Origin of the sequence: Streptomyces sp. NPDC006512, from assembly GCF_040611935.1 — a bacterium.
In the GTDB taxonomy this organism is placed as follows: Bacteria; Actinomycetota; Actinomycetes; order Streptomycetales; family Streptomycetaceae; genus Streptomyces.
In genome coordinates, this window is the sequence record NZ_JBEXPG010000019.1 from 1 (window position 1) to 56886 (window position 56886).

Annotated in this window: 48 protein-coding genes and 1 riboswitch (1 of these 49 only partly in view); of the genes, 22 read left to right on the forward strand and 26 right to left on the reverse strand. The window is 71.2% G+C overall.

From position 1 onward, the window contains the following. Positions 1 to 149: 149 nt before the first annotated feature. Complete coding sequence (locus tag ABZZ17_RS15290) at positions 150 to 1487, reverse strand: MATE family efflux transporter (RefSeq protein WP_356876011.1); 1338 nt, start codon at positions 1485 to 1487, stop codon at positions 150 to 152. A gap of 452 nt (positions 1488 to 1939) precedes the next feature. On the opposite strand from ABZZ17_RS15290, the gene dnaB reads away from it, so the two are divergent. Together dnaB and ABZZ17_RS15300 are read left to right on the forward strand one after the other, a co-directional pair. Further along, positions 1940 to 3403: a replicative DNA helicase gene (gene dnaB, locus ABZZ17_RS15295; protein ID WP_356876237.1), complete on the forward strand. Its 1464-nt coding sequence runs from the start codon at positions 1940 to 1942 to the stop codon at positions 3401 to 3403. Between the two features lie 9 nt (positions 3404 to 3412). Continuing rightward, a complete protein-coding gene (locus ABZZ17_RS15300) occupies positions 3413 to 4798 on the forward strand; it encodes a serine hydrolase domain-containing protein (protein ID WP_356876013.1) in 1386 nt (461 codons plus the stop codon). Positions 4799 to 4806: 8 nt separating this feature from the next. Here ABZZ17_RS15300 and ABZZ17_RS15305 read toward each other — a convergent pair whose 3' ends face one another. Genes ABZZ17_RS15305 through ABZZ17_RS15315 form a run of 3 tightly spaced genes read right to left on the reverse strand, consistent with a single transcriptional unit; the run spans position 4807 to position 7403 of the window. Continuing rightward, positions 4807 to 5982 (reverse strand): winged helix DNA-binding domain-containing protein, encoded by a 1176-nt coding sequence (locus tag ABZZ17_RS15305; RefSeq protein ID WP_356876015.1) that lies wholly within the window; start codon positions 5980 to 5982, stop codon positions 4807 to 4809. Between the two features lie 53 nt (positions 5983 to 6035). Continuing rightward, positions 6036 to 6497, reverse strand: a complete 462-nt coding sequence (locus tag ABZZ17_RS15310) for a GNAT family N-acetyltransferase (RefSeq protein WP_356876017.1) — start codon at positions 6495 to 6497, stop codon at positions 6036 to 6038. Positions 6498 to 6515: 18 nt separating this feature from the next. Further along, positions 6516 to 7403 carry a GNAT family N-acetyltransferase gene (locus tag ABZZ17_RS15315; protein ID WP_356876019.1) on the reverse strand — a complete coding sequence of 296 codons (888 nt, stop codon included), beginning with the start codon at positions 7401 to 7403 and terminating at the stop codon, positions 6516 to 6518. Positions 7404 to 7630: 227 nt separating this feature from the next. Between ABZZ17_RS15315 and ABZZ17_RS15320 the strand changes: the two genes are divergently transcribed. Both ABZZ17_RS15320 and ABZZ17_RS15325 read left to right on the forward strand, forming a co-directional pair. Next, positions 7631 to 8281: a haloacid dehalogenase-like hydrolase gene (locus tag ABZZ17_RS15320; protein ID WP_356876021.1), complete on the forward strand. Its 651-nt coding sequence runs from the start codon at positions 7631 to 7633 to the stop codon at positions 8279 to 8281. A 120-nt stretch (positions 8282 to 8401) separates the two neighbouring features. After that, complete coding sequence (locus ABZZ17_RS15325; RefSeq protein WP_356876023.1) at positions 8402 to 9607, forward strand: globin domain-containing protein; 1206 nt, start codon at positions 8402 to 8404, stop codon at positions 9605 to 9607. 32 nt (positions 9608 to 9639) lie between these two features. Here ABZZ17_RS15325 and ABZZ17_RS15330 read toward each other — a convergent pair whose 3' ends face one another. From ABZZ17_RS15330 to ABZZ17_RS15350, 5 genes are all read right to left on the reverse strand, one after another. Further along, positions 9640 to 10119: an NUDIX hydrolase gene (locus ABZZ17_RS15330; protein ID WP_356876025.1), complete on the reverse strand. Its 480-nt coding sequence runs from the start codon at positions 10117 to 10119 to the stop codon at positions 9640 to 9642. A gap of 59 nt (positions 10120 to 10178) precedes the next feature. Continuing rightward, positions 10179 to 11075, reverse strand: a complete 897-nt coding sequence (locus tag ABZZ17_RS15335; protein ID WP_356876027.1) for a LysR family transcriptional regulator — start codon at positions 11073 to 11075, stop codon at positions 10179 to 10181. 175 nt (positions 11076 to 11250) lie between these two features. Further along, positions 11251 to 12414: a cystathionine gamma-lyase gene (locus ABZZ17_RS15340; RefSeq protein ID WP_356876029.1), complete on the reverse strand. Its 1164-nt coding sequence runs from the start codon at positions 12412 to 12414 to the stop codon at positions 11251 to 11253. After that, positions 12411 to 12764 carry a low molecular weight phosphotyrosine protein phosphatase gene (locus tag ABZZ17_RS15345; RefSeq protein WP_356876031.1) on the reverse strand — a complete coding sequence of 118 codons (354 nt, stop codon included), beginning with the start codon at positions 12762 to 12764 and terminating at the stop codon, positions 12411 to 12413. The genes ABZZ17_RS15340 and ABZZ17_RS15345 overlap by 4 nt, the downstream gene beginning before the upstream one ends. Positions 12765 to 12774: 10 nt before the next feature. Further along, the gene (locus ABZZ17_RS15350) at positions 12775 to 13155 is read right to left on the reverse strand and encodes a phage holin family protein (protein WP_356876033.1); all 381 of its coding nucleotides are present in this window, start codon (positions 13153 to 13155) and stop codon (positions 12775 to 12777) included. 87 nt (positions 13156 to 13242) lie between these two features. Between ABZZ17_RS15350 and ABZZ17_RS15355 the strand changes: the two genes are divergently transcribed. From ABZZ17_RS15355 to ABZZ17_RS15370, 4 genes are all read left to right on the forward strand, one after another. Beyond that, complete coding sequence (locus ABZZ17_RS15355; RefSeq protein ID WP_356876035.1) at positions 13243 to 13560, forward strand: cupin domain-containing protein; 318 nt, start codon at positions 13243 to 13245, stop codon at positions 13558 to 13560. A gap of 149 nt (positions 13561 to 13709) precedes the next feature. Next, positions 13710 to 13931: a DUF5326 family protein gene (locus tag ABZZ17_RS15360; RefSeq protein WP_356876239.1), complete on the forward strand. Its 222-nt coding sequence runs from the start codon at positions 13710 to 13712 to the stop codon at positions 13929 to 13931. A 321-nt stretch (positions 13932 to 14252) separates the two neighbouring features. Then, positions 14253 to 14990, forward strand: a complete 738-nt coding sequence (locus ABZZ17_RS15365) for a helix-turn-helix domain-containing protein (protein ID WP_356876241.1) — start codon at positions 14253 to 14255, stop codon at positions 14988 to 14990. Positions 14991 to 15087: 97 nt separating this feature from the next. Next, on the forward strand, positions 15088 to 15537 hold the full coding sequence (locus tag ABZZ17_RS15370; protein ID WP_356876037.1) for an SsgA family sporulation/cell division regulator: 450 nt from the start codon (positions 15088 to 15090) through the stop codon (positions 15535 to 15537). Positions 15538 to 15582: 45 nt separating this feature from the next. Here ABZZ17_RS15370 and ABZZ17_RS15375 read toward each other — a convergent pair whose 3' ends face one another. Beyond that, entirely contained in the window at positions 15583 to 16974 is a 1392-nt protein-coding gene (locus ABZZ17_RS15375; protein ID WP_356876039.1) for a YibE/F family protein, read from the reverse strand. Between the two features lie 72 nt (positions 16975 to 17046). Continuing rightward, a riboswitch (TPP riboswitch) is annotated at positions 17047 to 17191 on the forward strand. Between ABZZ17_RS15375 and thiC the strand changes: the two genes are divergently transcribed. Beyond that, a complete protein-coding gene (gene thiC, locus ABZZ17_RS15380) occupies positions 17185 to 18972 on the forward strand; it encodes a phosphomethylpyrimidine synthase ThiC (protein WP_356876041.1) in 1788 nt (595 codons plus the stop codon). Its footprint overlaps the riboswitch before it by 7 nt. A 142-nt stretch (positions 18973 to 19114) precedes the next feature. Beyond that, positions 19115 to 20167: an aldo/keto reductase gene (locus ABZZ17_RS15385; RefSeq protein ID WP_356876243.1), complete on the forward strand. Its 1053-nt coding sequence runs from the start codon at positions 19115 to 19117 to the stop codon at positions 20165 to 20167. A 151-nt stretch (positions 20168 to 20318) separates the two neighbouring features. Here ABZZ17_RS15385 and ABZZ17_RS15390 read toward each other — a convergent pair whose 3' ends face one another. The 3 genes from ABZZ17_RS15390 to ABZZ17_RS15400 all read right to left on the reverse strand — a co-directional run bounded on the left by ABZZ17_RS15390 (position 20319) and on the right by ABZZ17_RS15400 (position 23912). Then, the gene (locus ABZZ17_RS15390; RefSeq protein WP_356876043.1) at positions 20319 to 21128 is read right to left on the reverse strand and encodes a hypothetical protein; all 810 of its coding nucleotides are present in this window, start codon (positions 21126 to 21128) and stop codon (positions 20319 to 20321) included. A gap of 148 nt (positions 21129 to 21276) precedes the next feature. Next, on the reverse strand, positions 21277 to 22566 hold the full coding sequence (locus tag ABZZ17_RS15395; protein WP_356876045.1) for a metallophosphoesterase: 1290 nt from the start codon (positions 22564 to 22566) through the stop codon (positions 21277 to 21279). Positions 22567 to 22796: 230 nt separating this feature from the next. Beyond that, on the reverse strand, positions 22797 to 23912 hold the full coding sequence (locus ABZZ17_RS15400) for a LacI family DNA-binding transcriptional regulator (protein ID WP_356876047.1): 1116 nt from the start codon (positions 23910 to 23912) through the stop codon (positions 22797 to 22799). A gap of 362 nt (positions 23913 to 24274) precedes the next feature. Between ABZZ17_RS15400 and hisC the strand changes: the two genes are divergently transcribed. Beyond that, complete coding sequence (hisC, locus tag ABZZ17_RS15405; RefSeq protein ID WP_356876049.1) at positions 24275 to 25357, forward strand: histidinol-phosphate transaminase; 1083 nt, start codon at positions 24275 to 24277, stop codon at positions 25355 to 25357. Between the two features lie 85 nt (positions 25358 to 25442). On the opposite strand, the gene ABZZ17_RS15410 is transcribed toward hisC, so the two are convergent. Next, positions 25443 to 25811 (reverse strand): cyclophilin-like fold protein, encoded by a 369-nt coding sequence (locus ABZZ17_RS15410; RefSeq protein ID WP_356876051.1) that lies wholly within the window; start codon positions 25809 to 25811, stop codon positions 25443 to 25445. Between the two features lie 191 nt (positions 25812 to 26002). Here ABZZ17_RS15410 and ABZZ17_RS15415 point away from each other — a divergent pair, with 191 nt between their 5' ends. The 4 genes from ABZZ17_RS15415 to ABZZ17_RS15430 all read left to right on the forward strand — a co-directional run bounded on the left by ABZZ17_RS15415 (position 26003) and on the right by ABZZ17_RS15430 (position 33935). Further along, positions 26003 to 27508 carry a cytochrome ubiquinol oxidase subunit I gene (locus tag ABZZ17_RS15415; RefSeq protein ID WP_356876053.1) on the forward strand — a complete coding sequence of 502 codons (1506 nt, stop codon included), beginning with the start codon at positions 26003 to 26005 and terminating at the stop codon, positions 27506 to 27508. A gap of 18 nt (positions 27509 to 27526) precedes the next feature. After that, complete coding sequence (gene cydB, locus ABZZ17_RS15420) at positions 27527 to 28528, forward strand: cytochrome d ubiquinol oxidase subunit II (protein ID WP_356876055.1); 1002 nt, start codon at positions 27527 to 27529, stop codon at positions 28526 to 28528. Positions 28529 to 28590: 62 nt separating this feature from the next. Then, a complete protein-coding gene (cydD, locus tag ABZZ17_RS15425; RefSeq protein WP_356876057.1) occupies positions 28591 to 32115 on the forward strand; it encodes a thiol reductant ABC exporter subunit CydD in 3525 nt (1174 codons plus the stop codon). Between the two features lie 83 nt (positions 32116 to 32198). Further along, positions 32199 to 33935 (forward strand): GAF domain-containing protein, encoded by a 1737-nt coding sequence (locus ABZZ17_RS15430; RefSeq protein WP_356876059.1) that lies wholly within the window; start codon positions 32199 to 32201, stop codon positions 33933 to 33935. Between the two features lie 15 nt (positions 33936 to 33950). Here ABZZ17_RS15430 and ABZZ17_RS15435 read toward each other — a convergent pair whose 3' ends face one another. After that, positions 33951 to 34838 (reverse strand): Cof-type HAD-IIB family hydrolase, encoded by an 888-nt coding sequence (locus ABZZ17_RS15435; protein ID WP_356876245.1) that lies wholly within the window; start codon positions 34836 to 34838, stop codon positions 33951 to 33953. A 129-nt stretch (positions 34839 to 34967) separates the two neighbouring features. Here ABZZ17_RS15435 and ABZZ17_RS15440 point away from each other — a divergent pair, with 129 nt between their 5' ends. After that, entirely contained in the window at positions 34968 to 35870 is a 903-nt protein-coding gene (locus ABZZ17_RS15440) for an LLM class flavin-dependent oxidoreductase (protein WP_356876061.1), read from the forward strand. Between the two features lie 72 nt (positions 35871 to 35942). On the opposite strand, the gene ABZZ17_RS15445 is transcribed toward ABZZ17_RS15440, so the two are convergent. The 3 genes from ABZZ17_RS15445 to ABZZ17_RS15455 all read right to left on the reverse strand — a co-directional run bounded on the left by ABZZ17_RS15445 (position 35943) and on the right by ABZZ17_RS15455 (position 41632). After that, complete coding sequence (locus tag ABZZ17_RS15445) at positions 35943 to 39044, reverse strand: tetratricopeptide repeat protein (RefSeq protein WP_356876063.1); 3102 nt, start codon at positions 39042 to 39044, stop codon at positions 35943 to 35945. Continuing rightward, on the reverse strand, positions 39041 to 40960 hold the full coding sequence (locus tag ABZZ17_RS15450; protein ID WP_356876065.1) for an HSP90 family protein: 1920 nt from the start codon (positions 40958 to 40960) through the stop codon (positions 39041 to 39043). The genes ABZZ17_RS15445 and ABZZ17_RS15450 overlap by 4 nt, the downstream gene beginning before the upstream one ends. Before the next feature lie 132 nt (positions 40961 to 41092). Continuing rightward, on the reverse strand, positions 41093 to 41632 hold the full coding sequence (locus ABZZ17_RS15455; RefSeq protein ID WP_356876067.1) for an RNA 2'-phosphotransferase: 540 nt from the start codon (positions 41630 to 41632) through the stop codon (positions 41093 to 41095). A 132-nt stretch (positions 41633 to 41764) separates the two neighbouring features. Here ABZZ17_RS15455 and ABZZ17_RS15460 point away from each other — a divergent pair, with 132 nt between their 5' ends. After that, entirely contained in the window at positions 41765 to 42565 is an 801-nt protein-coding gene (locus ABZZ17_RS15460; protein WP_356876069.1) for an aquaporin, read from the forward strand. Positions 42566 to 42669: 104 nt separating this feature from the next. On the opposite strand, the gene ABZZ17_RS15465 is transcribed toward ABZZ17_RS15460, so the two are convergent. From ABZZ17_RS15465 to ABZZ17_RS15475, 3 genes are all read right to left on the reverse strand, one after another. Beyond that, on the reverse strand, positions 42670 to 43584 hold the full coding sequence (locus ABZZ17_RS15465; RefSeq protein ID WP_356876071.1) for a MerR family transcriptional regulator: 915 nt from the start codon (positions 43582 to 43584) through the stop codon (positions 42670 to 42672). Between the two features lie 219 nt (positions 43585 to 43803). Further along, on the reverse strand, positions 43804 to 45576 hold the full coding sequence (locus tag ABZZ17_RS15470; protein WP_356876247.1) for an SDR family oxidoreductase: 1773 nt from the start codon (positions 45574 to 45576) through the stop codon (positions 43804 to 43806). Between the two features lie 5 nt (positions 45577 to 45581). After that, a complete protein-coding gene (locus ABZZ17_RS15475) occupies positions 45582 to 46451 on the reverse strand; it encodes a M24 family metallopeptidase (protein ID WP_356876073.1) in 870 nt (289 codons plus the stop codon). A 216-nt stretch (positions 46452 to 46667) separates the two neighbouring features. On the opposite strand from ABZZ17_RS15475, the gene ABZZ17_RS15480 reads away from it, so the two are divergent. The 5 genes from ABZZ17_RS15480 (at position 46668) to ABZZ17_RS15500 (ending at position 51024) form a co-directional block, all read left to right on the forward strand. Beyond that, positions 46668 to 47759 carry an ABC transporter ATP-binding protein gene (locus ABZZ17_RS15480; protein WP_356876075.1) on the forward strand — a complete coding sequence of 364 codons (1092 nt, stop codon included), beginning with the start codon at positions 46668 to 46670 and terminating at the stop codon, positions 47757 to 47759. Next, complete coding sequence (locus ABZZ17_RS15485) at positions 47749 to 48636, forward strand: ABC transporter permease (protein ID WP_356876077.1); 888 nt, start codon at positions 47749 to 47751, stop codon at positions 48634 to 48636. Before ABZZ17_RS15480 ends, ABZZ17_RS15485 begins: the two co-directional genes overlap by 11 nt. Beyond that, positions 48633 to 49544 (forward strand): ABC transporter ATP-binding protein, encoded by a 912-nt coding sequence (locus tag ABZZ17_RS15490; RefSeq protein WP_356876079.1) that lies wholly within the window; start codon positions 48633 to 48635, stop codon positions 49542 to 49544. The genes ABZZ17_RS15485 and ABZZ17_RS15490 overlap by 4 nt, the downstream gene beginning before the upstream one ends. 10 nt (positions 49545 to 49554) lie before the next feature. After that, positions 49555 to 50274, forward strand: coding sequence for an ABC transporter permease subunit (locus tag ABZZ17_RS15495; protein WP_356876081.1), 720 nt, complete (start codon positions 49555 to 49557; stop codon positions 50272 to 50274). 84 nt (positions 50275 to 50358) lie between these two features. After that, complete coding sequence (locus tag ABZZ17_RS15500) at positions 50359 to 51024, forward strand: rhomboid-like protein (protein WP_356876083.1); 666 nt, start codon at positions 50359 to 50361, stop codon at positions 51022 to 51024. A gap of 20 nt (positions 51025 to 51044) precedes the next feature. Here the strand turns inward: ABZZ17_RS15500 and ABZZ17_RS15505 are convergent, their stop codons facing one another. The 5 genes from ABZZ17_RS15505 to efeB all read right to left on the reverse strand — a co-directional run. Continuing rightward, a complete protein-coding gene (locus ABZZ17_RS15505) occupies positions 51045 to 52037 on the reverse strand; it encodes a histidine kinase (RefSeq protein ID WP_356876085.1) in 993 nt (330 codons plus the stop codon). A gap of 229 nt (positions 52038 to 52266) precedes the next feature. Next, a complete protein-coding gene (locus tag ABZZ17_RS15510; RefSeq protein WP_356876087.1) occupies positions 52267 to 53082 on the reverse strand; it encodes an HAD family hydrolase in 816 nt (271 codons plus the stop codon). Continuing rightward, positions 53079 to 54356, reverse strand: a complete 1278-nt coding sequence (gene serS, locus ABZZ17_RS15515) for a serine--tRNA ligase (protein WP_356876089.1) — start codon at positions 54354 to 54356, stop codon at positions 53079 to 53081. The genes ABZZ17_RS15510 and serS overlap by 4 nt, the downstream gene beginning before the upstream one ends. Before the next feature lie 525 nt (positions 54357 to 54881). Continuing rightward, positions 54882 to 55817, reverse strand: a complete 936-nt coding sequence (gene pheA / locus ABZZ17_RS15520; protein WP_356876091.1) for a prephenate dehydratase — start codon at positions 55815 to 55817, stop codon at positions 54882 to 54884. A 42-nt stretch (positions 55818 to 55859) separates the two neighbouring features. Next, positions 55860 to 56886, reverse strand: the 3' portion of a protein-coding gene (gene efeB, locus ABZZ17_RS15525; RefSeq protein WP_356876093.1) for an iron uptake transporter deferrochelatase/peroxidase subunit. The gene runs 257 nt beyond the window's last position; the window shows 1027 of its 1284 coding nt (coding positions 258-1284); its start codon lies beyond the right edge, outside the window; its stop codon occupies positions 55860 to 55862.

Sequence of the window (56886 nt, forward strand, 5' to 3'; positions counted from 1 at the left end):
CATCGGCAACGACATGACCGCCGCGATCGGCCGGGTGCAGCTGCGCCGGCTGCCCGAGTTCGTGACGCGCCGCAAGGAGATCGAGGCGTTGTTTCACGTGAAACGGTCCGCGGGCGGGGCTCAAGCGGTCCGTGGGGCAGGTGCCCGGGTCAGCGGGTGGCCCCGGCGACCAGCCACCGGCCGGAGCGGGCGCGCAGCTGGAGGGTGACCATCCGGACCACCATCATCAGCGTCATCGCCCACCAGAGGGTGGTCAGGCCGCCGCCGAGGACGGGTACGAGGAGCGCCGCGGGGGCGAAGACGGCGAGGGTCACCAGCATGGCCCGGGCGAGGTAGGGGCCGTCACCCGCTCCCATGAGCACGCCGTCCAGGACGAAGACGATCCCGGAGACCGGCTGCGACACGGCCACGACGAGCAGGGCGGGCAGCAGTACGTCCTCGACCACGGGGTCCCGGGTGAACAGCGGGATGAAGACCGGGCGGGCGACGACGACCAGCAGGCCGAGCACGATCCCGGAGACGATGCCCCACTGGACCATGCGACGGCAGACCGCCTTGGCTCCTTCCGTGTCACCGGCGCCCAGGTAGCGGCCGATGATGGCCTGACCGGCGATGGCGATGGCGTCCAGGGCGAAGGCGAGCAGGCTCCACAGGGCCAGCAGGATCTGGTGGGCGGCGATGTCGGCGTCGCCGAGCCGGGCCGCGACGGCGGTCGCGATCATCAGGATCGCGCGGAGGGACAGGGTGCGCACCAGCAGGGGCGCGCCTGCCCGGGCGCAGGCGCGGATGCCGTCCTTGTCGGGGCGCAGGGAGGCGCCGTGTCGGCGGGCGCCTCGGACGACCACGAAGAGGTAGGCGGCCGCCATGGCGCACTGGGCGATGACCGTGCCCCAGGCGGACCCGGCGATGCCGAGGCCGGCGCCGTAGACCAGGGCGACGTTCAGCGCGCCGTTGAGGGCGAAGCCGCCGATGGCGACGTAGAGCGGGGTGCGGGTGTCCTGGAGGCCGCGTATGACGCCCGTGGCGGCCAGCACCATGAGCATGGCCGGGATGCCGAGGGCGGAGATCCGCAGGTAGGTGACCGCGTACGGGGCCACGGTGTCGGAGGCTCCGAAGAGGGAGATCAGCCAGGGGGCGGTGGGTACGACCGCGGCGGCCACCGCCGTTCCCAGCAGCAGGGCGAGCCAGATGCCGTCCATGCCCTGGCGGATGGCGGCCGGGAGGTCGCCCGCGCCGACGCGCCGGGCCACGGCCGCGGTGGTGGCGTAGGCGAGGAAGACGAAGACGCTCACGGAGGTCATGAGCAGGGCGGCGGCGACGCCGAGGCCGGCCAGCTGGGGGGTGCCGAGGTGTCCCACGATGGCGCTGTCCGCCATCACGAAGAGCGGCTCGGCGACGAGGGCACCGAAGGCGGGTACGGCCAGGGCGACTATCTCGCGGTCGTGCCGTCTCGGGGCAGCCTTCGACGCTGTGGTGGCCTGTGTCATGTGCTCAATCTAATCTTCCACAGGTAATGGATGCAAGGGTCTATGGATCCTTACCGACGCGCTGACTTGCGGGTTCTCCGCACCCCGTTGGAGGCGATCTTGAGACAGTGGCCAAGAAATTTCTCCCCCACAGTCAGAGAAAGCGGAAAGTGCAGGTCAGACGGGGTGTGAGGGTGGGGCGGGTGATTTTGTCCACAGCGTCGTCCCCCGGTCCGTGCACAGCTTCGGGCGACTTACCCACAGCATTGGCGCCGTCGTCCACATCTCATCCACACAGCCTGTGGATAACAAGATTGGCTGACGTCGCTCGCGGCCCTACCGTTGTGCGTTGCCCGACGCGCCGATCGCCGATCCGGGTGCCCCAAATGTCAGAGCCGTGTCGTAGAAAGAGTGGCACGGCGAGGTCCGCGTTGCGGACGGGAGGAGGCGGCCCGGTGAACATGCCCGAGCCCATGGACGACCCCTGGGCCGACAGCGGTCCCAGTGACCGTCTGCCCGCCCGTTCGCGCCGTAGCGGCGAAGGCCGCGGCCGCGGGGACCAGCAGGACGACCGGGGCCGCGAGGGCGGCTCCTGGGACGGCGGAGGGGGCGGCTTCGAGCGCGTCCCGCCGCAGGACCTCGATGCCGAGCAGTCGGTGCTCGGCGGCATGCTGCTCTCCAAGGACGCGATCGCCGACGTGGTCGAGGTCCTCAAGGGCCACGACTTCTACCGTCCCTCCCACGAGACGATCTACCAGGCCATCCTCGACCTGTACGCCAAGGGCGAGCCGGCCGACCCGATCACCGTCGGCGCGGAACTGACCCGGCGCGGTGAGATCAGCAAGGTCGGCGGGGCCTCCTACCTGCACACCCTGGTGCAGTCCGTACCGACCGCGGCGAACGCCGAGTACTACGCGGAGATCGTCCACGAGAGAGCCGTCCTGCGGCGCCTCGTCGCCGCGGGTACGAAGATCACGCAGATGGGATACGCGGCGGACGGCGACGTAGACGAGATCGTCAACAGCGCCCAGGCCGAGATCTACGCCGTCACCGAGCAGCGGACCTCCGAGGACTACCTGCCGCTGGGCGACATCATGGAGGGCGCCCTCGACGAGATCGAGGCGATCGGGTCCCGCAGCGGCCAGATGTCGGGCGTACCGACCGGGTTCACCGACCTCGACTCCCTCACCAACGGCCTGCACCCGGGCCAGATGATCGTCATCGCCGCACGTCCCGCGATGGGCAAGTCCACGCTCGCGCTGGACTTCGCCCGCGCCTGCTCCATCAAGAGCAACCTGCCGAGCGTCATCTTCTCCCTCGAAATGGGCCGCAACGAGATCGCGATGCGCCTCCTGTCGGCCGAAGCCCGGGTGGCGCTGCACCACATGCGCTCGGGCACGATGACGGACGACGACTGGACCCGGCTGGCCCGCCGGATGCCGGACGTCTCGGCGGCTCCGCTCTACATCGACGACTCCCCCAACCTGTCGATGATGGAGATCCGGGCCAAGTGCCGCCGCCTCAAGCAGCGCAACGACCTCTCGCTCGTCGTCATCGACTACCTCCAGCTGATGCAGTCGGGCGGTTCCCGCCGTCCCGAGAGCCGCCAGCAGGAGGTCTCGGACATGTCCCGAAACCTCAAGCTGCTGGCCAAGGAGCTGGAAGTGCCGGTGATCGCGCTCTCGCAGCTGAACCGTGGTCCCGAACAGCGCACCGACAAGAAGCCGATGGTCTCCGACCTCCGTGAATCGGGGTCGATCGAGCAGGACGCCGACATGGTGATCCTGCTGCACCGCGAGGACGCGTACGAGAAGGAGTCCCCCCGCGCGGGCGAGGCGGACCTGATCGTGGCCAAGCACCGAAACGGCCCCACGGCCACCATCACCGTCGCCTTCCAGGGCCATTATTCGCGCTTCGTGGACATGGCCAACACGTAGCATCCGATCATGGACGCTCTCTCTGAAGACCTGGAACTCCTCCCCGCCACCCGGCGCGCACTGCGGCACCGGATCGCCGTCGCGCAGAGCGAGGGACGAGCTCCCTCGCTGGTGGCGGCGGTCGTCCGGGGCGGCGAAGTGGTCTGGGAGGGCTCCCGCACCTCGGTGGAGGGGCACGGTCCCGACGGGAACGTGCAGTACCGGATCGGGTCGATCACCAAGACCTTCACGGCCGTTCTGGTGCTGCGCCTGCGGGACGAGGGACTGCTGGACCTCTCCGATCCCCTGGAGAAGCACCTGCCGGGCACGGGCGTCGGCGAGGTGACCGTCGCCCAGCTGCTGGCCCACGCGGGCGGGCTCGCCGCCGAGACCCCCGGCGCCTGGTGGGAGCGGAGCCCGGCCGCGCTGCGGCCCGAACTCGCCGACGTGCTGGGGGAAGAGCCGTTCAAGCACGTACCCGGCCGCCGATTCCACTACTCCAACCCCGGCTACACGCTGCTGGGTTCACTGGTCGAGGCGCTGCGGGGCAAGCCGTGGGAAGAGGTCCTGCGGGCCGAGGTCCTGGAGCCGCTCGGCCTGGACCGTACGAGCGGGCAGCCGCGGGCACCGCACGCCGGCGGCTGGGCGGTGCATCCGTGGGCCGACGTCATGATGCCCGAACCCCTGGAGGACCTGGGTCTGATGGCCCCGGCCGGTCAGCTGTGGTCCACGACGAACGACCTGGCTCGGTTCGCAGGCTTCCTGCTCCGCGGGGACGACCGGGTGCTGAGCGCGGAGACCGTCCGTGAGATGCGTACCTCCGCCGTGCCGTCGGAGCCCGGGATCGCGGAGTCCGGGTACGGGTTCGGTCTCCAGCTGGCGACGGACGGTACGCGCCGGCTGGTCGGCCACGGCGGCTCCCTTCCGGGATTCGTGGCCGGGCTGTGGCTGAGCGAGGCGGACGACGTTGCGGCCGTCGTACTGGCGAACTGCACGTCGGGGGTGCCGCCGATGACGGTCGCCGGTGACCTGGTGCGGATCGTCGCGGAGGCGGAACCGCGCTTCCCCGAGCCGTGGCGGCCGTTCGAGGAAGCCGACCGGGTACCGCTGGAGCTGTGCGGGCCCTGGTACTGGGGCACTTCGGCCAACGTGGTGCGGCTGAGGGCCGACGGCTCCCTGGAGCTGGGCCCGGTGGGGGCGACCGGTCGTGCGGCGCGTTTCCGTGCGGAGAGCGACGGCACGTGGACCGGACTGACGGGGTACTACGCGGGGGAGACGCTGCGGGCGGTCCGCCGCGAGGACGGCTCGGTGAGCCACCTCGACCTCGCGTCGTTCGTCTTCACCCGGGAGCCCTACGACCCCGAGGCCCCGGTGCCCGGCGGGGTGGACCCGCAGGGCTGGCGCGGCATCGGCTGAGACCGGCCTCAGGCCACGAGTTCACGCTCCAGCGGGGTGCGGAAGCGCGGAGTGATGCGGGCGTCGCCCACCCACGCGGCGAGCCGGGCGGCCTCGGCGGCGACCGCTTCCTCGGCGGCGGGACCGGGGGCGCCCAGTAGCCGCCAGACGATCTCCCCGTCAGGCCGCTGGGCCCACCCGCCGATGATCTCGCCGTTCCACCACACGGTCGGGCCGATGTTCCCCGCGTAGTCGAACAGGGCGGGCCGGTGGGCCGGGTCGAGGTGGAAGCCGCGGTCGGCCCAGCCCATGGCGCTGGGGTCGAGGCCGGGCAGCAGCGCCGCCCAGGGCTCCGGCGCGGGTACGGGTGCGGTGTCCCCCGGGAGTACGAGGGCCGTGCCCCCGTCGTCGAGGCGGACCTGCTCGGAGCCGACGGCCGCGAGGGCCTTGCGCACGTCGGTGAGGGTCCAGCCGGTCCACCACTTGAGGTCGGCCTCGGTGGCCGGGCCGTAGGCGTGGAGCCAGCGCCGGGCGAGCTCGGCGCGGGCCTCGGCAGCGGGTACGGCGGGCCAGGGCTGCGTGTGGACCCAGCGGTACTGGCTCGACGTCCACGACCCGCGCGGGCGGTCCCGGCGGATCCGGCCGTCGGCGGCCAGGAGGCGTATGACGCGGGTGGTGACGCCGGTCTCGGTCTCGTACTTCTTGCCCCGGCCGATGGTGATCTTCTGCCGGAGGGCGGGGACGGCGGCGGAGAGCTGGCTGCCCGTCGAGGGGCCGTGGGCGTCGAGTGCGTCGAGGGTGGCGGCCTCGGCCCTGGCCAGCCAGTCGGCGTCCAGGCCCTGACCGTCCTCGTCGAGGTGCTTGAGGAGGGTCCGCCGCTCCTTGGCCGCGATGCCCCGGGCGGTGGACGCGTCGACGTGGGGGGCGAGTGCCGACGAGACGGCGAAGAGCGTGTTGCGCATGCTCAGCAGGCGGACGAGGCTGACGTCCTCGTACAGGGCCCGCTCGATCGTCGCCGGTCCCCCTCCGGCCAGGCGGGCACGGGCGGAGAGGTAGACCGTCGCGGCGTCCGTGGCGTGCAGGGCGACCACCGCGTCGGCCGCCTCGGCCACGGTGGCGGCGTGAGCGGAGGGGGCGAGTCGGTGCCGCAGGCCGAGCCGGTGGCGACGCTCGGCGGTGGTGACGAGGGGGAGGCTGGGGCTCATCCTCCCGATCGTAGGCCGGGCTGCCGACGGGGACCCGGCCTACGGCGGAACCTTCAGAGCTGGAACTTGAACCCGACGTGGGAGGCGGTGAAGCCCAGCCGCTCGTAGAAGCGGTGGGCGTCGGTGCGCGTCGCGTCCGAGGTGAGCTGGATCAGCTGGCAGTTCTCCTGCCGGGACCGGTCGATCGCCCATTCGATGAACCGGGTGCCGAGGCCGCTGCCGCGTTCGTCGGCGTGGACGCGGACGCCTTCGATGATGGACCGGGTGGCTCCCTTGCGGGACAGCCCCGGTACGAAAGTGAGCTGGAGGGTGCCCACGACGCGCTCGCCGCGGACCGCGACGACGACGTGCTGGTGGGGGTCGGCGGTCAGGCGCTTGAGGGCGGCGATGTACGGGGTGAGGTCGTCAGGGGACTCACGGGTGGCGCCGAGCGGGTCGTCGGCGAGCATCTCGACGATGGCCGGCAGGTCCGCCTCGGTGGCGGGGCGGATGGACAGCTCGTGGGTTTCGGTCATGGGTGCGCGTTCTTTCTCTCAGCCGGCCGCGACGGTCAGCGGGGCCCAGCGTCGGGTCCAGTCGCCGGGGAGGCCGGGGATGCTCCGGGTCATCACGGCGTTGAACGCCAGGGATTCGAGGCCGCGCTCCTTGAGCCAGGCCAGCAGGTCTTCGTGGCGTACGTCGACATCGGTGCGCAGGGGCCGGTCCGTGGCGGCGGCCAGCGCCGTCACGAGGGCCTGGGCGGAGGCGGTGTCACGGGCGATCAGCGGGCCGACGACATGGGTCTCCATGTTGGGCCAGATCGCGGCGTAGCCGACGAGCTCCCCCTCGGCGTCCTCGGCGACGAGCAGCGTGTCCGCGAAAGCCGGCAGGCGGGTGATCACGTGGGTCCGGTCGGTGCCGAACACCTCGGTGTCCAGGCGGATGATCCGGGGGATGTCGCCGGCGGTGGCCGGGCGGACGGTTTCGTTGCCCGGGGCCGGAGTGCCGGCGGTGGGGCGGAAGGTGCCCCGGAGCATTTCCGCACGGCCCGTCGTGTCGAAACCGAGCTCCTCGTACAGGGGACGGCCGTACGGGGTGGCGTGCAGGGTGAGGGGGACGCCCTTCAGGACGTCGTCGCACACGTACGTCATCAGGTGGCGGCCGAGCCCCCTGCGCGCGTACCGGCCTGCGACGAGGACCATGCCGATGGCGGCGAGGTCGGGATTGGCCCGGCTGGGACCGTAGCGGGTGACGACACAGGCGGCGGCGAGTCCGTTGCCGTCGGGGGCGTCGATCCCGTAGGCGTCCCCAGCGGCGAGGAGCAGCCCCCATTTGTGTTCCTCGCGGGGCCAGTCGCGGTCCTCGGACAGATCGGCGCAGTGGCGGAGATCGTCCGGGGCCAGCGAGCGGATCGGTAGATCGGTGAGCGGTGATGAGGTCACCCACCCAGAGTGGATCATGAATCAGGCGCCAGTCCAGAGGATATGGGTGTCCGAAGCATCGCTGTTTCACGTGAAACGTCGGCCCGTTTCACGTGAAACGACCGGGTGTTTCACGTGAAACCGGAGGCCGTTTCCCGTGGAACAGGGGCGGCTTCACGGGCAGCGGCGGGTCGTTTCACGTGAAACACGCTGTTTCACGTGAAACGCAGCGGCTAGCCTCGACAGCTATGACATCGCTGCACCTCTTCGATCTCGACGGGACCCTGATGTACGGCTCGGCCGCGCCGGTCGAGATCTCACGGCAGCTCGGCGTGAGTGCCGAGATCGCCGAGCTGGAGCGGGCCTTCGCCGCCCGGGAGATCGGCCCCCACGAGTTCTCGGTGGCGGTACACGAGCTGTGGTCGGACCTGACTCCCGCGCACGTCAGGGCGGCGTTCGACGGAGCCCCGTGGCTTGCGGGCATCCGGGACGTCTGGCAGGAGATCCGTGAGCGCGGTGACTACTGCGCGGTCATCTCCCTGTCCCCGTCCTTCTTCGTGGAGATGCTGCTGGAATGGGGCGCGCACGCCGCGCACGGCTCGGTCTTCCCCGATGTGCCCTTCACCCGGCCCGTCGATCTGGCGGGGATCCTGACGCCCGAGGGCAAAGTCGGCATCGCGGACCAGCTGTGCGAACGGTTCGGAGTGGGCCGAGGGGACTGCGTGGCCTACGGGGATTCCTTGACCGACGCGGTGCTCTTCGAGGCGGTGCCGAGGTCGGTGGCGGTGAACGCGCGGCCCTACCTGGCCGAGCGGGCGACGTACGTCTACGAGGGCCGTGACCTGCGCGAGGCATACCAGCTCCTGGGCGTGGCACGCCCGGAAGTCGAGGCATCTTAAGGGGAAAGAGGGTTCGAAACGCAGAATTTCCCCATTCCCCCGCAGGGCTCTTGGCAGGCTGGCACGCTGTGAAACCCGGAACCACGGATTCGAGGCCGTGGCGCGCGTACACCGACCGAGATGTTCGAAGCGAGGCACCGCATGGACGCTCCGCCAATCAGATCGGCCAGACCGACGGGCCGGATACCCTCCGGGGGCGGTGCGAAAGAGCCCTCCCCGGATGCGGTGCTCATCCGCCGGACCCTCGCGGAAATAGCACCCGTCGCCGGCAAAGTGACCTCGTACTTCTACGCCTTGGTCTTCACCGGGCACCCCGAGGTACGAGAGATGTTCCCCGCGGCCATGGACGTCCAGCGCGACCGGTTGCTGAAGGCACTGCTGACCGCCGCCGAGCACATCGACGACCCGGACGTGCTCGTCCCGTACCTGCGCCGACTGGGTACGGGACACCGTAAGTACGGCACCATGGCCGGCCACTACCCGGCGGTCGGCGAGGCCCTGATCGGGGCCCTGTCCCGGTACGCGTCGCTCACCTGGGGGCCGGAGACCGAGGCCGCCTGGGTACGGGCGTACACCGCCATTTCCCAGACCATGATCGATGCCGCGGCCGAGGACGAGGTGAAGGCGCCCGCCTGGTGGCGCGCGGAGGTCGTCTCCCACGATCTGCGCACCTCGGACATCGCGGTGCTGACGGTCCGCCCCAACCGGCCGTACCCCTTCCTCGCGGGCCAGTACACGAGCCTGGAGACCCCGTGGTGGCCACGGGTCTGGCGGCACTACTCCTTCGCCTCGGCGCCACGCGCCGACGGCCTCCTCTCCTTCCACGTCAAGGCCGTACCGGCGGGCTGGGTCTCCAACGCCCTGGTGCGGCACGCCCAGCCGGGCGACGTGCTGCGGCTGGGGCCCCCGGCGGGGTCGATGGTGGTGGACCACAGCACCGACAACGGCATGCTGTGCCTGGGCGGCGGTACCGGCATCGCCCCCATCAAGGCGTTGATCGAGGACGTCGCCGAGCACGGGGAGCGGCGCCCGATGGAGGTCTTCTTCGGCGCGCGCAGCGACCACGACCTCTACGACAAGGACACCCTGCTGGGCCTGCAGCGCTCCCACCCGTGGCTGTCCGTGCGCCCGGTGATCGGAGGGGGGCTGGACGGCCAGCTGCCGCAGGCGGTCGGTGAGCACGGGCCATGGAGTTCGTACGACGCCTTCATCTCGGGCCCGCCGGCGATGATCCGCAGCGGTGTGGACGCCCTCAAGCGCATCGGCATCCCCGGAGAGCGGATCCGTTACGACGCGCTCGAGGAGCTGGCGGGCGTCGCCGGCTGAGACCGGCGCGGGCCCGCCCGCTCCTCCGCGTCCTAGCCCAGGTCGGGGGCGTGCATGGCGCGCACCCCCTCGATGTTGCCGTCGAGGTAATGCCGCAAGGACAGCGGCACGAGGTGGACGGCGGCGATCCCGACCCGGCTGAAGGGCACGCGGACGATCTCGTACTCGCCCTCGGGCTCGTCGATCTCGGGGCCGTGCCGTTGTGCGGGGTCCATCGATTCGAGGTGGCAGACGAAGAAGTGCTGCACCTTGACGCCGGTCACTCCCCCGGAGGCGATGTGCTCGACGGTGTCGACGAAGCAGGGCACCACATCGGTGATCTTGGCGCCGAGTTCTTCGTGGACCTCGCGGTGCAGGGCGTCGACGACGGTGGCGTCCGAGGGCTCCACCCCGCCACCCGGGGTGAGCCAGTACGGGTCGATGCCGGGCTTGGTGCGCTTGATGAGGATCAGGTCGTCACCGTCGAGCAGGATCGCGCGGGCGGTGCGTTTGACCACGGGACGTTCGGTCATGGGAGAAGAGTGGCCCGGTACACCCCTTCTGAAACGCGCCACGGCCCGAAACCGGGGGCTCACCAGTGCGCGGCGGCGCGCAGCAGCCTGTCGTGGGCCCGGGCGAGGTGGGCGAGCGCCAGGCTGCCGGCCCGTACGGCGAGGAACCAGGTGCGCAGCGGTGGCACGGGCGGCTCCAGCAGGGCCACGATCTGACCGCTGTCGAGGGCTTCCCGGCACAGGTAGCGGGGCAGGACGGCGAGTCCGGCGCCCGCACGCACGCACTCCAGCACGGCGCGCAGGTCGGGGGCGACGACGGTGGCGGCGGCCTCGGGTACGGAGTCGAAGACGGCGCTCCAGTAGCGGGTGACGAGCGGAAGGCTCTCGTGCACCTCGACGACGGGTATCCCGTCGAGCGCGCCGGGGCCCTTGTCGTGCAGGTGGGCCGGATCGACGAGGGCGGCCCAGTAGGGCGCGGCGACCAGGACCTGCTCCTCGTCGCAGAGGGCGGAGGCGGTGAACAGCTCGCCGCGCGGGCGGGCGGTGGTCACGGCGAGGTCGTGCTGCCCGGCGGCCAGCCCGTCGAGGGTGGCCTCCGCGCCGGCGGTGAAGGCGGTCCGGAACGTCTGCCCCTGGCCGACGAGCGGGGCGAGGGCGGGCAGCACCCGCAGGCACAGGAACTCGGGGGGACCGGCGAGGTGCAGGGTGCGTAAGGCTCCGGCGGACTCCCGCTCGGTCTCGGTGATGCGCAGCAGGGCGTCCAGGTGCGGGGCGGCCTTGTGGGCCAGTTCGTCGCCGACGGCGGTGGGCGTGACGCCGCGCGCGCGGCGGTGGAACAGGGGCCGGCCCAGCTGGCGTTCCAGGGTCCGGATCTGGGAGGTGACCGCGGGCTGGGACAGCCCGAGCATCGTGGCGGCCCGGGTGAACGAGCCGGCCCGGTGGACGGCGACGAAGGTGCGCAGCAGGGCCAGGTCCATGTCGGCCCCTCTCGGTGGGGGCCTTCAACTATAAATATGCCGATAGGCCCCTGTCGTTACCGTGATTGGACTCTGACGCTGAGTCAATTAGCCTTGTTCGTGTGGTTCTTCACTTGTGGAACCCGGGGCGGTCCGAGCCACCAGGGGGGAGGCTCGGACCGCTTTCCCGTGGAGTTCAGGCCCCGGAGGCCGCCTGGCCAAGGGCCCGCAGCACGTCGGCGACCAGGTCTTCGGGATCCTCGGCGCCGGCGGAGAAGCGGATGAAGCCCTCCGGCACGGCGTCGCCGCCCCAGCGTCCGCGCCGCTCCGCCGTGGACCGCACTCCGCCGAAGCTCGTGGCGTCCTCGACCAGGTGCAGGGCGGCCATGAAGCGTTCCGCGTGTGCGCGGTCCGGCAGCGTGAAGGAGACCACCGAGCCGAAGCCGCTCATCTGCCGGGCCGCCGTCTTGTGGGACGGGTCCGAGGGGAGCCCCGGGTAGCGCAGTCCGCTCACCTCGGCGCGGTCGGCGAGTGCTTCGGCGACCGCCAGCGCGTTGCCCCACTGGCGCTGGGCGCGCAGTTGGATGGTGGCCAGCGAGCGGTGGGCGAGCCAGGCCTCCATGGGCCCCGGAATGGCGCCGACGATCTTGCGCCAGCGGCGGACGGCCGAGGCGAGCTCGGGGTCGCGGCAGACGACGTAGCCGAGCAGCAGGTCTCCGTGGCCGGTGAGCCCCTTGGTGCCGCTGGCCACGGAGAAGTCCGCGCCGAGTTCCAGCGGCCGCTGCCCGAGCGGGGTGGCGAGGGTGTTGTCGACGGCGACCAGGATGCCGCCCCCGTGCGCGGCCTTCACGAGGCGGCGTACGTCGCACACGTCGAGCCCCGGATTGGAGGGGGTTTCGATCCACAGCAGCCGGGCCCCGTCGAGGGCGGTCAGCTGGGCGTCGTCGCCGGTGGGGGCGGTGCGCACGACGATCCCGTACGCCTCCATCTGCTCACGGAGCAGCGGCAGCGCCTGGTAGCCGTCGTCGGGCAGGACGACGGTGTCGCCGGTGCGTGCCTGGGAGAGCAGGACGGCGGAGATCGCGGCCATGCCGGATGCGAAGACGACGGTCTCCACGTCCTGTCCGGGCGCCTCCAGTTCGCCGATCGCGCGTTCCAGCAGGGTCCAGGTCGGATTGGTGTCGCGGCCGTAGGTGTACGGGCCGCTCACGTCGCCCGGGAGGTGGAAGTGGGCGGCGAACACGGGCCCCGGCAGGGTCGGTTCGTTCTTGACGGGCTCGGGGAATCCGGCGCGCACGGCGCGGGTTCCGTCGCCGTACCGGTCGGTCGCGGCGGCTTCGGAGGTGGGGTGGTCGTTCAAGGGGTGTGCTCCTTCACGGCGGCGCGTACCGCGTCCAGCAGGCCGGGGCTCGCGGCCTCGACCAGCTCCAGGCATTCCTCGAACCCGTCGAGGGAGCCGTAGTAGGGGTCCGGCACGTCCAGTGTGTCGGTTGTGTTCAGTGTGTCCGTCACGTGTTCCCCCGCGGCCGCCGCATCGTACGAGCGCAGCAGCCGGACCTTGCCGTCGCCCTCGTGCCGGCCGCCGGTGCCGGTGCTGTCCACCTCGACCCGGCCGTCGAGCCCGGCCTCGGTGACGTGGGAGCGGAAGACGGACTCGGCCATGGGCGAGCGGCAGATGTTCCCGGTGCAGACGAAGCAGACGCGGTACACGGGGGGCCGCTCAGTTCTTGTCGGGCAGGGCCATGTTCACGGCCCAGGAGACGAGGGAGATGATCAGGCCGCCGACGACCGCCGTCCAGAAACCGTCCACGTGGAAGCTGAGCTTGAACTGCTCGGCCAGCCAGGAGGTCAGGAGCAGCATCAGGGCGTTCACGACCAGGGTGAACAGGCCGAGGGTGAGGATGAACAGGGGGAGGGAGAGCAACTTCACCACGGGCTTGACGATGAGGTTGACCAGGCCGAATACCAGCGCGACCAGGATCAGTGTGAGGGTGCGGCGGCCCAGGCTGCTTCCGTCGTCGAGCGTGATGCCGGCGAGCAGCCAGATGGCCACGGCCAGGGCGGCCGCGTTGGCGAGCGTCTTGACTACGAAATTCGTCATGTGTCTGATCGTGGCAGAGAAGATCCCGGTCGGACATCAGCAGATCAGCGGATCCCAGGGCAGCACCGAACAAGGGGCACGACAACGATGAAGGCCTTCCGGCTGGATGAGCTCGAGGCGGAGAGGGCGGCCAACGACGGCGCCTATCTGCAATTCCTGCGGGAGCGGAACATGTCGGCCGGGCTGTACGCCCTCGACGCGGGCCAGAGCGATCCCCAGCAGCCGCACCTGCAGGACGAGGTGTACTACGTGGTGAGCGGCCGCGCCTCGATCACGGTCGGGGAGGAGACGACGGTGGTGGCCAACGGCAGCGTCGTCTACGTGCCGGCCGGGGTGCCGCACAGGTTCCACCACATCACCGAGCCCTTGAAGGTGCTGGTGGTGTTCTCACCGCCGGAGGGCTGAGGGCGCCGGTGCCGGGGTCGGACGCCCGGTTCCCCTAGGGGGCGGATCAGGGGGTTCCGGGGGCTCACGGGCCCCCGGCCGAAGCCGTGGACTCCTAGCATCGGGAGCAGGAAGTCACGGACGAGGAAGAGGTAGAAGACATGGACGGGATCCGAGCGGTGTTCGCGGGCATGCCCTGGTGGGTCAAGTGGATCGCCGTTCCGCTGCTGGCGCTCCTGGTGTTCGGCGGAGTGATCACCACCATCATCGGCACGCTGATCTCGATCGTCTTCAAGGTGCTGCTCTTCGTCGCCCTCGTCGGTGGACTGATCTTCCTGGTCAAGAAGTTCAGCGGCAGCGGATCGAAGTCCTCTTCCTCCGGGGAGTGGTAGGACCGCGGTGGTGGCAACTCCGGGGGACGGCGGGACTCCTCGCGTCGGGCGGTAGCGGCGTTGACCCATGCGGGGGAACCTGGGGTGGCAAAACGCCCACACCACGGGAATCGGCGGATAGGGTGGCAATCTGTGCCGTTCCCCTGGGCACCGTCAGCCGGTACTCCGCTCTCCACCGGCGGGCGCGTCCGGCGTCGTCGACCACCACCCCCAGGAGCCGCGGCACACGCGGGGGCGGCCCCCGCAGGGCGGGCCCCCCAGGCCCGCCGCCACGCCTGGGGGTGAGCTTTGTCTTCGGTTCACAATGCCGGTGTGCCGACCCTGATCGGTTCGGTGCAGCGGGCGCTGAGGCTGCTGGAGGCGGTGGGCTCCCATAGTGAGGGAGCTCCGGCGAAACAACTCGCGCGCGAAGCCGGGCTCCCGCTCCCCACCGCGTACCACCTGCTGCGGACCCTGACCCACGAGGGCTATCTGCGCCGGGAGGGCGGGGTTTTCGTCCTCGGGGCCGCCGCCGGGCGGCTGGCCGGTGGCGGACTTCAGCAGAAACGTCGCAGCATGATCCTCGACTCCCTCGCGCACTTCCGCGACGCGGTCGGGGCCCCCGTCTACTTCGCGGTGTACCGCGAGGGTGAGATCGAGGTCGTGGGCGTCTCGGACACCCCGGCCGGCCCGGCCTGCGAGGAGTGGGCCGATTTCCGCGAGACCGGCCACGCGCACGCCATCGGGCAGTGCCTGCTGGGCCAGCTCGACGAGAAGGCGCGCAAGGACCACTACGACCGTCACCCGGTCGAGGGCATCACCCCCTACACCGTGCGCGATGTGCACGCCCTGGAGCAGCGCATCGGCTCCCTGGAGCGGATGCAGCCGGTTACGGAGCGTCAGGAGTACGCGCTGGGAACGGTGTGCGCGGCGATCCCGATCACCGCCGGCGACACCGCCGCGACCATGGCCATTTCCCTTCCCGTGCACCAGGAAGACCGGTTGCTCTATGCGGTCGATCGGCTACGGAGTGAAGTAGGCGCGCTGTTGAGCACCCTCTCCTTCTCTATCAGTATCTGAAAACTCACTCCTTGTGATCTGCTAGCGCTTCCACCACTCTTGTCAAGAGGGCTTCGGGGGATCATTCCTGGCCACTTCCACTACAGCGGGGTAGTCCATGCGCGAGTCGGTACAGGCAGAGGTCATGATGAGCTTCCTCGTTTCCGAGGAGCTCTCGTTCCGGATCCCGGTGGAACTCCGGTACGAAGCACGTGATCCCTACGCGGTGCGCCTCACCTTCCACCTTCCCGGAGACGCGCCCGTGACCTGGGCGTTCGGCCGGGAGCTGCTTCTGGACGGCATCAACAAGCCGTGCGGCGACGGTGATGTGCACATCGCTCCCAGCGATCCGGAGGAGTTGTCCGACGTTCACATCCGCCTTCAGGTCGGCGGTGACCGGGCCCTGTTCCGGGCCGGCGCGGCCCCCCTCGTCGCCTTCCTCGACCGCACCGACCGGCTTGTTCCGCTCGGTCAGGAGCGCAGTCTCGGGGATTTCGAGGGGAACCTCGACGAGGAACTCGACAAGATCCTCGCCGAAGCCCAGCAGAACGAGCGGAACGCGGGCTGAGGAACCCGCGTCCCGTCACTCACCGTAACAACGGCGTCCAGCCGTTCAGCGCTTGCGCCGTCGGCCCCGGCCGCCGCGGACCGGCCCGGCGGCCGCCGCGGCCGCCGGGGCCGACGGCCGGTCCGCGGAGACCACCAGCGCGGCGAGCGCGGTGGTCATGGGCACCGAGGCGACGAGTCCGATCGACCCCACGAGGGTCCGTACGATCTCCTCCGCGACCAGCTCGCTGTTGGCCACGTCCCCCATGCTGCTGTTGGCGATGGTGAACAGCAGGAGCAGGGGCAGCGAGGCGCCCGCGTAAGCCAGGACCAGGGTGTTGACCACGGAGGCGATGTGGTCGCGGCCGATCCGGATCGCCGCCCCGTACAGGGCGCGCGGCCCCATCTTCGGGTCGGCCTGGTGGAGTTCCCACACGGCCGAGGTCTGGGTGACCGTCACGTCGTCGAGTACGCCGAGCGATCCGATGATCACACCCGCGAGCAGCAGGCCGCTCATGTCGATCTCGGGGTAGAGCCCGTGGATCAGGCCGGTGTTGTCGTCGGTGTTGCCGCTCAGGAACGCCCAGTCGATGAACACCGAACCGAGCAGGCCGATCAGCAGCAGCGAGGCGAGGGTGCCGAGGACGGCCACCGAGGTCCGGGCCGTCAGTCCGTGGCACATGTAGAGGGCGATCAGCATGATCGCGCTGGATCCGACGATCGCGACGAGCAGGGGGTTCGAGCCCTGGAGGATCGCCGGGAGGATGAAGAGGGTCAGAATCCCGAAACTGATCACGAGGGCGATCAGGGCGAACAGACCGCGCAGGCGGCCGACCACGACGACCGCCACCGCGAAGATGCCCGCCAGTACGGCCAGCGGGAGCTTGCGGTTCACGTCGATCACCGAGTACTGGAGGTCGCGGGGCGCGTCGGGCGCGTAGGCGACCACCACCTTCTGTCCCTGCTCCAACTGCCGTGGCGCACCCGGCTGGACGATCTCGAAGAAGGCACGCCCCTTGTCCGGGCCGGTGTCGACGACGACGGTGGCCTTCTTGCACTCGCCGGTCTGCGCGGCCTGGGCCTCGCGGCCCTCGGGGGTGGAGGTGTCGCCCGTCGGCGGAACCTGCGAGGCGTTCACGGACTTGCAGTCGACGTTCGCGAGCGCCACGACCGTGCCCTGCTGCGTCTGCCGGTCGAAGCCCACCCCGGTGCGTTCGTGCGCGGGGGCGCCGCCCGGCCAGAGGACCGCCATGCCGATGAAGACGGCCGCGGCGAAGGGGATCAGTACCGCCGCGATGACCTTGCGCAGGTGCTTGGAGACGGGGGCCGCCGGTCCGTGGCCGTGGCTGTGTGAATGCCCGTGGGAGGGCCCGGCCGCATGCCCGTGGGACGCGTGCTCGTGGCCGGTGTGACCCGTGGGATCTGTGGGCTCGGTGGGGGGCTGCGGCGAGGACGTCACCGGCAGATCATCGCAAGAGATGAGGGGGCCCACTGTTCAGCACGCCACAGATGACGCTAGCGTGGGGGCACCTTTGCACAACGCGGGAGCTCGGAGCACCGGGCTGAGAGGGCGCTGATCACCGTACGCACATGAGGATGCGTAGGGGAAGAGGCTGCGTCGACCGCCGAACCTGTTACCGGGTAATGCCGGCGTAGGGAGATAGGTCTCATGACCATTCAGGACGCACGCACGCCTGCCGTCAGCCAGGACGCCGACGACCGCACCGAGCGCCAGCCGGGCTGGCACAAGGGCTACGTGGCGGGATCCCGCCCCGACATCCGGGTGCCCGTCCGCCAGGTGCACCTCACCAACGGCAAGGACGTGACGCTCTACGACACGTCCGGCCCGTACACCGACCCCGGGATCGAGACGGACGTCCGTCGGGGCCTCGCACCGCTGCGCGAGAACTGGATCATCGGCCGCGGCGACACCGAGGAGTACGCGGGCCGCCCCGTGCGCCCCGAGGACGACGGCATCAAGCACACCTCGCCCCGCGGCGGCCTCAAGAACCTGGACGCGGTCTTCCCGGGCCGCCCCCGGCAGCCCCGCCGGGGCCGTGGCGGCGCCGCCGTCACCCAGCTCGCGTACGCCCGTCGCGGTGAGATCACGCCGGAGATGGAGTACGTCGCGATCCGCGAGAACGTCTCCCCCGAGGTCGTCCGCGAGGAGATCGCCGCAGGCCGCGCGGTTCTTCCGGCCAACGTGAACCACCCCGAGATCGAGCCGATGATCATCGGCAAGCGGTTCCTGGTGAAGGTCAACGCCAACATCGGCAACTCCGCGGTCACCTCCTCCATCGAGGAGGAGGTCGACAAGATGACCTGGGCGACCAAGTGGGGCGCCGACACGGTCATGGACCTCTCGACGGGCCGCAACATCCACACCACGCGCGAGTGGGTGCTGCGCAACTCCCCCGTCCCGATCGGCACCGTGCCGCTGTACCAGGCACTGGAGAAGGTCGACGGCCGTGCCGAGGACCTGACCTGGGAGATCTACAAGGACACGGTCATCGAGCAGGCCGAGCAGGGCGTCGACTACATGACGGTCCACGCCGGCGTGCTGCTCCCGTACGTGCCGCTGACCGCCCGTCGCAAGACCGGCATCGTCTCCCGCGGCGGCTCGATCATGGCCGCCTGGTGCCTGGCGCACCACAAGGAGAACTTCCTCTACACGAACTTCGAAGAGCTCTGCGACATCCTCGCGACCTACGACGTCACGTACTCCCTGGGCGACGGCCTGCGCCCCGGTTCCATCGCGGACGCCAACGACGCGGCGCAGTTCGCCGAGCTGAAGACCCTGGGCGAGCTGAACACGATCGCCAAGCGGCACAACGTGCAGACGATGATCGAGGGCCCGGGACACGTCCCGATGCACAAGATCAAGGAGAACATCGACCTCCAGCAGGAGATCTGCGAGGAGGCGCCGTTCTACACGCTCGGCCCGCTCACCACGGACGTCGCGCCCGCGTACGACCACATCACCTCGGGCATCGGCGCCGCGATGATCGCCTGGTGGGGCACGGCGATGCTCTGCTACGTCACGCCCAAGGAGCACCTGGGCCTGCCCAACCGCGACGACGTGAAGACCGGCGTCATCACCTACAAGATCGCCGCCCACGCGGCGGACCTGGCCAAGGGGCACCCGGGCGCCCAGGAGTGGGACGACGCCCTGTCGGACGCGCGCTTCGAGTTCCGCTGGGAGGACCAGTTCAACCTGGCCCTCGACCCGGACACGGCCCGCGAGTTCCACGACGAGACCCTGCCGGCCGAGCCGGCCAAGACCGCGCACTTCTGCTCCATGTGCGGTCCCAAGTTCTGCTCCATGAAGATCTCGCAGGACATCCGCCGTGAGCATGGCGGCGACCTGAAGGCCGACGAGATCCAGGCGGGCATGGCGGAGAAGTCCGCCGAGTTCGCCGCCGCGGGCAACCGCGTCTACCTGCCGTTGGCGGACTGACGCACAGCATGGGGGGAGTGCTGCTCCCGGCGCGGCGGAGTGTCGCCCGCCGGGAGCAGCGCCGCGTCCGGACTCTGACGGAGTGGGGGCGCGTTGCTTGACCTGGAGTGCGCTCCAGCTCCTAGAGTGCGGCCGCATGAGCATGGGATACCGAAATCTTGGCGGTACGGGCATCGAGGTGAGTGCCCACTGCCTGGGCACGATGATGTTCGGAGCGGTGGGGAACCCGGACCACGAGGAGTGCGTGCGGATCATCCATGCCGCGCTCGACAGGGGGATCAACTTCCTCGACACCGCGGACATGTACTCGGCCGGTGAGTCCGAGGTGATCGTGGGCAAGGCACTCAAGGGGCGGCGCGACGACGTCGTGCTCGCCACGAAGGTCCACTTCCAGATGGGAGAGGGACGCAACCGCAGCGGCAACTCGCGGCGCTGGATCGTGCGGGCGGTGGAGGACAGCCTGCGGCGCCTGGACACCGACTGGATCGACCTCTACCAGGTGCACCGGCCCGACCACACGACCGACGTCGAGGAGACCCTGTCGGTCCTCGGCGACCTGGTCAGGGCCGGCAAGATCCGCTCCTTCGGCTGCTCTACGTTCCCGGCCGAGGAACTCGTCGAGGCGCACCACGTGGCCGAGCGGCGGGCCCTGCCCCGGTTCCGTACGGAGCAGCCCCCGTACTCGATCCTCGCGCGGGGCATCGAGGCCGACGTGCTGCCGGTCGCCCGTCGCTACGGGATGGGCGTGCTGACCTGGAGCCCGCTCGCATCCGGCTTCCTGAGCGGAAAGTACCGGCTCGGCGGGCCGATCGACCTGACCTCGGGCCGGGCCGCCCTGACTCCGGCACGCTTCGATCCGGCGATCCCGGGCAACGTGGCCAAGCTGGAGGCAGTGGAACAGCTCGTCGAGCTGGCCGAGTCGATCGGCTGCACGCTGCCGGAACTGGCCGTGGCCTTCCCCGTCGCGCATCCCGCCGTCACCTCGGTGATCATCGGGCCGCGGACGATGGAGCAGATGGAATCGCTGGTCGCGGGAGCCGGGCTGGTCCTCGACGACGCGGTGCTCGACCGGATCGACGAGATTGTGGCGCCCGGCGTGAACCTCTACCGGCCGGACGGTGTCTGGCGTCCCACGGCGCTGACGGAGTCCCGTCAGCGGCGGCGGCCGCTCGACGAGCGCGCGGCGGCCATCTAGCTAGGCAGTGTCGTCGCAGTCCTGGCTGCCCGGCGGGGTCTGGCGCGCACGCTCGGACGCCCCTGGCTGCCCGGGCCGGTGCGGATGGCGATGTTTCACGTGAAACGGTGACGGGCCGGCCGAAGCGCACTCTGGCGTGCCCGTCACTTGGTCACTCCCGTTCGTGCTCCGGCCCGCCGAAGTCAGGGCTGGTGAAGTCCGGGGACGAGTAGCCGGGCCGGGGCCCCTGCGACGGGGATCCGGGACTGGTGAAGTCGGGCCGGGTGTAACCCAGGTTGGGGATGCGCCCGGCCCCCGGTGTGCGGGGGGTCGGATGGCCGGCGGCGCTCGGGTCGGCCAGGGCGTCCCGCAGGAACGGCATGATGCCCCGTTCCAGCAGGGCGTTGCGCCAGGCCTCCCTGGCCCGTGAGAGCTCGTCGGGTATCACCACGGTCTCCGCCAAGGTCTCCGTCGAGCTGTTGCGCAAGGCCGTCACCAGCAGCCCGATCACGGCGAAGAGCAGGGCGGCCACGGTGAGGGCCCCGAAGAGCCAACCGGCCGTCAGCATCGTCTGGGCGAAGGCGGGTTCCGGGTCGAGCATCCTCAGGCTGTAGCCCACCAGCAGGAAGATCACCATGGCGGTCCCGGCCAGGAGGGGGGCCAGGACGGCGACCACGGCGCTCACACCGGCTCCGTCGTCCTGGTCGCCCATGCCGTCCTCGCCCCCGCTCGTGGGGGCCGACAGGGCCTCGTCGCGCAGTTCCTCGCGGACCTTCACGTAGTGGTCGTACTCGGCCGCGGCCGCGGCGGTCAGCAGGGCACTGGCGTTCAAGGCCATCGTGCGCAGTTGTTCGGCGTTCAGCCGTTCACCCAGAGTGGCGAGCTCGGGCCGTTCGTCCGCGGTGCGCAGCGCCTCGTCGAGGAGGCGGTCGAACTCGGGCCGGTCTTCGGTCAGCAGGTGCGGAGCGCTGGTCATGTGCATCCCCCGATGCTCCGTACAAGCCGGTATGCCCGCGTAGACCCGGGCACCGGCACAAACGGAGGAGAGCCTGCTACGGATAGAGCGATGGTAGAGCGCCCCTGCCACGCCGTGACAGGGGCTTTGCCGAAATACCCCGCTCCGAGAACGCTCAGTCGCGCAGAGGTAGTTGAACGACGAGCAGTTTGCCCGCCATCGTGACCCCGCCGTCCATGGCGATGGCCAGACCTTCGGCGTACACGTGCGGTCCGTCCACCGCTTCCGGGCCGCGCGACTCGTCGCCGTCCTCGGTGCCCACTTCCCCGAGGAGGTAGGGGATCGGGCTGTGTCCGTGGACGACGCGTCCGCCGCCGTAGGTGCCGAGGAGTTCGCGTACGGCGTGCGGGCCGGTTTCCTCGTCGCGGAAGGCGAACCGCTTGGTGAACTTGCGGAACAGGTCCCAGGTGATGTCGGCGTCGTTGCGGTTGAGCAGTTCGTGGATGGTGTCGTTGACGTCCTCGATGGAGTCGCCGTAGTCGAGGTACGCGGTGGTGTCGGAGTGCAGCAGCAGGTGGCCGTCCTCCAGGGTGGCCGCGTCCAGCCGTGACATCCACTGCAGGTGGACGTCCTCCAGGCGCTCCATGTCGGTGCGCTGGCCGCCGTTGAGCAGCCAGGCGGCCTGGAAGGTGGCCGTACCGGCCCCTGAGTGCACGGGGGTGTCGCCGAACCGCTTGGCGCCGATGAGCAGCAGCTCGTGGTTGCCCATGAGGGCCTTGCAGTAGCCGCCGGCGGCCGCGGCCTCGGCGGAGAGCCGCATGACGAGGTCGATGACGCCGATGCCGTCGGGACCGCGGTCGGTGAAGTCGCCGAGGAACCAGAGCCGCGCGTTGCCGGCGGACCAGCGCCCGTCGGCGTCGATGAGGTCCTGCGCCCGCAGTTCCCTGACCAGCTCGTCGAGGTAGCCGTGGACGTCACCCACCACGTACAGCGGGCCGGGGCCGGAGGCCGGTGCCTCCTGGGGGACGTAGTGCACCTGCACGGTGTCGCCGGGGCCGCCCTGGGCGCCGCGGCCGATGACGGGCAGGTCGCGCTGCGTGGGGGTGTAGCCGTCGTCGGGCTCGTCGGCGACGCCCGGGTCCTCGGCGTGCGCATCGGCGTGCGCCGTGGCGCGGACGTCCGCGTGGGCCGTGGCCGTGCGCTGCTGCGGGACGGTCTCCGGCACGGGACGGGCCGCGGGGGCGGAGCCGAGGTACTCGGGGTGGCCCGCTACGTACCCGGACGCCGGGTGTGCCGGTGCCGGGGACGGGGCCGCGCCGTAGTACGCGGGGTGTTCGCCGTACGCGGGGGCATCCCCGGGCAGGCTTTTGGACGCGGTGTACGGGGCGGGTTCGCTGACCGGCACCCGGAAGTCCCGCAGCGTGTCCGTCCGCATCGCGGGTCCCTGACCGGCCCCCTGAGTCATCGACCCCTCCACCACCGTCGCGCTGCCGTACACCTGCGGACCCTCCTGACCGCTGGGGCGGAGGGTCCGTGATGTCGTGCGCCCATCATAGGAATGCAGCTCGCGCTCTGTGACGCACCAGGGGTGGTGAATCCTGGCCGGAGCCGGTCGTTCCTGCCGATTTCTCCCGATATCGGTGTTGCTGAAATCCTCGGCGGGGCCGTCGGCCCCGCCGTGCCGTGGTGTGGAGGTCAGTCCTGGGCCGGTGATCGGGGTGGGCTGACGGTGGTCCGGGGCGTCCTGCGCTGCGAGGAGGTACGGATGATGAGTTCGGTCGGGACGACCTGTTCGACGGGCCGTCCGGTGTCGACCCCCTCGATGGCGTCGATCAGCAACTGCACGACGGCGGTGCCGATGCGGCGCGGTTTGAGGGAGAGCGTGGTGATGGGCGGTTCGGTGTTGGCGTAGACGGTCGATTCGCTGCAGCAGACGAGCAGCAGGTCCTCGGGAACGCGCAGGCCGTAGCGCCGGGCTGCGGCGAGCAGGTCGGTGCCGTTGGGGTCGAAGAGCCCGTAGACGGCGTCGGGCCGGTCGGGCCGGGCGAGCAGCCGGTCGGCGGCCACCGCCCCGGCACACGGGTCGTGGGCGGGGTAGGACTCGTAGACCGGGTCCTGCCCGACCCGCTCGCACCAGTTGAGGTAGGCGGTGGTGGAGAGCCGCGTGTAGGTGTCGGTGGTGGTGCCGGTCAGCAGCCCGATGCGGCGGGCACCGGCGGCGGCCAGGTGGTCGAGGAGGCCCAGTACGGCCGCCTCGTGGTCGTTGTCGACCCAGGCGGTGACGGGGAGGGTGCCGGCCGGGCGGCCGTCGGAGACCACGGGGAGTCCCTGACGGACCAGCTCGCTGACCACGGGGTCGTGGTCGGAGGGGTCGATCACGACGGTGCCGTCGAGGGCCACGTTGGACCAGACGTCGTGTCGTGAGGTGGCGGGGAGGATGACGAGGGCGTAGCCGCGGGCGAGCGCGGCCGAGGTTGCGGCCCGTGCCATCTCCGCGAAGTACGCGAATTCGGTGAAGGTGAAAGGTTCATCCCCGTACGTCGTCACGGTCAGGCCGATGAGGCCCGACTTGCCGGTACGGAGGGTGCGAGCGGCGGCGGAGGGGCGATAGCCCAGCCGGTCGGCGACCTCGCGAACGTGGCGGCGGGTGGCGTCCGGCAGCCGCCCCTTGCCATTGAGCGCGTCGGAGACGGTTGTGATGGAGACGCCCGCTGCGGCGGCCACGTCTCTGATGCCGGCCCGGCCCTGTCGGCCGCCGACTCGCCGGGTGGTCTCGGCCCGGCTCACCTGATGCTTCCCTGCTGCTGTCATGGCGAGCCGATAGTAGGGCTCGGTGGGGTGGGTGGTCCGGGTGCATATGCACGCGTTGACAGGCACGATTCTGCATGTTTCGCCACCCCCAATGACCTTGGAAACAAAGGTCATTGGTTGCTCTGAGTAAGGGTGCCGCTTGTCTTCGGGTACGAGCATGCCAAAACGGAGCCGCTGCGGACCGTTCGCAACTCACCTGCACGAGGGACGCGCGCCACGGCGCAGGCCACCGGCGCACGCATATATGCGCGCGCTCCCCCTGTGTTCCGGGCGCCCGCCATTCTCGGATCGGCGGAATCCTCATATGGTGAGCAGTATTGAGTCGACGGTGCCGTCGACGGGACGGTCGAGGAGGACCTGCGGTGAGCGAGAAGAGCCCGAAGCTGCGCGCCGAGCTGGACGGCATTCCCACCTACAAGCCCGGAAAGCCGGCAGCCGCCGGCGGGGCCGTGGCGTTCAAGCTGTCCTCGAACGAGAACCCGTACCCGCCGCTTCCGGGTGTCCTGGAGAGCGCGGTCGCGGCCGCCGGGCGGTTCAACCGCTACCCGGACATGGCCTGCACGGGCCTGGTCAACGAGCTGGCGGAGCGTTTCGGCGTGCCGGTCGAGCACATCGCCACGGGCACCGGCTCGGTCGGCGTGGCCCAGTCGCTGATCCAGTCGACGGCGGGTCCGGGCGACGAGGTCATCTACGCCTGGCGGTCCTTCGAGGCCTACCCGATCATCACGCAGATCTCGGGTGCGACGTCGGTGCAGGTGCCGCTGACCGACGGGGACGTGCACGACCTGGACGCCATGGCCGCCGCGATCACCGACCGGACGCGCCTGATCTTCGTTTGCAATCCCAACAACCCCACGGGCACCGCGGTGCGCCGCGCCGAGCTGGAACGTTTCCTGGACCGGGTGCCCTCGGACGTCCTGGTGGTCCTGGACGAGGCCTACCGCGAGTTCGTGCGCGACGCCGACGTCCCCGACGGCATCGAGCTCTACCGCAGCCGCCCCAACGTGGCGGTGCTGCGTACGTTCTCCAAGGCGTACGGCCTGGCCGGTCTGCGGGTCGGATTCGCGGTCGCGCACGAGCCGGTGGCCGCCGCGCTGCGCAAGACGGCGGTGCCCTTCGGCGTCAGCCAGCTCGCCCAGGACGCCGCGGTCGCCTCGCTGCGGGCCGAGGACGAGCTGATGGGCCGGGTCGGCTCGCTGGTGGGCGAGCGCGCGAGGGTGCACGGGACGCTGCTCGCCCAGGGCTGGACGGTCGTCCCGGACACGCAGGCCAATTTCGTGTGGATGCGGCTGGGGGAGCGGACCGCCGAGTTCGCGGCGGCCTGCGAGAAGGCCGGTGTGGTGGTCCGGCCCTTCGCGGGCGAGGGCCTGCGGGTCACGATCGGTGAGACCGAGGCGAACGACCTCTTCCTGCACACGGCGGAGGCGTTCTTCAAGGAGATGTAGCCGCGCGGAGCCGTGGCTTCCGGAGTCGTGACTCCAGGGGCCGCGGCCTCAGGAGCGGAGCCGGGGTGTGGGCCCGGTCACGGGCCTACACCAGCTCCACGCGGATGGGGTCGCCGTCGCGGACGGTGGACAGCAGGCGGGGGTCGCCGTCGAACGAGCCGAGCACGTTGCACGGGCTCGCCAGGCGGCTCTCGCCCCCGCGCGAGATGGGAGTGGGGCCGTACGGCAGCGCGAGCGCGTCGCCCTCGGTCCAGAACGCGACCGTGCCCGGGTCGACGACCTGCCGGGCGTCGTGCTCCAGGGCGACGGAGACGCCGGTGTCGAAGTAGACCTCCTCGCCCCACGTGTTGGCGGAGGCCGAGATCGGGAGGGCCTCGGCCAGCGCCTTGCTGGTCGGGGTCTCGTCGAGGGTGGCGGTGAGCTGGCCGGAAGGCCAGGAGATTCGTATCTGCATGCGCTGAATTCAACAATCTGTTGAATGTCTTGGCTAGAGGTACCCCCCGGCTGACAGCTGCGGATGCCTGTGCGACATAATGCTTGTGAATGTGAACGCGTTCACAAGCGTGTCCCGCTTCCTCCCGAAATGAGTGGGACACAAACGGCAGACTGCCGCTGTGACCACGGTGACCCGAAGGAGACGAGGACGTGGACCTAGCTTTGGCGCCGGAGACGCTGGCGCGATGGCAGTTCGGCATCACCACCGTCTACCACTTCCTGTTCGTCCCCCTGACGATCTCGCTCGCCGCCCTCACGGCAGGCCTGCAGACGGCATGGGTGCGCAGCGAGAACGAGAAGTACCTCAGGGCCACGAAGTTCTGGGGCAAGCTGTTCCTGATCAACATCGCGATGGGTGTCGTCACCGGCATCGTGCAGGAGTTCCAGTTCGGCATGAACTGGTCCGACTACTCGCGCTTCGTCGGCGACGTCTTCGGAGCCCCCCTCGCCTTCGAGGCCCTGATCGCCTTCTTCTTCGAGTCGACCTTCATCGGCCTGTGGATCTTCGGCTGGGACAAGCTGCCCAAGAAGATCCACCTCGCCTGCATCTGGATGGTCTCGATCGGCACCGTCCTGTCCGCCTACTTCATCCTCGCCGCCAACTCCTGGATGCAGCACCCCGTCGGCTACCGCATCAACGAGGAACGCGGCCGGGCCGAGCTCACCGACTTCTGGCTGGTGCTCACCCAGAACACCGCGCTGACCCAGTTCTTCCACACGATCACGGCCGCGTTCCTGGTCGGCGGCGCGTTCATGGCCGGCATCGCCGCCTACCACCTGGCGCGCAAGAAGCACGTGCCCGTGATGCGCAGCTCGCTGCGCCTCGGCCTGATCGTCATGATCATTGCCGGTATGGGCACCGCCATCAGCGGCGATCTGCTCGGCAAGGTCATGTACAAGCAGCAGCCGATGAAGATGGCAGCGGCCGAGGCCCTGTGGGACGGCGAAGCGCCGGCCCCCTTCTCCGTCTTCGCCTACGGCGACGTGGACAAGGGCCACAACAAGGTCGCGATAGAGATCCCCGGCCTGCTGTCCTTCCTGGCCAACGACGACTTCACCTCGTTCGTCCCGGGCATCAACGACGTCAACAAGGCCCAGCAGGAGAAGTTCGGCCCCGGCGACTACCGGCCGAACATCCCCGTCGCCTACTGGGGCTTCCGCTGGATGATCGGCTTCGGCATGGCCTCGCTCGCGATCGGCTCGCTGGGCCTGTGGCTGACCCGCAAGAAGTTCCTGCTGCCGCCCGGCCTGCGCACCGGCCCGGAAGAGGTACCGAACCTGGTCCTCTTCAAGAAGGCCCTGAGCCCGCGCTTCGCCAACCTGTACTGGATCGTCGCGCTCTGGACCATGGGCTTCCCGCTCATAGCCAACTCCTGGGGCTGGATCTTCACCGAGATGGGACGCCAGCCCTGGGTCGTCTACGGAGTGCTGCGCACCCGGGACGCGGTCTCGCCGAACGTGACCCAGGCCGAGGTGCTCACCTCGATGATCGGCTTCACCCTGCTCTACGCCGTGCTCGCGGTGATCGAGGTCCGGCTGCTGGTGAAGTACGTCAAGCTCGGCCCCCCGGAACTCACCGAGGCCGACCTGAACCCGCCGACGAAGATCGGCGGAGACGACAGGAACCCCGACCGGCCGATGGCCTTCTCGTACTGAGGCCCGAGGAGACCCACGATGCAACTCCACGACGTCTGGTTCGTACTCATCGCCGTCCTGTGGACCGGCTACTTCTTCCTGGAGGGCTTCGACTTCGGTGTCGGTGTCCTCACCAAGCTGCTCGCCCGTGACCGCACGGAGAAGCGGGTCCTGATCAACACGATCGGGCCCGTCTGGGACGGCAACGAGGTCTGGCTCCTCACCGCGGGCGGCGCGACCTTCGCGGCCTTCCCCGAGTGGTACGCCACCCTCTTCTCCGGCTTCTACCTGCCGCTGCTGATCATCCTCGTCTGCCTGATCATCCGCGGCGTCGCCTTCGAGTACCGCCACAAGCGGCCCGAGGACAAGTGGCAGACCAACTGGGAACACGCGATCTTCTGGACCTCGTTGATCCCCGCCTTCCTGTGGGGCGTGGCCTTCGCCAACATCGTGCGCGGCGTGAAGATCGACCAGGACATGGAGTACGTCGGGAGCTTCCTGGACCTGATCAACGTCTACTCGGTCCTGGGCGGTCTGGTCACCCTCACCCTGTTCACCTTCCACGGCGCGGTGTTCACCTCGCTCAAGACGGTCGGTGACATCCGGGACCGCTCGCGCGCACTGGCCACCCGGCTGGGCGTGGTCACCGCGCTGCTGGCGCTCGTCTTCCTGATCTGGACCCAGGTCTCGCGCGGTGACGGCTGGAGCCTGATCGCGATGGCCGTCGCGGTGGCCGCCCTGGTCGGGGCCCTGGGCTGCAACCTGGCGGGCCGCGAGGGCTGGTCGTTCGCGCTCTCCGGCATCACCATCGCCGCCGCCGTCGCGATGCTGTTCCTGACGCTCTTCCCGAACGTCATGCCGTCCTCCCTGGACGACGCCTGGAACCTCACGGTCACCAACGCCTCGTCCAGCCCGTACACACTGAAGATCATGACCTGGTGCGCGGGAGTGGCCACGCCGCTCGTCCTGCTCTACCAGGGCTGGACGTACTGGGTGTTCCGCAAGCGGATCGGGACGCAGCACATCGTCGACGCGCACTGAGGCGTCGGCGGCTCCCTCCGATGCCCGACTCTCCTGCCTGACCTGCCGAGGGGATGTTTCACGTGAAACCGATCGACCCGCGCCTGCTGCGGTACGCCCGCTCCACCCGCCTCTTCCTGGGGGCGGTGGTGCTCCTCGGGCTCGCCGGAGCGGGGCTGGTCGTCGGTCAGGCGATGCTCATCGCCGAGATCGTGGTCGGTGCCTTCGAGGAGGGGCTCGGCGCGGGGGCGCTGCGCACACCGCTGCTGCTCCTCGCGGCGGTGGCCCTGGGGCGCGGCCTGGTCGCCTGGCTCACGGAGCTGGCCGCGCACCGCGCCGGTGCGGCGGTCAAGTCCGAGCTGCGGGTGCGACTGCTGGACCGGGCCGCCGACCTGGGGCTCGGCCGGGCCGGCGGTCAGCGGACCGGTTCGCTGGTGGCACTGGCCACCCGGGGGGTGGACGCGCTCGACGACTACTTCTCCCGCTACCTGCCCCAGCTGGGGCTCGCGGTGGTCGTTCCGGTGGCGGTCCTCGCCCGGATCGTCACCGAGGACTGGGTGTCGGCGGCCATCATCGTGGTGACCCTGCCGCTGATCCCGCTGTTCATGATCCTGATCGGCATGGCCACCCAGTCCCGGATGGACCGCCAGTGGCGGCTGCTGTCCCGGCTGTCGGGGCACTTCCTGGACGTGGTGGCCGGACTCCCGACGCTGAAGGTCTTCGGGCGCGCCAAGGCCCAGGCCGAGTCCATCCGCAAGATCACCGACGACTACCGTCAGGCCACGATGCGGACCCTGCGCATCGCCTTCCTGTCGTCGTTCGCGCTGGAGCTGCTCGCGACGCTGTCGGTGGCCCTGGTCGCGGTGACCATCGGCATGCGGCTGGTCCACGGCGAACTCGACCTCTACACGGGACTGGTCATCCTGATCCTGGCGCCCGAGGCGTACCTGCCGCTGCGGCAGGTGGGAGCGCAGTACCACGCGGCGGCCGAGGGACTGGCCGCGGCGGAGGAGATCTTCGAGGTTCTGGAGACCCCGCTGCCCGCTCCGGGCGGCGCGGCCCCCGTGCCGGACGCGGACCTGCGCATCGAGTTCGACGGGGTCGAGGTGCGGTACGAGGGCCGGAGCGCGAGCTCGCCCGGACCCGTCTCGCTGGTCGTCGAACCGGGTGAGTGCGTGGCCCTCACCGGGCCGAGCGGAGCGGGCAAGTCCACGCTGCTGAACGTGCTGCTGGGCTTCGTCACGCCGACGGCCGGACGGGTCCGCATCGGCGCCGTCGACCAGGCCGAACTGTCCCTGGAGCAGTGGCGGGAGCGGGTCGCGTGGGTGCCGCAGCGGCCGCACCTCTTCGCGGGGACCATCGCCGAGAACGTACGGCTGGCCCGGCCCGGGGCCCGCGACGAAGACGTGGAAGCGGCCCTCCGGGACGCCGGGGCGTGGGAGTTCACGGCCGCCCTGCCGGGCGGGGTCCACACCCCGCTCGGTGAGGGCGGCGTCGGCCTGTCGGCGGGACAACGGCAGCGGCTCGCGCTGGCCCGCGCGTTCCTGGCGGACCGGCCGGTGCTGCTGCTGGACGAGCCGACGGCGGCACTGGACGGGGAGACCGAGGCGGCCGTGGTGGACGCCGTACGACGCCTCGCGGTGGGCCGGACCGTCCTGCTGGTGGTGCACCGGCCGGCGCTGCTGGCGGTGGCCGACCGGGTGGTGGCGGTGGGCGAAGGCGCAGGGGAGCCCGCCGGACCGATGGCCGCCCGGACCGCGGAACCCACGCCGGCGCCGGTTGCCGACCCCGGGGAATGGATCCTCGGGCCCACCGCGGAACGGGCCGCGGCGGGCGCCGCCGCCGACGCGGCCGGCGGTGATCCGCTGCGCCGGGTACGGGCCACGGCAGCGGCATGGCAGGGCAGGTTCCGGCTCGGGCTGCTGCTCGGAGCGCTGGCCGTCGGGTGCAGCGTCGGACTGATGGCCGTGTCGGGGTGGCTCATCTCGCGGGCCTCCGAGCAGCCGCCGGTGCTCTACCTGATGGTGGCCGTCACGGCCACGCGCGCCTTCGGCCTGGGCCGTGCCGTGTTCCGCTACGCCGAGCGGCTCGTGTCGCACGACGCCGTCCTGCGGATGCTGGCCGACCTGCGGGTCTCCGTGTACCGGCGGCTGGAGCGGATCGCCCCCGCCGGACTGCGCGAGCAGCGCCGCGGGGACCTGCTGTCCCGGCTGGTCGCCGACGCCGACGCCCTCCAGGACTACTGGCTGCGCTGGCTGCTCCCGGTCGGCACCGCGCTGCTCGTCGGGACCGGATCCGTGGCGTTCACCGCCTGGCTGCTGCCCGAGGCCGGAGCGGTGCTCGCGGTCGGCCTCCTCTCCGCAGGCATCGGAGTCCCCCTGGTCAGCGGTGCCTGCGCGCGGCGTGCAGAGCGGCGGCTCGCGCCGGCGCGGGGCGAGCTCGCCACCCGCGTGGCCGACCTGCTGACGGGTACCGCCGAACTCACCGTCGCCGGGGCCCTGGCCGGGCGCAAGGACCGGGCGCGGGAGAGCGACGGGGTGCTGACCCGGATCGCCTCGCGCGGGGCCTTCGCCACGGGGCTCGGCGGCGGGCTGTCCGCCCTGGTGTGCGGGCTGACCGTGGTGTTCGCAGCCCTCGCCGGCGCGGCCGCCGTCGCCGGAGGCCGGCTCTCCGGGGTGGCCATGGCGGTGGTCGTCCTGACCCCGCTCGCCGCCTTCGAGGCCGTCAGCGGACTTCCGCTCGCGGTCCAGTACCGGCAGCGGGTGCGCCGCAGCGCCGAACGGGTCTACGAGGTCATCGACGCGCCGGTGCCCGTCGTGGAGCCGGCCGAGGCACTCGAAGCGCCTGCCTCCCCCTTCCCCCTGCGGCTGACCGGCCTCGCCGCCCGCCACCCCGGGCAGGAAAGGGACGCCCTGCACGGCACGGACCTGACCCTGGACGCCGGCCGGCGCGTCGCGGTGGTCGGCCCCTCCGGTTCGGGCAAGACCACGCTGGCACAGGTCCTGCTGCGGTTCCTGGACCCGAGCGACGGCACGTACACCCTGGGCGGGACCGACGTACGGGGCCTCGACGGCGACGACGTACGCCGCATGGTGGGCCTGTGCGCCCAGGACGCCCACCTCTTCGACAGCTCGGTCCGCGAGAACCTCCGGCTGGCCCGGCCCGGGGCGAGCGAGGAGGAGCTGCGCGAGGCGCTGGCGGCGGCCCGGCTGCTGGAGTGGGCCGAGGGACTTCCGGACGGTCTGGACACCCTGGTCGGTGAACACGGGGAGCGGATCTCCGGCGGTCAGCGGCAGCGGCTGGCCCTGGCCCGGGCGCTGCTCGCGGACTTCCCCGTCCTCGTCCTGGACGAGCCCGCCGAGCACCTGGACCTGGCGACCGCGGACGCCCTGACGGCGGACCTGCTGGCCGCGACCGAGGGCCGGACCACCGTGCTCATCACGCACCGGCTCGCCGGACTGGAGGCGGTGGACGAGGTGCTGGTCCTGGACCGGGGCACGGTCGTACAGCGCGGCGCGTACGCGGAGCTGGCCGTCGCCGAGGGCCCCCTGCGCGGGCTCCTGGACCGGGAGCGGCAGGCCGACGGGGCGCGGGCCGGCCTCGGCTGAGGGCGGGTCCGGCCCGGCCCCGGGTGGCGCGTTCCGCACGCTGCGACTTTCCCCACCAAAGGGGACTAACTAGGCTCAAGGTCATGTCAGCCCAGGAGTCTCAGGAAGCACCGGAACCCACGCGCGGAACACCGGACCCGCTGGAGGCCGCCACCCAGGCCACCCGGAGTCTGCAGGGGCTGTCCACCGAGCTGACCGCTCGGGTTCCGCAACTGCTGGAGGCCATGCGTTCGGTCGGGACCGGCCTCGAACTGCACTCCACGCTCGACCGGATCTGCGAGACGGCCGCCGAGCTCGCCGACGCCCGTTACGCGGCGATCGGCGTCGTCGACACCGAGGGACGCGGCCTCTCCGACTTCGTCACCTTCGGCGTCAGCGGCGAACTGGCCCGGAAGATCGGACACCGTCCGGACGGGAAGCGCGGCCTGCTCGGCGCGCTGATCTCCCATCCCGACACCGTCCAGCTCGCCGATCTGACCAAGGATCCGCGATCGGCCGGGTTCCCGGCGCACCACCCGCCCATGAAGACGTTCCTCGGCGTTCCGATCCGGGTGCAGGGGGAGATCTTCGGCAACCTGTACCTCGCCGAGAAGAACGGCGGCGGCGAGTTCAACGACTACGACGTCCACATGGTCCGGGTACTGGCCACCGAGGCGGGCATCGCCATCGGCAACGCCCGGCTGTACGAGGCCGCCACCCAGCGCGAGCGCTGGATCGACGGCTCGGTGGCGGTCACCACGGCCCTGCTGTCGGGCGGCGACGCGGACGACGCCCTCGCGGTGGTGGCCGAACAGGCCCGCAGGCTGGCCGACTCCGCCGCCGGGATCGTGATGCTGCCGGCGGAGGAGGGCGGAATGGAGATCGTCGCCGTCTCCGCCGACAACCCGGCGACCTCGCTGGGCGTGGTGATCCCGGCCGAGAGCCCGGTGGTGGCCCGGCTGATGGAGGGCGAGCCGGTGTTCGTCGAGGACGCCTCCGGGGACCCGCGCATGATCAGCCGCCTGACCAGCCAGTACGGACCCTGCATGATGCTGCCGTTGCACAGTGGCGGGCGGGTGCTGGGCGCGCTCGTGACCCCGCGGGCCCGTGGCGAGAGGCCGTTCACCGAAGCGGAGCGGACCCTGGCGACCCAGTTCGCCTCGCAAGCCGCCCTCGCGCTGATGATGGCCGAGGCGCAGCGGGACCGGGAGCGCCTGGCCGTGTTCGAGGACCGCGACCGGATCGCCCGTGACCTGCACGATCTCGTCATCCAGCGGCTGTTCGCCACGGGGATGATGCTGGAGGGCGCCCAGCGCAGGTCCATCGTCCCGGAGGTCAGGGACGGGGTCGGCAAGGCGGTGGACGAGCTGGACGTGACGATCCAGGAGATCCGCACCGCGATCTTCGCGCTCCAGCAGGGCCCCGCGGAGGCGCCGTCGGGGCTGCGCACCCGGGTACTACGGGAGATCAACATGGCTGCCGTGCCCCTGGGCTTCAAGCCGGCCCACCGGTTCCTCGGCCCGATCGACGCCGTCGTCGGCGAACTGGTCGGAAAGAACCTGATCGCGGCCCTGCGCGAAGCCCTGTCCAACGCGTTCCGGCACGCGGAGGCGTCCCGGATCGAGGTGGTGCTCGACTCCACCATCACCCTGGCCGACGGGCGGCCCGGGGTGCGGCTGGAGGTGGCGGACGACGGAGTGGGCATCCCGGAGGGAGGGCGGCGCAGCGGACTGCGGAACCTGCGCCGACGGGCCGAATCGCTGGGCGGGACGAGCTCGTACGGGCCGGGCATCGGAGAGGACGGGAGCGGGACCACCGTCCTGTGGGAGGCCCCGCTGTAAGACCTGCTGCCGTGACTAGTGCTGGTGGTGCGCGGTGCGCTCGGAGAGGATGCGCTCGATGACCACGGCGACGCCGTCCTCGTTGTTGGCCACCGTCCGCCCTGACGCGGCCGCGATCACGTCCGGGTGGGCATTGCCCATGGCGTACGAGGTACCGGCCCAGCGGAGCATCTCCACGTCGTTCGGCATGTCTCCGAAGGCGACGACCTCGGCGGGCGAGATGCCGCGCTCGGCGCAGCACAGGGCCAGGGTGCTGGCCTTGGAGATGCCGAGGCCGCTGATCTCCAGCAGGGAGGTCGGGCTGGAGCGGGTGATCGAGGCGTACGAGCCGGCCACCGACCGTGCCAGGGCCAGGAACTCGTCCGGGCCCAGCTCGGCGTGGTGCGCGAGCACCTTCAGCACGGGTGCCGCGCTGCCGTCGAGCTCCTCGCCGAGCAGCTTCTCGGCGGTGGCCACGGTGGCTCCCGGGTCCTGGAAGAACGGCGGGTACATCGGCTCGTAGTTGATGCCGCTGGTCAGCTCGACGGCGAAGGACGTGCCGGGGGCCGCGGCGCGCAGGGTGTTCACCACCGTCATCGCGGTGGGCCGGGGCAGCGCCCGGACCTGTACGAACTCTCCCCCGGCGCGGAGGTCGACGACGGCGGCGCCGTTCGCGCAGATCGCCAGGCCGTGGCCGTGCACGTGATCGCTCACCACGCCCATCCAGCGGGCCGGACGGCCCGTGACGAAGAAGACCTCGATCCCGGCTTCCTCGGCGGCGGCGAGCGCGGCGACCGTGCGGAGCGAGACGGATTTGTCGTCGCGCAGCAAGGTGCCGTCGAGGTCGGTGGCGATGAGCCGGGGTGCGGGGGTTGGCCCGTCCGGGCGCTGAGGAGCCGAGGTCACGGACCCATCTTCGCCCATCGGCCCCGAGCGGCCGACCAGGTTCGGCTGGAGATGTTTCACGTGAAACATGCCTCCTGCTTGGCTTCGGGGTGGGGCGGACGATGCGTGAGGTGCGGTTGTTGCACGCGTCGCCGTAGGCTCGAACCCATGAGTCTGCGTCTGAGCACTGTGATCCTCCCGGTCCGCGCGTGGCACGAAGGGGGCCGCGACCAGTGGCAGCGGGCCGAGCGGCTCGGGTTCCACACCGCCTACACCTATGACCACCTGACCTGGCGGACCTTCCGTGACGGTCCCTGGTTCGGTGCGGTGCCCACCCTGACCGCCGCGGCCGCGGCCACCGAGTCGATCCGCCTGGGCACGCTGGTCACGTCGCCGAACTTCCGGCACCCGGTGACCCTCGCCAAGGACCTCATGACGCTGGACGACATCTCCGGCGGGCGCATCACCCTGGGCATCGGGGCGGGCGGCAACGGCTTCGACGCGGTCGCGCTGGGCCAGGAGGAGTGGAGCCCGCGTGAGCGTGCGGACCGCTTCGCCGAGTTCGTCCCGCTGCTGGACCGGCTGCTGACCGAGAGCGCCGTCACCCACCACGGCACCTTCTACTCCGCCGAGGAGGCGCGCAGCATCCCTGGCTGTGTCCAGCGGCCGCGTCTCCCCTTCGCCGTCGCCGCCACCGGCCCGCGCGGGGTGAAGCTCGCCGCGCGTCTGGGCCAGGCCTGGGTGACGGCCGGTGACCCGAAGGTGTTCCAGGGCACGCCCGAGCAGTCGCTGGAGGCCATCCGCGGCCAGGTGGGCAAGCTGGAGAAGGCCCTGGCGGAGATCGGGCGGGAGTCCGAGACCATCGAGAAGGTGCTGCTGACCGGCTTCACCCCGGAGCGCAGCACGATGCTGGAGTCCGTGGACGCCTTCGTCGACTTCGCCGGACGCCACCGCGATCTGGGGTTCACGGAGATCGTCATCCACGCGCCCATCCCGGACTCCGACTTCGCCGCGGACGAGGCCGTCTTCGAGAAGATCGCCACGGAGGCGCTCGGACAGCTGGGCGGCTGACACCGGCGCCCCGTCCCCGGATCCGGCCCCGCCCGGGGCGGGTGAGGATCCGGGGACTACGCGCGCGTGGGGTCAGGACCTCAGGTTCGTGAGGGACCGCTCCGCCTGCGGCAGAATCCACTCCGGGACGACGTCTTCGGGCAGGGCCTTGATCTCCTCGACGAACGCCGAGATGCGGGCGGCGCCCGCCTCCGGCCGCCCGAGCTCCTGCTCGGTCCAGGCGGCGTTGTTCAGGCACTGGAAGCGGCCCAGAAGGTAGCCGGTGCCGAGGTCGTCGTAGACGGCGGAGGCCCGCTCCCACAGGAAGATCTGCTCCAGGCGCAGGGCCTCGATCCGGGCCGGGCTCAGCGCGCCGGGAGCCTCGCCGTCCGGGTCATGCCCCGGCTCGGCGTCGCCCTGCTCGTCCTGCTCGGCGTCGTCCTGCTCCGCGTCGTCCGCGTCCGGTGCGTACTCGTCCTGCTCGGCCTGTTCCTGCGCGGTGACCTGCCGGTCCAGGATCTGGGCCAGCTGGTGCCAGGTCTGCGCCAGCTCGGAGCGCAGCTCGTCGGCCTGCGGATCGGTCGACAGCGCCGCCTCCAGTACCCCGGCCGCTTCGTCCATCCGGAGCCGGGCGGCGTCCACGGCCGCCTCGTCGATCCGTTCGCGCAGGCCCAGCCAGGCCAGCGAACGCAGGATCCGGACTTCGGCGACCGCGGCCCCGCCCGCCTGCCGGTGCAGTTCCAGGGACCGCCGGTACGCGGCGACGGCCTCCTCGACCAGCCCCGCGTCGGAGAGGCAGTCGGCGGCCGACTGGGCGAAGCCCGCCTGGGGACGCTGGTCCTCCCAGCCCGTCACCAGCTCGGCCGCCCGCAGGTACTGCTCCGCCGCGGACCGGGACTCGCGCAGCTCCCGCAGCAGATCGCCCAGGAACTCCCGCGCCGCCACCGCCTGGCCCTCACCGTGCTCCAGCAGGTCGGGCAGCGTCGACTGGAGGACCTCCGCCGCGTCGGCGTTGCGGCCGTCCTGCGCGTAGGCGCGGGCCAGCACCAGACGGGCCTGTGCCCCGCCGTCGGCGGTCAGGCCGGCCTGGTCGAACCAGTGGGCGGCCGTCAGCGAGTGCTCGGCCGCCTCGGCGGCGGCGTCGGGCCGGTGCAGCAGGATGTCCGCGAGGGTGAGGCGCACGACGCCCTGCTGCTCGGAGTCCGTCACCTCCGCGGAGTGCTCCAGCGCCTCGCGCGCCGCTTCCTCGGCCTCCCCGGGCCGCTCCAGCGACCTCAGGACTCCGGCGCGCAGCACGAGGGGATCCACCGCCTGCCAGGGCCGGCCCGCCTCGACGGCCCGGACAGCGGAAGCGGCCAGGAGGGGCAGGGCGCGCTCGGTGTCCCCCTGCGCGAGGGCGACCCGGGCCAGCATCTCCTCGGCCTCCGCGACCAGGTCCGGCAGCGCGTCGCCCGGCGCGGCGTCCTCTCCGTACGCGGCGACGAAGGCGGTCAGCCCCTCGGCCGGCAGCGCGTGGCCGCCGTCGTGGTCGTGCGGGTGCCCCTCTGCGTGGGCGTGTTCCCGCGCCGCCTCGACGGACCGCAGGTACGGCTCCAGGCGGAGCGCGGCCAGTTCCGCGAGCGCGATCCGGCGGGTCCGCATCCGTTCGGCCGGGTCCAGGGCCCCGGCGGCCCGGGCGGCCGTCGCCAGCAGGGCGCGGACCTCCCCCGGCTCCGCCCCGGCCCCCGCGGCCACACTGGCCAGCCGCAGGTCCGCCAGGGCCGCCCGCTCGGGCCTGCCCAGGGCCAGGTACCCGTCCCGGACTTCCGTCAGGAGCCGGGCGGCGTCCTCGGCGCCGGCCCGCGCCGCGGCCAGGGCGTGGTGGTCGGCCACGTCCGCGGCCACCAGCGGATCCAGCTCCGCCGGGGGGAGCGCGGCCGCCCGTACGGACACCTCGGACCACAGCGCGTCCGCGCCCGGGTGCCCCAGGTCGCGCGCGTGCCGGGCCCGCTCCACGAGCTCGGCGAAGCCGGAGCCGGAGGCCGCCGCCGGGACGTGCGCGGCCGCGGGCGCCGGGGGGACGGCCGCGGCCGGCCGCGGCAGTGCGGCGCTGCGCACTCCGAGCGGCAGGACGCCGACGAACGGCGCCTGTTCGATCCGGGCCAGGAACCGTTCCGAGACGCGGGTGGTGCCGTTGCGGACGTCGAAGCGCTCGGCGATGTGCAGGGCCTCGGCGCGCAGCATCCCGTGCAGCTCGTCGACGGTGCGCGCGGAGCCGTCGTACGGCACGGTCCGGTCGGCGCCGTGCCCGAGTTCGGACAGCCGCCGCAGCAGGACGAGGACCCCGCCGTAGAAGTCCATCTGCGTCCTGACGTCCGCGAGGGCCCGCAGATGGGTGGCGTGTTCGGCGAGGATCTCCACGCCGCGCGCCTCGTTGCCGGTGAGGGCGCAGAACTCGATGTGCTGGCCGATGGCGCGCAGCAGGCCCTCCTTGCCGCGTGCCATGCGGTATCCGCGCAAGTGGTGGGAGCGGGCGTCGTCGGCGCGGCCGAGGCGCAGCAGCGGGCGCAGCGACCGGGCGAGGACCCGGTGCGGCTCCTCCATGCAGGTCTGTCCGCCGTTCAGCACGGGTTCCCAGATCCCGATGGCCTTGGCGTCCTCGCCCCGGCCCGCCCAGTAGGAGCCCTGGGAGTTCGTCTCGCAGGCGTGGCAGTCGCTCATCCGGTCGCGGTCGGCGGCCCGCCACCGTTCCATGGCCCGCTCGGCCCGCTCGTCGTCGCCGATGGCGTCCGCGAGAAAGTACTCGGACTGGCGTACGGCGCGTTCGCTGTAGCCGGCGATCCGGTAGCGCTTCTCCATGTCGTCGAGGTAGCCGGTGACGGCGGAGAGGGGGACGTCGGGCGAGTTGATGATCTGGCCGGACACCCACTTGAACCGCCAGAAGAGCGAGTGGGTGTCGCTCGCGTCGAAGGCTCCCGGATCGCGGTCGTACTCCTGGAGCAGACGGGCGAACGGAACCACCATCCGGGTGCGTTCGGAGCTGTACTCGTAGGCGTCGATCTGGGTGATCAGGGCCTGGCGGAACACGTCGGGGTCGCCGCAGACCTCGGCGGCGGCGGTCAGGGCCTCTGCCTGCGCGTTGCGCGCGGCGCCCTCGGGCAGGCGGTGGTTCTCGTAGAGCGCCCGCCGGATCTCTTCGGCCGTCATCGTGCTCACTGGGCGTCCTTCGGGGTCTCGGCGGAGTGGGTCGCCCATTCCAGGAGCCCGAGGAAGGCCCGGTTGAGCAGGGTGGAGTCGGCGGGCCGCAGCGGCCGCTGGGACATGAGCAGCGCCTGCCCGTAGAGGGATTCGACGGCGGTACCGGTCAGGGTCGCGTCGGGCAGGCCCGCGATGCGCCGGATCAGCGGGTTGTTGTGGTTGAGGACCAGGCGGGCGCGCGGGCCGGAGCCGCGCAGCGAGCCGAGGATGCCGCTCCACAGGCTGTCGGCGTTGTCGAGCGCGGCCGTCCGGTCGCGTTCCTGGCGGGCCTGCCGGTCGTCGAGGTAGAGCGCGGGCACGGAGACCGGCTGGAAGGCGCGCAGCACCACGTCGCAGCTCTGGGGCTCCAGGCGGGTGCGGGCGGTGGACAGGAAGGCGGTGAGGGCCAGTTCGACGCCGGTGGGGACCGGGTCGAGGCGCTCCGTGACGGCGCCCGCGTCGAGTTCGGTGACCTTGAGGTCGGGGCGTACGGAGGGCAGCAGGGCGAGCAGGTCAGCGTCGTAGGTGTAGCCGGCGTTGATGACGCCCAGGCCGTGAGCCGCCGCGATCGGTGCGATCTGGCGGAACTCCTCGACGGTGTGCGTGAAGTGGATGTCGCTGTGGGCCGCCGCGAACTCCTCCAGGCTCATCGAGCCGTCGCTGGTCTCGAAGGGCAGCCACGGCAGCATCAGCCCGAGCAGCTCGGCGTCGTGCCGGGCCAGGGACTTCACGCCGAGGTGATGGACGCTCAGGAAGGCCGCCAGACGGTCCGGTTCGCTCGCGGCGAGCTCGGCCAGCCAGGTACGGACGCGGGCGCCGAGGGCTTCGCGTACGGCGGCCAGGGTCTCGTCGTCGTACAGGTTCTCGCGGGAGGCGGTGGGCCGCAGCGTGTCCGTGTCCAGGACGACGCGGACGAAGAAGGCCCAGTCGGGCAGCAGGTTGTCGGCCTGGTCGGTGAGCAGCATGCCCTTGAGGTGGACGCGGTGTCCGGCCCGGTGGGCGGGGCTGGTCGGTTCGGGCAGGACGTACGCGACTCCTCGTACTCCGGCCACGGGCAGGTCGAGGTCGATGCTGTCGAGCGGGGTGAAGCCGAAGAGCCGCGCGCAGTGGCCGGCGAGGGCGACGCGGCGGGCGGCGGGGGTGGGGAAGGGACGGTCCCACACGGCGGGCCGGTCGGTGACCGGACGCGGGGCGCCGCCTTCGCCGTCGTCGAAGGTGATGTCGTAGGGCAGCAGGGAGCCGTAGTCGCGGGCGAGCCGTTCGACCCTGGCGGGCTCGGTCCACTCCTCGGAGCCCGGTCGGCCCTCCAGGTGGACGGTGGTGCCGGGCTCCGGGCGGGCGTCGTGGGGGAGTTCGCGGACGGTGTAGGAGCCGTCGTCCGTGGCCAGCCACTCGACGGGGGGTGCCTGGGGGTCGCGGGCGGAACGGGTGATGACGCGGATCTGCCGGGCGACGACGAAGCAGGCGAGCAGTCCGATGCCGAACTGGCCGAGGAATTCCTGGCGGGTGGTCTCCAGTCCGTGCTCGCCGCCGCGCTTGGAGCTGCGGCCGATGGTGGCGAGGAGGGAGTGGGCCTCCGCGGCGGTCAGGCCGATGCCGGAGTCCTCGATCGTGACCCGGCCGGCGGAGGCCGACAGCCGGATATGGACGCGTGCGCCGGGTTCGTGGGCGTGGCGGGCGGTGACGGCGTCGACGGCGTTCTGCAGGAGCTCGCGGACGTAGACGCGCGGGCTGGAGTAGAGGTGGTGGGACAGCAGGTCGACCAGGCCGCGCAGGTCGACCTGGAAGCTGTTGACGGGGGCCTCGGAGACGGAGGCCTCGGAGACGGGGGCCTCGGATACGGAGGCCTCGGAACCGGCCGTGGAGCCGGAAGACGGGGATGTGGACGACGTCATGAGGCGTCACCTCGCTTGCTCGCATGGGGTGGTCGGCGATCGCGAGGTACCCCCCCCTCACGGATCCCGGAGTGAGGAACAGAGTAGGGGGATGATCCGACAATTCCGCTGTGAATTGTGCTGCCCCGGCTCCTACGGGAAACGCAGGAACCGCGGCGGTACGGCCTCCGCCAGCCACACCCCGTTGGCGCTGATCCGGAACACGTGCCCGGCCGCCCGCATCGCGCCGGCGTCCACGGCGAGCACCACGGCCCGGCCCCTGCGCGCGCCCACCCGCGTCGCGGTCTCCCGGTCGGGCGAGAGGTGCACGTGGTGGCGGGCCATCGGGCGCAGGCCCTCGGCGCGGATGGAGTCCAGGGCCGAGGACACGGTGCCGTGGTACAGGTACGCCGGGGGTTCGGCCTCCGGCAGTCCGAGGTCGACCGCGACGGTGTGGCCCTGGCTGGCCCTGATGCGGGTGCCGTCGACGGCGAAGCGCTGCTTGTCGTTGGCGGCGACCACGTGGTCGAGCTCCGCCCGGCTGAAGGGGAATCCGTGGGCCGCGGCCGCGTCGAGGAGCTCGTCGATCTCGACCCATCCCTGCGGGTCGAGCACCAGTCCGATCCGTTCCGGCTGATGCCGCAGGTGTTTCGAGACGTATTTGGACACCTTCACGGTGCGTCTGTCATCCATGTCCCCAGCGTGCCGCCTCGGGCCGGGCTCCGGCAGCGATTTTTCGACCGTGCCGACGTGTGGACCACCTCTATCGCTCTTCCAAGATACGGAATACATTTTCCGCTGGACTGCTGCCCAGAGGGAGAAAACATGACACGACAGGCTTCACTGCTGCGGCGCTCGGCGGCCGAACTCATCGGCACCGCGGCACTGCTCGTGGTGGTGATCGGCTCCGGGATCCAGGCCGCCGCCCTCAGCCGCGACACCGGTGTCGCCCTCGTCGCCAACTCGCTCGTCTCGGCCATCGGCCTCGGGCTGATCATCACCCTGTTCGGGCCGCTGTCCGGGGCGCACCTCAACCCGGTGGTCACCCTCACCACCTGGTGGGCGCGCCGTACCGGGGGCGACGGGCTCGACGGCCGGGAAGCCCTGGCCTACACCGCGGCCCAGACCGCCGGGGCGATCGGCGGCGCCGTCCTCGCCGAAGCCATGTTCGGCCGGACCCCGGGAACCTTCGCCACCCAGGTCCGCGACGGCGGCCACCTGCTGATCGGTGAGATCGTCGCCACCGCCGGGCTGGTCCTGGTCATCCAGGGGCTGGGCCGCATCGGCCGCGCGAAGCTGATCCCGGCCGCGGTCGCCGCGTACATCGCCGCCGCGATCTGGTTCACCTCCTCGGGCTCCTTCGCCAATCCGGCGGGCACCGTGGGGCGGGCCTTCAGCGACTCCTTCACGGGCATCGCCCCGCGGTCACTGCCCGGATTCGTCGCCGCCCAGCTGCTCGGAGGCGTCCTCGGACTGGCCCTGGCCACCCTCCTCTACGGCCGCGAGCACCGCACCGGGGCGCGGGATTCCGCCCAGGACGGGCCGGCCGCCGCGGTGGAGCGGGCCGGGGAGGAACCGGTGGCCGATATACCGCGCACCGGACCCGCGTTCGAGGCCGTCGTCTGAGGCTCCATCCACGTTGCCCACAGGAAAACGCGACTTGTCCACAGCCGTTTCGGTGGGTTTGGGGGCCAACCGCGTGATTCGCCCTGTGGACTACTGATCGAGCACTATCGGCCGCCGCGCCGGGCCAGATCGTTCATCGTCCGGGCCTGGAGCTCCCGCTCCGTCGCCGCCCGGACGAACTCCGCCACGTGATCGGGGCCCACCAGCTCCTGTACCGCCCGCACCGTCTCCGCCGGCAGCGCGACCGGCGCGGGACCCGACGGCTGAGCGGCGCCGGCCGCGCCCAGGTGCCGCTGGAGGTGCCGGGTCGCGAACAGCCTCATCGCCCGCGCGAGTTCGGCGTCCACCGTCTGCTGGGCCAGGGGCCGCAGCCTCCGTACCATCGTCGCCGCCTCGGCCGCGTCGGCGTCCGTCGGAGGCACCTGCCCGAGGTAGCGGGCGAAGACGTGCTCGGTGGTGAACTCCAGGAAGCGCGAGGCGATGTGCTCGACCTGCCCCCGCAGTTCGCGCAGGTGGCCGGTGATCGCCACCAGCGGCACCCCGGCCGCGTACAGCTCGGCGGCGACCGCCAGCTCCTGCGGCGACGGCACCAGGAACTCGTCCGGACGGCCCGGGAGCCGCTCCAGCACCCCCAGCTCGCAGGCCTCGTTCACCGCGTCGTCGTCGGGTCTGCCGCCGAACCGTTCGTTCAGGTCGGCGCGGCTGATCCGGGCCGCCTCCTCGTCGGTCCACGGCCCGTGCACCTCGGCGACCAGGCCGAGTACGCCGCCGAGCCCGCGCCCCGCGTCCCAGGCCTCCAGCAGCTCCTTGATGGAGGCCAGGGTGTAGCCGCGGTCCAGCAGGTCCGCGATCTGCCGCAGCCGTGCCAGATGCGTGTCCCGGTAGACGTTGGACCGGCCGCGGCGCTCCGGCTTCGGCAGCAGACCGCGGTCCTGGTACGCCCGGATCGTGCGCACCGTCGCCCCGCTGTGGTGGGCCAGATCCTCGATCCGGTACTCGGCTACCGCCTGATCGGACAATCCCGGCTCCCTACGACATGGCGGCTCGGCCGACCGCGCCCGCCGCGGTCCGGGCGGCAGGAGGCGCCGCCAGGTACTCGAGCGCCGTGCGCAGCGAGCCCTCCTGCGAGGGATGGTACGACCGTCGGGAGGAGCGGGGTATGGCCGTGCCGGGCCCTCTCGGCGGGCCCTCCCCGGACGCCTCGACGCGCCACCGCTCCCCGGCGCCCCCGGCCGGGGTCACAGCTTCGGCTCCAGCCGCGCGATCCGCCGCAGCGTGCGCGGCGCGAAGCGGGACATCCACAGGGCGCCCTTGGACTCGGGGGTGACCGGCACGACGGCCTGGTTCTTCACCACGGCCAGCAGGATCGCGTCGGCGACCTTCTCCGGGGGGAAGTTGCGCAGCCCGTACATCCGCGAGGAGCTTTCCTGGCGGCGCTTCTCCTCGGCCGGGTCCGCTCCGGCGAACCGGGAGGTGGCGGCGATGTTGGTGTTGACGATGCCCGGGCAGATCGCGGAGACCCCGATCGACTGTGAGGCGAGCTCGGCGCGCAGGCACTCGCTGAGCATCAGGACGGCGGCCTTGGAGGTGCTGTACGCGGGGAGGGTCCGGGAGGGCAGGTAGGCGGCCGCGGAGGCGGTGTTGACGATGTGCCCGCCCTGGCCGCGCTCGGCCATCTGCTTCCCGAAGATCCGGCAGCCGTGGATCACACCCCACAGGTTGACGTCGAGGACCTTCTTCCAGTCCTCGGAGGTGGTCTCCAGGAAGGGCCCCGACAGGCCGATGCCGGCATTGTTGACCAGCACGTCCACGGTGCCGTACTCGGCGGCGACCTTCGCGGCGAGCTTCTCCATCGCCTGCTCGTCGCTCACGTCGACGCATTCGCCCCAGGCTTCGGGAGCGCCGACGAGCCGGGCCATCTCGGCGGTGCGCGCCGCGCCCTCGGCGTCCCGGTCCACGGCCACCACCCGGGCCCCGGCCTCGGCGAACGCGAAGGCCGTGGCCCGTCCGATGCCGCTGGCGGCGCCGGTGACCAGGACCAGCTGCCCGCCGAACCGGTCGGCGTACCTCCCGGGGGCCTTCTGCTCCGGTGCCCGTGTGGCGGGCTCCTCCCGGGCGGTCACGAACTCCGAGATCCACGCCGCGATCTGGTCGGGCCGGGTGCGCGGTACCCAGTGCTTGGCGGGCAGGGTCCGCCGCACCAGGTCCGGAGCCCACAGCTCCAGCTCGTCGTAGAGCCGCTCGGAGAGGAAGGCGTCTCCGGTCGGGGTGATCAGCTGGACGGGTACGTGCGCGTAGGCGTCGGCGCGGGGCCGGCGCATGCGGGCGCGGACGTTGTCGCGGTACAGCCAGGCACCGTGCGCGGCGTCCGAGGCCAGCGAGGCCGTCGGGTAGGGGCCGGCCGGGATGTTCTCCAGGCGCTCGAGCATCTTCGGCCACTGCTTGCCGAGCGGTCCGCGCCAGGCGAGCTCCGGCAGCAACGGCGTGTGCAGCAGGTACACGTACCAGGACTTCGCGCCCTGGCTCAGCAGCTGGGCCGCCCGGCGCGGGGTGGGACGCGCCATCCGCTTCTTGATCCAGTGCCCGAAGTGGTCGAGGGAGGGCCCGGACATCGAGGTGAAGGACGCGATCCGCCCCTCGGTACGGGCGACCGTGGCGAACTCCCAGCCCTGTACGGAACCCCAGTCGTGGCCCACCAGGTGCACCGGCCGGTCCGGGCTGACCGCGTCCGCCACGGCCAGGAAGTCGTCGGTCAGCTTCTCCAGGGTGAACCCACCGCGCAGCGGGACCGGGGCCGTGGACCGCCCGTGGCCCCGGACGTCGTACAGCACCACGTGGAAGCGGGCGGCGAGGCGTTCGGCGACCTCCGACCAGACCTCCTTGGTGTCTGGGTAGCCGTGCACCAGGATCACGGTCGGCCGGTCCGTTTCGCCGAGTTCCACGACGCACAGTTCGATGCCGCCGGTGCTCACCCGGCGCTCCCGCGCGCCCGCCAGTGCCGTACCGCTCATCCCGCTCATGCCGCCTTCTCCTCAGCCCAGCGCCGCACGTGCGGCAGGTCGTCGTCGAGCCAGTACGCGCTCTCCTCGGGGTCCCGGGAATCGGTGACCACCAGGATCTCCTCGAACTTCGCTCCGGTACCACGGAAGCCCAGGTGCGGCTCCACCGCCCACAGGCCGGGCTGCGGCGGGTGGTCGGAGAAGTGGTACGGGCTCCACAGCGGGGACCAGCCCTCGCGGTGCCCGTGCAGGGCGTCGGAGGCCAGACCCCTGAGGGACCGCGTACCGAATCCGAACGCGGTCGGTGACCAGCGCCGCTCCTCGACCCGGTCTATTTTGTGCGCGATCACGCCGAAGGGGTAGGCCCGGTGCCGGTTCGCGTACCCCTGGCGCGTCATCAGCCGTTCGACGTTCTCGTAGATCTCGCGCAGGGAGCGGCGCTCGCGCACCTGCTCCAGGATCAGGTCCCGGTGCGGCCGCAGGTCGGCCATCAGCCGGTCCTGCACCGGGTTGAGGCCGAGGCTCCCGGAGTAGCCGACGTCGGCCGCGTAGCCCCGGTGGACCGGCGCCATGTCGAGGATGAACGGCATCCCAGGCTCCAGCTTCCGGTTCGTCGGGAAGAACTGGAGGGGGACCCTGAACCCGGCGAAGGCGGTGCGGTCCCCGAACCAGGCGAACGGGAGGTGGAACCAGTCCCTCACGCCGCGCTCGCGCAGCCAGTCGCGCTGCATCCGCGCCGCCTCGCGCTCGGTCACGCCGGGCCGCAGCTGGGCCGCGACGGTCTCGGCGCACTCGTAGGCGAGGCGCTGAACCTCCCGGAAGCCGCTCAGCTCGGCGGAGGGCCGCCGGGCGGGCGGCGCGGTGCGTTGCTTCGTGTCCCCAGCCATAGCAGCCGTCCGTCCTCATCGCCGTACGCGCCCGTAAGTTGACACTGATGAATGTGACAATGACCGGAGATCACGTCAAGGGGCGTGCACGGACCTGTGGACGAACTTGTCCGGTTCGCATCAGCCTTGCGTCGGGGTTCGTAGTCCTCAAGGCGGATACGGGTTCCCGCTCCAGGTCTGACGATCCGCGCGACGTTCGGGACTAACGTCGAACTCGTGACTGTCATCGCGACCGAAAGCCTGAGCAAGCGGTACCCCCGAGTGACCGCCCTCGACCGGCTCTCCCTGGACATCGGACCCGGCGTCACCGGGCTCGTGGGTGCCAACGGAGCCGGCAAGTCCACGCTGATCAAGATCCTGCTCGGACTGTCCCCCGCCACCGAGGGCCGCGCCGCCGTGCTCGGACTCGACGTCGCCACGCATGGCAGCGCCATCCGTGAGCGCGTCGGCTACATGCCCGAACACGACTGCCTGCCACCCGACGTGTCGGCCACCGAGTTCGTCGTGCACATGGCCCGCATGTCCGGGCTGCCGCCGACGGCGGCACGCGAGCGGACCGCGGACACCCTGCGCCACGTCGGGCTGTACGAGGAGCGCTACCGCCCCATCGGCGGCTACTCCACCGGCATGAAGCAGCGCGTCAAGCTGGCGCAGGCGCTCGTCCACGACCCGCAGCTGGTCCTCCTCGACGAGCCGACGAACGGCCTCGACCCGGTCGGCCGCGACGAGATGCTCGGCCTGATCCGCCGCGTCTACACCGACTTCGGCATCTCCGTCCTGGTCACCTCCCACCTCCTCGGCGAGCTGGAGCGGACCTGTGACCACGTGGTGGTCGTCGACGGCGGCAAGCTGCTGCGGTCGAGCTCCACGAGCGACTTCACGCAGACCACCACCACCCTCGCGGTCGAGGTCACCGACTCCGACGCGCACCCGGACGGCACCGCCGCCCTGCGTACGGCGCTGGTGGCGGCGGGCATCACCCTCCACGCCGGCGAGGAGCAGGGCCTGCCCGGAGCGGGCCACATCCTGCTGATCGAGGCCACGGGCGAGGACACGTACGACACGGTCCGCGACACCGTCGCCGACCTGGGCATCGGCCTGGTCCGCATGGAGCAGCGCCGCCACCACATCGCGGAGGTCTTCCGCGACAGCGACCGGGCGGCCGCACAGCAGGCGGCCCAGCCGCAGGTACAGCAGCAGGGCCAGCCGCAGGGACGGCCCTCCGCCCAGTCGGCAGACCAGCAACCCGGCCAGCAGTCCGCCCAGCACCTCGTCCAGCAGAAGGGAGCCGGTTCCGATGGCGCCTGACACCTCGACCCAGATCCACAACATCGGCTACCGGTCCTACGACGGCCCCCGCCTCGGCCGCGCCTACGCCCGCAAGTCGCTCTTCTCGCAGTCCCTGCGGGGCGCGTACGGACTCGGCCGTTCGGCCAAGTCCAAGGTGCTGCCGATGATCCTCTTCGCGGTGATGTGCGTGCCCGCGCTGATCATCGTCGCCGTGGCCATCGCCGTCCCCGGCTCCACCGACCTGCCGATCAAGTACACGACGTACGCCCTGACCACCCAGGTGATCATCGGCCTTTACCTCGCGTCCCAAGCCCCCCAGTCGGTCTCCCGGGACCTGCGGTTCAAGACCGTGCCGCTGTACTTCTCACGCCCCATCGAGCGCGTCGACTACGTGGTGGCCAAGTACGCGGCCATGGCCTCGGCCCTCTTCATCCTCACCGCCACCCCGCTGCTGATCATGTGGATCGGCTCGCTGCTGGCGAAGTTCGACTTCGGTGACCAGACCAAGGGATTCGGGCAGGGACTGGTGTCCGTACTGCTGCTTTCGCTGCTCTTCGCCGGGCTCGGCCTGGTCATGGCCGCGCTCACCCCGCGCCGCGGCTTCGGCGTCGCCGCCGTGATCGGCCTGCTGCTCATCCCCTACGGCGCCGTCTCCACCGTGCAGGCCGTGGCCTACTCGACGGGGAACACCGGAGCCATCGACTGGATGGGCCTGTTCTCCCCGATCACCCTGATCGACGGAGTGCAGACCGCGTTCCTGGACGCCACCTCGGCGTTCCCCGGCGGTGAGGGCCCCTCGGCCGCCGTCGGTGTCGTCTACCTGCTCGTCGTCCTCGGCCTCATCGCCGGCTCCTACGCCGCCCTGATGGCCCGCTACCGGAAGGCCGGGCTGTGACCGTCATCGACATCGACCACACCTCCCGCTGGTTCGGCAACGTCGTCGCCGTGAACGACGTGACCATGCGGATCGGCCCCGGTGTGACCGGACTGCTGGGTCCCAACGGCGCCGGAAAGTCCACCCTCATCAACATGATGGGCGGCTTCCTCGCGCCCTCCACGGGGACCGTCACCCTCGACGGCGCGCCGATCTGGCGCAACGAGCAGGTCTACAAGCAGATCGGCGTCGTGCCCGAACGCGAGGCCATGTACGACTTCCTCACCGGCCGTGAGTTCGTGGTGGCCAACGCCGAACTGCACGGGCTCGACGACGCGGACGCCCAGCGCGCCCTCGCGACCGTCGAGATGGAGTACGCCCAGGACCGCAAGATCTCCACGTACTCCAAGGGCATGCGCCAGCGCGTGAAGATGGCGTCCGCGCTCGTCCACGACCCGTCCGTGCTGCTCCTCGACGAGCCGTTCAACGGCATGGACCCGCGTCAGCGCATGCAGCTCATGGAGCTGCTGCGGCGGATGGGCGACGAAGGCCGCACCGTCCTGTTCTCCTCCCACATCCTGGAGGAGGTCGAGCAGCTCGCCTCCCACATCGAGGTGGTCGTCGCCGGCCGGCACGCCGCCTCCGGCGACTTCCGCCGGATCCGCCGCCTGATGACGGACCGACCGCACCGCTACCTGATCCGGTCCTCCGACGACCGGGCCCTCGCCGCGGCCCTGATCGCCGACCCGTCCACCGCCGGCATCGAGGTCGACCTCAAGGAAGGCGCCCTGCGCATCCAGGCCGTCGACTTCGGACGCTTCACCGAGCTGCTCCCGCAGGTCGCCCGGGCGCACGGCATCCGGCTGCTCACGGTCTCGCCCTCCGACGAGTCCCTCGAGTCGGTCTTCTCCTACCTCGTCACGGCCTGAAGGAGCTGGCATGTACAACCCCACCGTTGCCCGGCTCACCTACCGGGCCCTGCTCGGCCGCCGCCGCGCGCTGATCCTCTTCGCGCTGCCCGCCCTGCTGATCGTCATCTCCGTCGCCGTCCGGGCCTTCACCGGCGTGGACGACAAGGTCGCCGCCGACCTCCTCGGCGGGTTCGCCCTGGCGACGATGGTCCCGCTGATCGGCGTCATCGCCGGCACCGGAGCCATCGGCCCCGAGATCGACGACGGCTCGATCGTCTACCTGCTCTCCAAGCCGGTGAAGCGGCCGACGATCATCATGACCAAGCTGATCGTCGCGATCGCCGTCACGATGGCCTTCTCCGCGATCCCCACCCTGATCGCCGGCTTCATCCTCAACGGCAACGGCCAGCAGATCGCCGTCGCCTACACCGTCGCCGCCCTCGTCGCCTCGATCGCCTACAGCGCGCTGTTCCTGCTGCTCGGCACCGTCAGCCGGCACGCGGTGGTCTTCGGCCTCGTCTACGCCCTGATCTGGGAGTCCCTCTTCGGCAGCCTGGTCTCCGGAGCCAAGACCCTCAGCGTCCAGCAGTGGTCCCTCTCCCTGGCCGAGAAGGTCGCCGGACCCGGGTACGTCGACGCCAGCGTCGGCCTGCCCACCGCCGTGATCCTGCTCCTCGTGGTCACCGTCGGCGCCACCGCCTACGCCGGCCAGAAGCTGCGCCGCCTCACCCTGGCCGGCGAGGAGTAGCCCCGCCGCCGCAGGCACCGCCCCCTGTGCCCCGCCCGGCCCACCGGCCGGGCGGGGCACAGGTTCGCGCGGGATCATCGGGTCATGATCGAGCCCACCGAGCCGGAGCCGTCCAGGCCCCTGCGGTCCTGGATACGTTCTTCGCCCGGGACGCACATCTGGCTGCTGATCATCGCCATCACCAGTGTCATCGTCGTGATCGCCCCGGACCGGGTCGAGCACGTACTGCTCCACCGCAACAGCAGCAACATCCACGAGCTGGTCCGATACCCCGTGCGTGCCCTGCTCAGCAGCGCGTTCTGGATCGAGAACCCGGCCTCGCTCGCCCTCTACGCCCTGCTCTTCGAGTGCTTCCACGCCCCCGTCGAGCGCTGGCTCGGCACCCTGCGCTGGCTCCTGATCGTCGCGACCGCCCACATCACGGCGACCCTGATCAGCCAGAAGGTCCTTCTGATGGCCATCCAGGACAACCGCGCGCCGCACAGCATGACCCACGTCGTCGACATCGGCGTCAGCTACGGCCTCGCGGCCTCGGTCGGTGTGCTGACCTACCGGCTGCCGAATCCCTGGCGATGGCTGTACCTGGCCGGCGCGGTCGCCTTCTTCGGAATCCCGCTCCTCACCGGCGGCAGCTTCACCGACCTCGGCCACGCCATTTCGCTCGCCGTCGGGCTGCTCGCCTGGCCGCTGACCCTGCACCAGGGGCCGCACACCGACCGCCCGCCCATCGATGTTTCACGTGGAACATGAGCGTTTCACGTGAAACAGGGTCATGTTTCACGTGAAACATCGGGGAAGACGGCCCGGACCCGCCAGCCGCCGCCGTCCCCCGGGCCTGCCCCGAGCGTCCCGCCGACGGCCTCCACCCGCTCCCTCAGACCCACGAGGCCGGTGCCGCCACCGCCTCGTCGGAGACCGGGGAAGGACCGGGAGCCGCGGGGCGGTGCCGTGTGGGACACGCTCAACTCGATGCCGGCCGTGGTCCGGCGCACGGTGACCCGTACCGCGTCCACTCCCCGGGCGTGGCGCCGTACGTTCGTCAGAGCCTCCACCGCGACCCGGTACGCGGCCGTGTCCGCCTCCCGGGCCAGCGCGGTCAGCGCCTGCTCCTCCGCCTCCAGTACGCCGCCCTCGAAGCGGTCCACCAGCTCCGGCAGCTCCGCGAGCCCGGGAACCGGGGTGGTGGGCCCGCCGCCGGCCCTGCGCAGTGCGTGCACCGTGCGGTCCATCGAGGCCAGAGCACTCAGCCCGGACTCCTCGATGCGCTCCAGGGCGAGGACCGCCTGACGCGGATCGGCGTCCGCCACGAACCGGGCGGCCTGCGCCTGTACCACCATCGCGGTCACGTCGTGCGCGACGAAGTCATGCAGATCCCGGGCCACTTCGAGCTGCTGGTCGCGCCGGGCGTCCCGTACCGCCCGGCGCGTCCGCGCGGCCTGCCGCCGCAGGTGCCCACCGGCGGCCACGGCCCCCAGGGCGGGCAGCGACCAGAACGCTGCCGCACCACAGGCTTCGAGCCATGACCCTCCTTCGTCCCACACGAGAGGGGCCGGCCACAGCGCCACCGCCACGACGCCCAGGGCTCCGGCGGGGATTGCGTCCCGCCGGGAGGACCACCGGGCCACCAGTCCCAGCAGCGGCAGCAGTAACGCCATGGCCGACAGGGACCACGCCCCGGGCAGCCGTGCGAGGGAACAGGCGACGGACAGCGCGGAGGCGCCCGCAAGCGTCGGGGCGTAGAGGGCTCGCGGGTTCACGGTCATGAGGGCGACCCTACGGACGGCCCTGGCACGGGGCCATCTGCCGTTCGGCAGAGGGGAGCCGACGCCCGGGCCCCGAAGCCTGACGGCACGAAATTCGCTGGTAAGGGCCGTGCGGCAGGGGCAGAGTGGGCAGTGCGGGGAGCAACAAAAGGTCCGGGACAGCCACTTCGAGCGCGCCTCGCGGCGCGGGCTGTCCCGGACCTCTCGTACGTCGTGCGCCGTGCCCCGGCTACGCGGCGCCCAGCAGGCGTTCCAGTACCACCGCGATGCCGTCCTCCTGGTTGGAGGTCGTCACCTCGTCGGCCACGGCCTTGAGCTCCGGATGGGCGTTGGCCATGGCCACGCCGTGGGCGGACCAGCCGAACATGGGGATGTCGTTCGGCATGTCGCCGAAGGCGATCGTCTCCGCGGCCTTCACACCCAGCCGCCGTGCGGCCAGGGACAGGCCGGTGGCCTTGCTCAGGCCGAGCGGCAGGATCTCGACGATGCCGGGACCCGCCATCACGATGTCGACGAGGCTGCCGACGGTCGCCCGGGCCACCTTGACCAGCTCGTCCTCGCCCATCCCCGGGTGCTGGATGTAGAGCTTGTTCAGCGGGGCGGTCCAGACCGCCGCCGTGTCCTCCAGGTAGAGCGCCGGCAGGCCCTCCTGCACCTGGTATCCCGGACCGAACAGCACTTCGCCGTCCACGCCGTCCCGGCTGGCCGCCAGGGCCAGCGGACCCACCTCGGCCTCTATCTTCGACAGCGCCAGCCCGGCGAGCTGCCGGTCCAGCGTCACCGACGTCAGCAGCCGGTGTGCTCCCGCGTCGTAGACCTGCGCGCCCTGCCCGCACACGGCGATCCCCTTGTAACCGAGGTCGTCGAGCACGTGACGGGTCCAGGGCACGGCCCGGCCGGTGACGATGATGTGCGCCGCGCCCGCCGCGGTGGCCGCGGCGAGCGCTTCACGGGTGCGCTCCGAGACGGTGTCGTCGTCACGCAGGAGCGTGCCGTCGAGGTCCGTCGCGACGAGCTTGTACGGGAAGGGGGCGGCCGGGCTCACTTGGTGATCGGCTCCAGCACCTCGCGGCCGCCCAGGTACGGACGGAGCACCGGAGGCACCCGCACCGAACCGTCGGCCTGCTGGTGGTTCTCGAGGATCGCGACGATGGTGCGCGGTACGGCGCACAGCGTGCCGTTCAGCGTCGACAGCGGCGCGGTCTTCTTGCCCTCGCGGTAGCGGATCGACAGGCGGCGGGCCTGGAAGCCGTCACAGTTCGAGGCGGAGGTCAGCTCGCGGTACTTGCCCTGGGTCGGGATCCAGGCCTCGCAGTCGAACTTGCGCGAGGCGGAGGAGCCCAGGTCGCCGGTGGCCACGTCGATGACCTGGAACGGCAGCTCCAGGCTGGTCAGCCACTGCTTCTCCCATTCGAGGAGCCGCTGGTGCTCGGCCTCGGCCTCCTCCGGGGCGACGTACGAGAACATCTCGACCTTGTCGAACTGGTGGACGCGGAAGATGCCCCGGGTGTCCTTGCCGTAGGTACCGGCCTCGCGGCGGAAGCACGGCGAGAAGCCGGCGTAGCGCAGCGGAAGCTTGTCCGCGTCGATGATCTCGTCCATGTGGTACGCGGCGAGCGGGACCTCGGAGGTGCCGACCAGGTAGTAGTCGTCCTTCTCCAGGTGGTACACGTTCTCCGCGGCCTGGCCGAGGAATCCGGTGCCCTCCATGGCACGCGGGCGGACCAGGGCCGGCGTCAGCATGGGGATGAAGCCGGCCTCGGTGGCCTGCGCGATCGCGGCGTTCACCAGGGCGAGCTCCAGCAGCGCGCCGACACCGGTGAGGTAGTAGAAGCGCGAGCCCGACACCTTGGCGCCGCGCTCGACGTCGATGGCGCCGAGCGATTCGCCGAGCTCCAGGTGGTCCTTGGGCTCGAAGCCCTCGGCGCCGAAGTCACGGATCGTGCCGTGCGTTTCGAGGACGGTGAAGTCCTCCTCGCCGCCGACGGGGACGTCGCCGTGGACGATGTTGCCGAGCTTGAGGAGGAGCTGCTTGGCGGCCTCGTCGGCCTCGTTCTGCTCGGCCTCGGCGGCCTTGACGTCCTGCTTGAGCTGCTCGGCCTTGGTCAGCAGCTCGGCCCGCTCCTCCGGGGAGGCCTTGGGGATGAGCTTGCCGAGCGACTTCTGCTCGTTGCGCAGTTCGTCGAAGCGCATGCCGGAGGACCTGCGGCGCTCGTCGGCGGAGAGCAGTGCGTCGACGAGTTCGACGTCCTCTCCACGGGCGCGCTGCGAGGCGCGGACACGGTCAGGGTCTTCACGGAGCAGCCGGAGGTCAATCACCCCTCCAGGCTACCGGGCGGGGCTTCCGGGGATCACACCGATATCACGCTGCGTGTCGCTATGTCCCAATTGAGGCGAATGGAAATCTCTTGTCCGACGGCTGGAACCGATCGCCCGGCGGGTGTCGATAAAACCGGCCTCATTCGCCGAAAAGGGGCAAGGCCGCGCCGGGTGGGCGGGCCTGAGCAGCGTCGGAGGGTGTTCCTTGTCCACAGGAATTCCCCTCGCAGCTGTCTTATCCACAGGCTGTGTGCCGCATCTGTGGACACGGAATTAGATCAATAGGGATCCTGGCGGGGTGGGGTCCGATCCGGGTTCAAACCGCCCTCACACACTCATTCGGGTGGGAATGACTCGCTCCAAAGAGTTGATCGCTGATACAGGGGTGACAGCGTTCACCTGTCGCTCCCCAGCGCGAAACCTGAGGCCCCGGCCGATTTGTCGACCTTGTCGCGCCGCTCTGTCGACTTGTCCCCAGGTCCCCATCCCGGCCTGTGGATAACTCTGTGGACAGTGGACGAAGTCCTACGGGCGGCCGTCGAGGCAACGCGTCAGCCAGTCGGAGGCCTCGGTGAAGTCGCTGTCGGAGGTTCCCGGCCGCGCGTCCCGCACCTCACTCAGAGCGACACCGGCACGCGGGTAGGAGCCGAGGAAGCGGACCTGGGGACAGGTCCGCTTCAGACCCATCAGGGCCTCGCTGACCCGGCGGTCGGAGATGTGTCCCTCGGCGTCGACCGCGAAGCAGTAGTTGCCGATGCCCTGACCCGTCGGCCGGGACTGGATCAGCATCAGGTTCACTCCCCGGACGGCGAACTCCTGGAGCAGCTCCAGCAGCGCACCGGGGTGGTCCTCGCCCAGCCACAGCACCACGGAGGTCTTGTCGGCGCCGGTCGGCGCGGCGGGCCGGGCGGGCCGGCCGACGAGCACGAACCGGGTTTCGGCGTTCTCCGCGTCGTGGATCTCGGTGACCAGCGCTTCCAGCCCGTACGTGACGGCGGCGAACTCACCGGCGAAGGCCGCGTCGAACCGGCCCTCCTGCACCAGCCGGGCTCCGTCGGCGTTGGAGGCGGCCGACTCCCACACCGCGTCGGGCAGGTTCGCCCGCAGCCAGTTCCGCACCTGCGGCTGGGCGACGGGGTGCCCGGTGACGGTCTTGACGTCCGACAGCTTGGTCCCCGGCCGCACGAGCAGGGCGAACGCGATGGGCAGCAGCACCTCGCGGTAGATCATCAGAGGTTCGCCGGAGGCCAGCTCGTCGAGGGTGGCGGTGACCCCGCCCTCCACGGAGTTCTCGATCGGCACCAGCGCCGCCGCCGCCTCGCCGTTGCGCACGGCGTCCAGGGCGGCGGGGACCGAGACCATCGGGACGAGCTCCCGGGTGGCGGCTTCCGGCAGCGTACGGAGGGCGGCTTCGGTGAAGGTGCCCTCGGGACCGAGATAGGTGAAGCGGGTGGCCGACATGCGGTCAGCCTAATGCCGGGGCGGCCGCCGCAGCGGGGCCGTTCACCCTTCGAGCAGGCGCTGTCCGACGTACTCCCCGGCGCGCGGGCCGGGCGGAACGGCGTACAGGCCGCTGGACTCGTGCCGGATGAACGCGGACAGGGCGTCCCCGCGGTCGAGCTTGCGCTGGACGGGGACGAATCCGCGCAGCGGGTCGGCCTGCCAGCAGATGAACAGCAGCCCGGCGTCAGGCGTGCCGTCGGGGGCGATCCCGTCGTGGAAGGAGAAGGGCCGGCGGAGCATGGCGGCTCCGCCGTTCTGCTCGGGGGCCGAGATCCGGGCGTGGGCGTTGGAGGCGATGACGGGCTTTCCGTCGGCGCCGAGCTTGTCCAGGGCCATCTCCGTGGTCTCGGTGCCACCGGTCAGCGGGGCTCCGGTGGCCTTGGTCCGGCCGATGACCTGCTCCTGGTCGGCCAGGGACTGCTTGTCCCAGTCGTCGAGCAGCATCCGGATCCGGCGCACGACGGCGTACGAGCCCCCGGCCATCCAGGCGTGCTCGGCGGGCCCCGGCCCGGTGCCCGGCACGAAGATCCGCTTGTCGAAGTCCGGGTCCGCGGGCTTGGGGTTCCCGGTGCCGTCGACCTGGCCCATCAGGTTCCGCGCGGTCAGGGGCTTCGCGGTGGCGCCCGGGGTCCGGTTGAAGCCGTTCATCTGCCAGCGCACGCGTGCGGCGTCCCCGGCGTCCTTCTGTACGGCACGCAGGGCGTGGAAGGCGACGAGCCCGTCGTCCGCGCCGATCTGGACCCACAGGTCGCCGTTGCTGCGCTGGGCGTCGAGCCGGTCGGAGGAGAAGTCCGGCAGCGGGTCGAGGGCCGCCGGGCGGCGGGCGGTCAGGCCGGTGCGCTCGAAGAAGGAGTGCCCGAACCCGAAGGTGACGGTGAGGGAGGACGGCCCCGCGTCGAGGGCGATCCCGCTGTCGGCGGTCGGCGCGGTCTCGCCCGCCATCAGCCGCCGCGCGGTGTCGGACCAGCGGCGCAGCAGCGCGGCGGCCTCGGTGCGGCCGGCCCCGGGTGCCAGGTCGAAGGCGAGG

What these genes read in the sequence shown, in the direction of transcription:
- ABZZ17_RS15410 (WP_356876051.1), bottom strand. Translation starts at nt 25,811, where the DNA reads ATGCAGATACGAATCTCCTGGCCTTCCGGCCAGCTCACCGCCACCCTC.
- ABZZ17_RS15455 (WP_356876067.1), bottom strand. Translation starts at nt 41,632, where the DNA reads ATGGATGACAGACGCACCGTGAAGGTGTCCAAATACGTCTCGAAACAC.
- thiC (WP_356876041.1), top strand. Translation starts at nt 17,185, where the DNA reads ATGACCATTCAGGACGCACGCACGCCTGCCGTCAGCCAGGACGCCGAC.
- ABZZ17_RS15500 (WP_356876083.1), top strand. Translation starts at nt 50,359, where the DNA reads ATGATCGAGCCCACCGAGCCGGAGCCGTCCAGGCCCCTGCGGTCCTGG.
- ABZZ17_RS15430 (WP_356876059.1), top strand. Translation starts at nt 32,199, where the DNA reads ATGTCAGCCCAGGAGTCTCAGGAAGCACCGGAACCCACGCGCGGAACA.
- ABZZ17_RS15435 (WP_356876245.1), bottom strand. Translation starts at nt 34,838, where the DNA reads ATGGGCGAAGATGGGTCCGTGACCTCGGCTCCTCAGCGCCCGGACGGG.
- ABZZ17_RS15395 (WP_356876045.1), bottom strand. Translation starts at nt 22,566, where the DNA reads ATGACTCAGGGGGCCGGTCAGGGACCCGCGATGCGGACGGACACGCTG.
- ABZZ17_RS15495 (WP_356876081.1), top strand. Translation starts at nt 49,555, where the DNA reads ATGTACAACCCCACCGTTGCCCGGCTCACCTACCGGGCCCTGCTCGGC.
- ABZZ17_RS15355 (WP_356876035.1), top strand. Translation starts at nt 13,243, where the DNA reads ATGAAGGCCTTCCGGCTGGATGAGCTCGAGGCGGAGAGGGCGGCCAAC.
- ABZZ17_RS15290 (WP_356876011.1), bottom strand. Translation starts at nt 1,487, where the DNA reads ATGACACAGGCCACCACAGCGTCGAAGGCTGCCCCGAGACGGCACGAC.
- ABZZ17_RS15330 (WP_356876025.1), bottom strand. Translation starts at nt 10,119, where the DNA reads ATGACCGAACGTCCCGTGGTCAAACGCACCGCCCGCGCGATCCTGCTC.
- ABZZ17_RS15475 (WP_356876073.1), bottom strand. Translation starts at nt 46,451, where the DNA reads ATGGCTGGGGACACGAAGCAACGCACCGCGCCGCCCGCCCGGCGGCCC.
- ABZZ17_RS15300 (WP_356876013.1), top strand. Translation starts at nt 3,413, where the DNA reads ATGGACGCTCTCTCTGAAGACCTGGAACTCCTCCCCGCCACCCGGCGC.
- ABZZ17_RS15440 (WP_356876061.1), top strand. Translation starts at nt 34,968, where the DNA reads ATGAGTCTGCGTCTGAGCACTGTGATCCTCCCGGTCCGCGCGTGGCAC.
- ABZZ17_RS15325 (WP_356876023.1), top strand. Translation starts at nt 8,402, where the DNA reads ATGTTCGAAGCGAGGCACCGCATGGACGCTCCGCCAATCAGATCGGCC.
- ABZZ17_RS15505 (WP_356876085.1), bottom strand. Translation starts at nt 52,037, where the DNA reads ATGACCGTGAACCCGCGAGCCCTCTACGCCCCGACGCTTGCGGGCGCC.
- ABZZ17_RS15450 (WP_356876065.1), bottom strand. Translation starts at nt 40,960, where the DNA reads ATGACGTCGTCCACATCCCCGTCTTCCGGCTCCACGGCCGGTTCCGAG.
- ABZZ17_RS15310 (WP_356876017.1), bottom strand. Translation starts at nt 6,497, where the DNA reads ATGACCGAAACCCACGAGCTGTCCATCCGCCCCGCCACCGAGGCGGAC.
- ABZZ17_RS15400 (WP_356876047.1), bottom strand. Translation starts at nt 23,912, where the DNA reads ATGACAGCAGCAGGGAAGCATCAGGTGAGCCGGGCCGAGACCACCCGG.
- ABZZ17_RS15350 (WP_356876033.1), bottom strand. Translation starts at nt 13,155, where the DNA reads ATGACGAATTTCGTAGTCAAGACGCTCGCCAACGCGGCCGCCCTGGCC.
- cydB (WP_356876055.1), top strand. Translation starts at nt 27,527, where the DNA reads ATGCAACTCCACGACGTCTGGTTCGTACTCATCGCCGTCCTGTGGACC.
- ABZZ17_RS15460 (WP_356876069.1), top strand. Translation starts at nt 41,765, where the DNA reads ATGACACGACAGGCTTCACTGCTGCGGCGCTCGGCGGCCGAACTCATC.
- ABZZ17_RS15470 (WP_356876247.1), bottom strand. Translation starts at nt 45,576, where the DNA reads ATGAGCGGTACGGCACTGGCGGGCGCGCGGGAGCGCCGGGTGAGCACC.
- ABZZ17_RS15390 (WP_356876043.1), bottom strand. Translation starts at nt 21,128, where the DNA reads ATGCACATGACCAGCGCTCCGCACCTGCTGACCGAAGACCGGCCCGAG.
- ABZZ17_RS15485 (WP_356876077.1), top strand. Translation starts at nt 47,749, where the DNA reads ATGGCGCCTGACACCTCGACCCAGATCCACAACATCGGCTACCGGTCC.
- ABZZ17_RS15370 (WP_356876037.1), top strand. Translation starts at nt 15,088, where the DNA reads ATGCGCGAGTCGGTACAGGCAGAGGTCATGATGAGCTTCCTCGTTTCC.
- dnaB (WP_356876237.1), top strand. Translation starts at nt 1,940, where the DNA reads ATGGACGACCCCTGGGCCGACAGCGGTCCCAGTGACCGTCTGCCCGCC.
- pheA (WP_356876091.1), bottom strand. Translation starts at nt 55,817, where the DNA reads ATGTCGGCCACCCGCTTCACCTATCTCGGTCCCGAGGGCACCTTCACC.
- ABZZ17_RS15320 (WP_356876021.1), top strand. Translation starts at nt 7,631, where the DNA reads ATGACATCGCTGCACCTCTTCGATCTCGACGGGACCCTGATGTACGGC.
- ABZZ17_RS15335 (WP_356876027.1), bottom strand. Translation starts at nt 11,075, where the DNA reads ATGGACCTGGCCCTGCTGCGCACCTTCGTCGCCGTCCACCGGGCCGGC.
- ABZZ17_RS15385 (WP_356876243.1), top strand. Translation starts at nt 19,115, where the DNA reads ATGGGATACCGAAATCTTGGCGGTACGGGCATCGAGGTGAGTGCCCAC.
- ABZZ17_RS15305 (WP_356876015.1), bottom strand. Translation starts at nt 5,982, where the DNA reads ATGAGCCCCAGCCTCCCCCTCGTCACCACCGCCGAGCGTCGCCACCGG.